Here is a 57,671-nt window from a genome sequence, read left to right as displayed (position 1 = left end):
TATCATCTATAATGATGCTTCCAAGTTTTGGATGAAGATCTTTGCGCTCAATTTTGCGATGGGTGTGGTGACCGGGATACCCATGGAGTTTCAGTTCGGGACCAATTGGGCTAAGTTTTCGGAGTTGACCGGCGGGATCATTGGACAGACATTAGCCATGGAAGGGATGTTTTCCTTTTTCTTGGAGTCGTCGTTTTTAGGAATGTTTATTTTTGGGGAGAAGCTCTTGGGGCATAAGCTCCATTTTGTGGCGGGATTGATGGTCTTTATTGGCTCTTGGGCCTCGGGATACTTGATTCTGGCGACCCATTCCTGGATGCAGCATCCAGTAGGCTATGAGATCCTGGAAAACGGAAAATTTGTGCTCAATAATTTTTCTGCTCTATTTACTAATCCTTGGTTACTTCCTTCTTATTTGCATAATCAGGCCGGTTCATTGGTCACTTCAGCATTCTTTGTATCGGCAGTAGGGGCGTTCTATCTGTTGAGCAACCTGCATGCGGAATATGGAAAGATCTTCTTAAAGACGGGCGTTGTTTTTGGTTTGATCGCCTCGATTGCTGTCGCCTTTCCAACTGGGGATATGTTGGCAAAGAACGTGGTGAAGCACCAGCCCGCTACTTTCGCCGCGATGGAAGGGATCTTTGAGACTGAAACCGGTGGTTCAGAGATAATTTTGATTGGACAACCAGATATGGAGAACAAAAAGCTGGACAATAAGATTGCTGTCCCTAAGGTTTTGAGTTTCTTGACCTATCAACGTTGGGATGCCACCATAAAGGGCCTCAATGAATTTGATGGGGATATTCATCCAACAAACGTTCCTGGCTTATACTATAGTTACCATATTATGGCAGGCTTGGGGACCATTTTTATAGGAATCATGATAATTGCCGCATTCCTCTTGTGGCGAAAAAAGCTTTTTCAAACTAAATGGGTCCTATGGGTATTGATGTTCACGATCCCATTTCCTTATATCGCCAATACGGCAGGTTGGTATACCGCAGAACTGGGCAGGCAGCCTTGGTTGGTCTTCAATCTCATGCGAATGGTCGATGGCGTTTCGCCGACGGTATCTTCGGGAAATACCTTGTTTACTTTATTGGGGTTTGTTGGCTTGTATATTTTATTGGGACTGTTGTTCTTGATGCTGGTATTGAAAATCATCAGGAAGGGTCCGGAAACTCATTTAGCATTAAAATCATAGCTTATGGAAATGTTTTGGTATATCATCTTGGTATTTATGTTGGGTATGTACGTGGTTCTTGATGGGTATGATTTTGGAGCCGGTATTGTCCATTTGTTATTTGCGAAATCGGATAAGGAGAGAGCTGCCATCCGAAATGCAATCGGTCCTTTTTGGGATGCCAATGAGGTTTGGTTGATTGCTTCGGGTGGGGTATTGTTTTTTGCTTTTCCAACTTTATATGCTTCGGCATTCAGTGGTTTTTATCTGCCCCTGATGTTGGTGCTTTGGTTTTTGATCTTTAGGGCGATAGGTTTGGAGCTGCGTGGACAGATACACAATAAATTATGGGAAAGGTTTTGGGAGAAAGCTTTTGGTCTAGCGAGCCTGTTTCTGCCCTTGTTCTTTGGGGCAGCATTGGGCAATGTTGTCCGTGGAGTGAATCTAGGAATGGTGGAGAATGGCGTTTCGACACAAGAACCCCACTATTTCTTCCTGCAATTGTGGAACCCTACATTAGATCCAATGTCCGATGTTCATGGAATCATTGACTGGTTTACGATTTTACTGGGGATAGTTTCCATATTTACACTCACCATACATGGTGCCAACTGGATCATCCTGAAGACCTCAACAGGCTTGAATCAACGATTGAAAGGCATCATTTTTAAATTGAATATTGCCCTTACTTTTTTAGTTGTGCTTACAGCTAGCTTATGGCAATACGTGAAGCCATTTCCGCTCAATAACCTGATAGGGCATGCTTGGTTATGGATTTTTCCTGTGATTGCCGGAACAGGGTTGATAGGGCAGTTCTGGATCAAGAAATTCAAGAAAGATGGAATGGGTTTCCTTTTTTCCACCTTATTTATTCTAGGAAGCTTCGCCACTACGGTCGCCTCGCTATTTCCAAATGTATTACCATCCACCAATGCCGTCAATCCATCCTTAACGGTCTACAACGTCGCCGCACATGAATACGGTCTTTCGGTAGGTCTAAACTGGTTTGTAATAGCATTCTTGTTGGTAGTCATCTACTTTATCATTCAATTCCGGGTCTTTAAAGGGAAGTTGGATGATGTGGGGTATCATTAGGAAGCTAGATGTGAGATTGGAGATATGAGATTTGAGAACCTTCAAACGTGTAATTTTTGCAGATTTAAAGGGGTGTAAATATAAATGAGATGTGAAATTGTTGATAGGTTTTTCTATCTCAAATCTCACATCTCATTTCTAATATCTACGGGTTAGTATCCCCTCGCTTGGTCATCGCCTCGGTGGTCGGCTCCGGTTTGGAGTTTTCCGTTTTTGAGGATAACGATGTTTTCTACGCGGCCGATAGCACCTCTTTTATTGATTTTGTAACCGTCTTCTTCTAGGCTTTGACGGGTTTTGTCGTTGATTGCTTTTTCTTCAACGTCGATTACGTCAGGTTGCCATTGGTGGTGGAAACGAGCTGCTGACACGGATTCTTGTGCCGACATGTCGAATTCCAAAACGTTCAGGATGGTTTGGAATACGGAAGTGATGATGGTAGATCCCCCTGGGGTACCAACAACCATTTTCAACTTGCCATCTTCTTCAATGATGGTTGGTGTCATGGCACTGAGCATTCTTTTCCCGGGTTCGATGGAATTAGCTTTTCCCCCTAGAAGGCCATACATATTTGGTGAGCCTGGTTTTACAGAGAAATCATCCATTTCGTTGTTTAAAAGGAATCCTGCTCCATCAACCCATACACAGGATCCGTAAGATCCGTTGATGGTTGTAGTCAATGAAACGGCATTGCCATTCTTGTCAACGATACTGTAATGCGTGGTTTCTTCCGATTCGTAACCTGGGAATTTTGCTGCTTTTACTTGATCGCTTGGCGTAGCTTTGTCCAAGTTTACTTTAGCCATGCGATCTTGGTTGAATTTTGCATCTGTTAGATTTGCGATAGGTACGCGATAAAAGTCAGGGTCTCCTAAGTGTGTTGCTCGGTCGGCATACACGCGGCGTTCTGCTTCTACCATGGCACGTACAGTGCTATCATGTTGGAATCCCCATTTAGCAAGCGGGTATTTCTCTACAGATTGCAATAAAGCCATTAGAGCCACACCACCGCTGGAAGGAGGGGGCATGGAAATCACTTTGTAGTTTTTGTACATACCTACAATTGGGTCTCTCCAGCTGGCTTGATAATTTTCAAGGTCTTTTAAGCTGATGATACCATTGCCTCGTTTCATTTCATCAACAATGTATTCGGCTGTTTTTCCTTTATAGAAGCCATCACGACCTTGCTCTGAAATGCGTTTTAGGGTTTCTGCCAATTCGGATTGTACAAAAAGGTCGCCTTCTTTCCATTCCGCATCGCGGATGATAGCTGCGCCATTAGGGTTGAATTTTTGGAAACGGGCTTTATAGCGGTTGAATTCGCCAGCTTGTTGTTTGGTAATTGGGAAGCCTTTTGTTGCCAGGTCGATTGCTGGCTGTACCAGGTCTTTCCATGCGATGGTGCCATATTTTTTATAGGCAGCATCCATACCAGCAACAGATCCAGGTACCCCTGATGCCAATTGTCCGTAAAGACTTAGGTCAGTGATAGGGTTTCCGTCCTTGTCCAAGTACATGTCTCTGGAAGCTTTTTCGGGTGCTTTTTCGCGGAAGTCAAGCGATGATACTGAACCATCTCTGCCACGAAAGACCATAAATCCACCTCCCCCCAGGTTTCCAGCATTAGGGTAGACTACTGCTAGAGCAAATTTGACAGCTATTGCTGCATCAACTGCATTTCCGCCCTTTTTTAAAATCTCTACTCCCACCTCTGATGCAATCGGGTGAGCCGTCACGACTGCTCCGTTTTCAAATTCGGTTTGGTTGGAGGCAGTCTGTTGATTAACTGAGCAGGAACCCAGAAAAAAGACGATTAAGAATAAATAAATCAAATTAGGTTTTTTCATGTCGCTAAGATAATAAATTGGTATTATTAGTTGAATTATATTAACTTCAATCAAATTATTAATTATGCGTCTACTTAGCCTGATCCTATTGCTTTTTGTGTCGATTCAACTCAAAGCGCAAACCGTAAAAATCCTTACCTATAATATTCACCACGCAAATCCCCCTTCTACTCCTGGGAAAATTGATATTGAAGCCATAGCAAAGGTAATTAATGATTCTAAGGCTGATATTATTGGGATTCAAGAGGTTGATGTCAATGTGTCGCGCTCTGAAATGGTCAATCAAGCTGAGAAGCTTGCGGAACTTACCGGAACTGAATATTTCTTTTCTAAAGGGATTGATCTGGAGAAAGGCTATTATGGGGTATTGATCCTAAGCAAACATAAGATTGTAGGCAAGAGGAGATATGACCTTCCTATGCCCGTGAAAAGTGAAAATCGTTCATTAGCGATCGTGGATGTGGAGTTGCCTGGTGGTAAAACGGTCTCTTTGGCCAATACACATCTTGATCTGAAGGAAGAGAACAGGATTGCTCAATCTGAATTTATTAATGAACTGGGCGAGCTCTATAAGAAGCCTTTGATTTTAGTTGGTGATCTGAATGCAAAACCGGATTCTAAACCGATCAAGATATTGGAAGAATACTTTGTGAGAAATACGACTTCTAATCAGCCGACCTCCCCAAATGTGAATACCAAGAATGAGATCGATTATATCATGGTCCTAAAAAACCGAGAATTCAATTGGAAAAGCTACCATGTGATCAAGGAAGAATATTCTTCAGATCATTTGCCCTTGTTGGCGGAAATTGAGTTTAAGTAAGGGGGAGATATGAGATATGAGAATTGAGATTTAAGATATTCAGCGTCAAGATTCCTGTACAACAATTAAATAACCTCTTGGAGATTATTAATGGGAAGCTTATGTTGTCTCACATCTCATATCTCACATCTCAATACTAATCTTTCAGCTTCTCATTATTCTTATGGCGATCAGCATCGCGCATATTTTTCTTATCGAGGTTCTTTTCTAGGGCTGTCGTTAGATCGATGCCGGTCTGGTTGGCTAGGCAGATCAGGACGAAGAGCACATCGGCCATTTCATCAGCTAAGTTAACTTCCTCATCTGATTTTTTGAAGGATTGTTCGCCGTACTTTCTCGCCATAATTCTGGCAACTTCTCCGACTTCTTCCATCAGCATGGCGGTATTCGTCAGCTCATTGAAGTAACGTACTCCAGTTGTGCTAATCCATTTGTCTACTGTTTCTTGTGCTTCTTTGATTGTCATGTGCTTTGTGTTAGAAGTTGTCCTTGTCTTTGGTATTCATGATAATGGTAACTGGTCCGTCGTTTCGTAGGTCTATTTTCATGTCCGCTCCGAATATGCCCATCTGTACTTCTTTCTCCAAAAGTTCAGAGAGGAACTTTCCCATTTCCTCGTACATAGGTTTTGCTTTGTCGGGTTTTCCGGCACGGATGAAAGAAGGGCGGTTACCTTTTTTGGTCTGTGCAAATAAAGTGAATTGAGAAATCAATAGGATGTTTCCTTGGATGTCCTGTACCGATTTGTTCATCAACCCTTGCTCATCTGAGAATATCCTCAGATTGATCAACTTCTGTCCTAACCATTGAAGATCCTCTTTGGAATCTTCTTCCTCTACACCCAAAAGAACAAGTAAACCATGTTCAATTTGTCCTGTAATATGATCGTCGACTGTGCAGGATGCATGGGTTACTCTTTGAATTACTGCTCGCATGGTTTAAAAGTATTATTTAATTCGGTATTGGCAAAATCAATTGGCCTATAGGTTTTGTTTGCCCTAAAAAGCGAAAATGCCCTTTCGAATGAACGAAAGGACATCTTCTGAGGGGTTTGGTACTATTAAAATCTAATATTTAAACCAAGCATGGCATTGGTTTCTGCCTGAGGATAATAGAAATTGAAATAATCTCTTTTTCCTGCAGATTCCATGATCATGCTGTATGTGTATCCCGATGTAGCATATTTCTCGTTGAAAATATTATTGATCATTAGGTTTAAGTCTACGTTTTTAAGACCAAATACTGAAAATGAATAGATCGCCTGGAAATTATTTACGAAAGAAGGAGCGATACTTCTGTTCACTTCGGATGTGTTATCTAGGTAAATCCTAGAGATATACTTGCTCAAAAAGCTGAAGCTTAAAGATTCAATCGGTTTATAAGTGAAGTTATTAGATAATACCACGGCAGGTGATTTTGCAATATCACTTGTTTTATGTGTGATTAGATCATACTTCACAAAATCGAAATCGTCATTATAAACTGGAATGTTTTCTACAAAGTTTTTGATCTTGTTTTGCGACAAGGCTGCTGTTGCAGACCAAATGAATTTCGGATGGATTCTCCAGCTTCCATCAAGCTCAAATCCGATTCTATAGCTTTTGTCTACATTAATCCTTACTGCAGAACCTACATCGTTCAATGCGCCAGTTGGAATCAATTGATCTCTATAAAGCATTGCGTATAGGTTTGCTCCAACATTGATGTTATCTGTTCTATAACGATAACCGGCTTCTATGTCCTGCATCTTTTCTGTTTTGGGGAAGGCTCCGATAGGATTTTCTACATAATCATTTCGAGTAGGTTCCTTACTTGCAAAGGCATAAGAAGCATATAGATTAGAATTACCACTCAAGAAATAGGTAATCCCCGCTTTTGGATTGATGAAGTTATGATTGTCATCAAAGGTGAAGTCCTTTATTTTGTCGTCGTCTCCTTTTCCATTATAAACGATGTTTCTGTACTGCACATCTAGATTGAAAAGGAAGTTTTCAAGTCTATAATCAGCCTTTGCATAAAAGTTGAAGTCATTTTTATTGGCATGACTAAAATAGTACTTGTCGTTCAGCTTATCTTGAGGAACCTGATCTGCCCAGATTACTTCGCCATAATGGTCGCCCTTGTATTGGTTATAGGCTCCGCCAAATGTGAAGTTTAAGTTGTTGGATGGCTTATAAAGTAAAGAGTAAGTCAAACCATAGAAGTGGTTGTCCAACCATCTTCTTCTAATTAAATCGGTGTCTTCAAGGTCTTTACCATTGACTATTATTGGGTCAATTCCATAATGATCTAATCCGTCCAACGGCCTGAATTCTTCATAATAACCAGCACCGCGGGTATAGTGAAGGGCAGTATTAAAGGTCATTTTTTCTGAAGGACGGTAGGAATAGTTCAAGTGAGCATGTGTTTGCGTATAGTTGTCCGTCTGGTTATCGTAAGTGTAGTAATTGTATTTACGGTCACCGTTTAAGAACCTTTCTCGCTCTGCATCGAACAACCAAAGGTTATCGGCGTATTCTTCGATTCTTTCTTTGTTTCCTGTGAACAATGGTTCTGTAAGGCCATACCAGGCTTGGTAAGTTTTTTCCTTACCTGAGAACACAGTCGCTTTGAGGGTATGCTTATCGGTATACATGCCTGCATCTACATAAAAAGACTTTAAATTCGATGAAGCTCTATCAACATAGCCATCAGAAGAAATCCTGGATAACCTGGCGTTGAAAGCGAATTTATTGTTGATCAATCCAGACCCTGCTTTCAAGGTATTTTTCCAAGAGTTATAAGAGCCGAACGAGTTATTGAACTCTAGGTAAGGCTTAGTCTCTAGGGCATCCGTCTGGAAGTTTAATGAAGCACCAAAAGCAGCTGGTCCATTGGTAGAAGTACCGATACCCCGTTGGATCTGTATACTTTCTGTGCTAGAAGCAAAGTCAGGAAGGTTTACAAAGAAAGAACCCATGCTTTCTGGGTTATTCAGGGGGATGCCATTCAAGGTGACATTGATACGTTCGTTATCGGATCCTCGGATGGTCATGTTCGTATAACCAATTCCTGCTCCTGCATCGGATCCAATCACCACTCCGGGCGTCTGGTCAAGGAGGTAAGGAATGTCCTGGCCAAGGTTGTTTTTCTTGATTTCTTCCTTGCTGATGGTTTTGAAAGTGGTCGCAGAGTTTTCTTTTGCACGAGTTGCAGTTACATAAACTTCTTCGAATTCATAGACCCTGTCTTTTAATTGAATGGAAAAATTAGCTTGATTTTCTGGATTTATTCTTAAAATTTCGGATTTATAACCAATAAAAGAAATTTTTAAGTCATGGAGACCTTTGCTTAGATTGCCAAAAACGACAATTCCGTCTTTATTGGTTGATTTAGATTGTCCGTCGATGGACACGGTTGCGGCGTCTGCAGGTGCTCCAGATTTGTCTAAAACCCTAACAGTTAAGTTTTGCTGCGCATAGCTCGCAAGTACTAGCAAACATAAGGCTAAAGTTGCCCAAAGCTTGTTAAACATAATAAAAAAATGTTTTAAAGAGTTAAACTTTCTTGCTGTAAGGGGTCACAACAAGTTCTATTTAACCGCCCTTTCCCTACGCTGGCATTATCCAGATCAGGTATGTATTTCTTGTAAACACTTGAAATACAGGGTATAATCTCAGCCTTTATTTGTGTTTTACAACAAGGCACCCCTATTCGATGCGGCAAATCTAATCTTTTGGATAAATAAAACAAAATTTAAATATTATTGTAACAAGTTCGTAATTATTATTTTATTAGTTAAACTCATTATATTTTTTTGTAAATTGCCAACATTGCCATCAATGGGCAAATTACGCTAACTTTAAAAAAACGGAACTATTAATTTCTTATGAAGTATTACGCTGCTGATGTTGTGTTTCCTGTTGCCGGTCCTGCTATTAAAAGGGGGGTTGTCGCGATGGATGATCAAGGGATTGTGAAAGGTGTTTTCAATCCAGGTGAAATAGATGAAAATTTAGTGGAACAATTCAAAGGAGCTTTAATTCCTGGATTTGTAAATGCTCATTGCCATTTGGAACTTTCCCATTTATTAGGTGTTGTGCCGAGGAGTACAGGATTACCTTCATTTCTTTCTGCTGTAATCAATGAACGCGGTAACCATGAGAGTAAATTAGAAGCTGCAATGGAAGAAGCTGACAAGATGATGTATGATAACGGCATCCAAGCTGTTGGTGACCACGTCAACTCCGCAGTGACCGCTAAGATCAAGGAGAACAGTCCTATCAAATACCATACATTCGTAGAAGTAATGGCAACCAATAAAGAGGAGGTCGTTACTAGAATCGATAATGCTAAGGAAATTGAATTCCATTTTGATTATAAACATTCCTCAATTACCCCTCACGCCCCTTATTCCGGATCCAAGTTCTTGTTTAAGACCTTGAAGAAGGCTATCAGCGAAGATAATATCATCAGTATCCATAATCAGGAAAGTGATGAAGAGAACAAGCTTTTCCGCTATAAAAAAGGTGAATTCTTGGAGTTTTTCAAAAAGATGGACATGGTTTTGGAAGATTTTAGAGCTCAAGCTAGAAACTCCCTGCAATCATTTCTTCCTTATATTCCGAGTAAGAACAAATTGATTTTGGTACACAATACCTATACCTCCATTAAGGATTTGGACTTTGTGGATAGAATGGGGAGATCTGTTTATTTCTGTTTCTGTCCAAAAGCCAACCTATATATCGAGGATAGAATTCCAAAAATCGACAATTTCTTATTGGGTGGCCATGACATCGTTATTGGTACCGACAGTTTGGCATCGAATGATACCTTGGATATTCTGGAGGAATTAAAGGTAATCCACAAAGAGTTCCCAGATTTGGATTTCAATGAGACCATCAAATGGGCTACTTTGAACGGTGCAAAAGCATTGAACTTAGAAAGCGAATTAGGGTCTTTGGAAGTTGGGAAGAAGCCAGGTTTGGTACTATTGGAAGGGATGGATACCTTCAAACTTAATCCAAAAGTTAAGGTAAGAAGAATTAGATAGTTTCTAATTCTATTTCTTCTTATACCTTTGTATTCATGAAACATTGGAATATTAAGGTTCAAGGTAAAGTTCAAGGAGTCTTTTTCAGGGCTTCTACAAAAGCTGTTGCTGATCAATTGAAGGTAAAGGGTTTTGTGAAGAACGAACCGGATGGATCTGTATATATAGAAGCTGAGGGCGATAGATTCGCCCTAGAGTCTTTATTGGACTTTTGCCAAGAGGGTCCTGAACATGCCGAAGTATCCCAAGTGGATTATCAAGAATCTGATGTGATCAAAGGGTTCCGCAATTTTGAAGTCCTTAAGAAAACCATATAAGCGTGTCGGTAGTTAAGAAATTTGTCAGCGATACGATGATTTATGGTCTCTCGACCATCTTATCACGAATGCTTGGGTTCTTGATGACCCCATTCTTTACCAGTAAGTTTCCGACCTCCATTTACGGGATATTCACCAATCTTTTCTCTTATGCATCCATGCTGAATGCTGTCATAGCCTTTGGAATGGAGACGACATTTTTCCGTTATCTGCAAAAGGAGGATGTGGAAAAAGATCGTGTATTCGACAATAGTTTCTTGATTACCCTATTTACAACAGCCATATTCCTGTTGTCTGTATTTACCTTTAAAGAGCCGATTGCGCACTTTTTGAGTGAGGGCAAAAATGTGCCTGACTACATCATGTACGTCAAGTTCTTTGCACTCATTATTGCTGCAGATGCGATCGCAGTGGTGCCTTTTGCCAAATTGAGGGCAGGAGGGCGCCCGATCCGTTATGGCTTGGTGAAATTGATCAATATCCTGGTTTTTATTGTTGTCAATTTTATTTTATTGGCTTGGTTACCAGAATGGAACAAAAACTCCGAATTCTTTAGGGATATAAGTGCTAGTTGGTTTCGTGAAGGCTGGTTAGGCAATGTATTTATTGCCAATCTAGTGGCCAGTGTAGTTACCCTTTTGCTTCTGATCCCCCAGATTATGGGCTTTAGGTTCCGATTGGACAATAAGTTGATCAAAAGTATGTTGAGTTATTCTTTTCCGATTTTGATTGCCAATATTTCCTTTATTATCAATGAGAACCTAGACAAAATCATGTTCCCACGGTTAATTCCTGGAGAGCAGGGAGATTCAGATCTGGGGATATATGGTGCTGTCGCTAAAATCGCGATATTCCTGAACCTCTTCGTTACGGCATTTAGGTTAGGCGCAGAGCCCTTTTTCTTCTCTTATTCCAAGAATGAGAATGCCAGGAAAACCTATGCCACCATCATGGATTATTTTGTCATCGCGATGATAGTCGTGATGATCGGTATTTCGGCAAATTTAGACTGGCTAAAGTATTTTATTCCGGGATCAAAGGACAATCTTGGTGCCTATTGGTCAGGATTGTTCATCGTGCCTATTCTGCTTTTCAATTACGTTTTGCTGGGTATTTATATGAATTTATCCATTTGGTATAAGCTCTCCGACCAAACTCGTTATGGATTGTATATATCGGGGATTGGAGCAGCCATAACCATTGTTTTGAACCTCATATTGATTCCTAGGTATTCTTATTTGGGAGCGGCCCTATCCACTACCTTCACCTATCTGGTCATGGTCAGCCTGTCCTATATATGGGGACAGCAAAATTATTCCATACCCTATAATACGAAGAAAATCATTGGCTATTTAGGAATGGGGTTAGTCGTTTCATGGTCAGCCTATTTTGGACATTTTTGGATAGGAAACCTGTTGTTTATTGCCTTTTTAGGGGCGGTAATCTATTTAGAGAAAAATACCCTGTTAAAGATCCTGAAAAGGGGATAGTCAATATTTGGAATAAAAAAAGTCGCTTTCCTAAGCGACTTCTTCTGCAAAATTAAATCTTATTTCTTCCAGTACTTCCAGGATTTCATTAACATCCTGTAGGCTTACCAGTTTCATTCTATAGTCCTTGAAATTTGGAATCCCTTTAAAATAATTGGCATAATGTCGTCTCATTTCGAAGATTCCCGTTTTCGCACCTTTCCATTCGATGGATTTGGTCAAGTGGGTATGGCATACATCCACGCGTTCAGAAACGGTTGGCCCTTCTAGACGTTCTCCAGTATTGAAAAAGTGCTTGACTTCCCTGAAGATCCAAGGGTAACCGATAGATGCCCTTCCGATCATGATGCCATCCACCTCGTATTCTTGTCTCCAAGCAGCCGCTTTCTCTACAGAGTCAACATCACCATTTCCAAAAATGGGGATCTTTATCCTTGGGTTCCTTTTCACGTCCTTGATCATCGACCAGTCTGCCTGCCCTTTGTACATCTGTGCCCTGGTCCGACCATGAATAGCCAATGCCTTGATACCGATGTCTTGCAAGCGTTCAGCGACTTCATACACGTTTTTGCTGTTGTCGTCCCAGCCCAATCTGGTTTTCACCGTCACAGGTAGGTGGGTGGCATCTACAACGGCCTTGGTCATCGCGACCATTTTGTCGATGTCTTGCAAGAGACTCGCTCCAGCACCACGGCAAGCTACATTCTTTACCGGACAGCCATAATTGATGTCGATTAGGTTTGGATTCGCTGCGGTACAGATTTCAGCCGATTGACGCATGTGCTCAATATCAGATCCAAAGATCTGGATTCCGATAGGTCTTTCATATTCAAATATGTCAAGTTTCTGGCGAGACTTAGCTGCATCACGGATCAAGCCCTCAGAGGAGATAAATTCAGTGTACATCATGTCCACGCCGTTCTGTTTGCACACGTAACGGAATGGAGGATCACTGACATCTTCCATAGGAGCCAACAACAATGGAAACTCACCTAAATCAATATGTTCGCCTATCTTTACCGACATTATTTGTTGAAATTTTTACAAAGGTAAACAAAAATAGACAATAGATAAGAGGCACAAGATTTTAGACATTTTGATGACGCCCCGTTCTATTGATTCCATTGCAGGTTTTTAGCTTAGATTTGTTTTACAAACTCCTGTATGGCCGCCATCGGATCCTTCGTTTTCATAAAGTTTTCTCCGATCAAGAAAGCGTTGAATCCTGCCTTTTTTAATGCTTTGATGGTCTCAGGATCTGTGATCCCACTTTCGGAGACCTTGATAAATTGGTTTGGGATCTTATTGACTAAATCATAGGAATGCTCCAAGGAAACACTGAAATCCTTCAGGTTTCTGTTGTTCACCCCAATGGCATCAATGCTCTCGAAAATACTCTTTTGAAGCTCTTCTTCATTATGGACTTCCAATAACACATTTAAGCCAAGTGATTTCGCATATTCCGAAAGCGTTTTGATCTCCTGCTGTTCCAAGCATGCCGCAATCAACAGGATTATGTCTGCTCCGTAGGCCTTAGCTTCAGCGATTTGGTATTCATCTACGATAAATTCCTTGCGTAATAGCGGTATTTGCAGAACCTCACGCGCTGCAGTCAGATCCTCCAATGAGCCTTGAAAGAAATCCTTGTCCGTCAGTACCGAGATGGCGGAGGCTCCAGCAGCTTGATATCCCGAAACCACCTCTTGTACCGAAGAAGTGCCGTTGATCAATCCTTTAGAAGGAGATGCTCTTTTGTATTCCGCTATGATCCCTGTTCTGTTGGGGTCCAAGATGCTTTCTTTCAGGTTATAGCAGCTGCGTGAAAACAAAGGGATGGCCTGTAAATTCGAAAGGCTTACTTTTTCCTTGGCATCTTCCACTTCCTCTTTTTTTCTAGCTACGATTTTATCTAATATGGTCATGTTTATTCTTCAAATTAAGAGGGAATTAATTCTTGCCTTTGATCCAGTTGGCAATCAAGGTCTTTCCATTGTCTGTCAATATGGATTCCGGGTGAAATTGCATGCCTTTCACATCATACTTACTATGGCTCAAAGCCATGATCACGCCGTTAGGGTCTACTGCAGTGACTTTTAAATCTTCATTTAAACTGTCTGGATCTACCGCCCAAGAATGGTATCGGCCGATTTTAGAATTCTCGGGGAAATTCTTGAAGATAGGTTCTGTAGGATCGGTCACCTGGATGCTGGTTGCCACACCATGCAATGGTTTAGGCATATTGTACAGCTTAGCTCCAAAAACCTCAGCGATAGCTTGTTGTCCTAAGCAAATGCCTAAAATGCTTTTGCTGGGTGCATATTTGCGGATGACATCCAATAACAGGCCGGCTTCCTCAGGAATACCCGGTCCCGGCGATAACAAGATCTTGTCGTATTTCTCGACATCCTCGAGTTCAAACTTGTCATTCCTAACGACTTCATAACGCTCGTTCAATTCTTGAAGGAGGTGCACCAGATTATAGGTGAAGGAGTCGTAATTGTCGATTACTAATATTGGCTTGCTCATTATAATGTTTCCGCTAATTCTAAAGCCCTGCGAAGAGCTGATATTTTATTGTTTACTTCTTGTAATTCTTTTTCCGGATCCGAATCCAGTACAATGCCGGCTCCAGCTTGGTAATGCAATACATTCTGTTTGCTCAGGAAGGAACGGATCATGATGGCATGGTTAAAATCCCCATTAAAACCCATAAATCCTATAGCGCCTGAATAAAATGACCTTTGCAGACCTTCGTATCGGTCGATCAAGGTGATTGCCATGTGCTTTGGAGCACCAGATAGGGTGCCTGCCGGGAAAGTATCTCCAACCACATCAAAAGGATTGGTATTTGGGTTCAGGGTTCCACTAACCTTGGACACTAAATGGATAACATGCGAATAATATTGCGCCTCTTTGTAGGATTTCACCTGGACGTGGCGGCAATGCCTGCTCAGGTCATTTCTGGCTAAGTCAACCAGCATTACGTGCTCTGCACTTTCCTTCGGGTCATTCTTCAATTCTTCCGCAATCTTTTCATCGAGGTCCATATTCCCCGTCCGCTTGAAAGTCCCGGCAATAGGGTAGATTGTTGCCTGATCATTCTTGATCGTTAGCTGGGCCTCTGGGGATGAACCGAAGAGCTTAAAATCTCCATAATCAAAATAGAATAGATAAGGAGAAGGGTTGATCGAACGCAGTGCTCTATAGACATTGAATTCATCTCCCGAAAAAGGAGTTTCAAATGCTCTTGAAGGAACGATCTGAAAAACATCACCTCTCTGTATATGTTCCTTCATTTTATTGACTAAGGCCTTGAAGTCTTCGTCCTTCATGTTTGAAGATTCCTCACCTTTTACTTGGAAGGTATATTCAGGGAAGTTCTTGTTCTGGATCAGGAATTGAAGCCTGTCTAAATCAGAAGGTTCGTTTTCCAATAGGTTTTCAAACACATGCAACTGGTTCCTGAAATGGTCAATTGCGATGACGTATTTGTAGATATGGTATTGCAGCGTCGGAATTTTCCGTCTGTTGTTTTCTTTGGCCGTCAATTCAATGTCCTCATAGAATTCCACGGCCTCAAAGCTGAAATATCCGAAAAGGCCATTGGAAATCACATTTACATCAGGAACTGCATCTGCTTCAAAAGATTTCCTGAAATTTGAAACCTCTTCTCTCAAATTAAGGTCTTTTGCGTTCTTTAAGGTTTTCTTCTGGTTCGGTAGGCCGATGCTGAGTTCCTCGTTTTCCAAGATGATGCTGGCGATCGGTTGGCAACAGATATAGCTGATGTTGTTGTCCCGGCTATGGTACTCCGAACTTTCCAAGAGCAGGCTGTTGGGGAAAGTGTCGCGCAGTCTAAGGTAGATGCTTACCGGTGTAGTCGTGTCCGCTAAGATCTTCTTATGGTTAGTTTTGAATTTAAAGTTCATATAAGTGTTTAATAGTTTCCAAAAATAAAAAAAGCCCGACGAAATACGTCGGGCTACCATTCAGTGGTTTTGGTTGATTATGAAAATTTTTATCTAAAATATACCACCTTCCCGACTTATATAGTCAGAAGCCACCAACGGTTAGTATATTGAATTACAGTCATCATTGCATCACAAAATTAATAGAAAAATTGAATATTCAAACTTTATTTGTGAAAAAAGCAAAGATTAGGCAGGATTTTTAGTCATTTAGCAAATCGGGCCTTCTTTGTTTTGTTCTGATAAGTTGTTGCTCATGACGCCATTCTGTGATTTTGGCTTCATGTCCACTCAAAAGGATGTCAGGCACCTTATGGCCATTCCAGTCTACCGGTCGGGTATAGATTGGCGCATCCAACAGCCCATCCTGGAAGGAGTCGGAGAGGGCAGAGGTCTCATCAGAGAGCACCCCCGGGATGATCCTGACGATAGAGTCGACCAATATGGCCGCCGGTAATTCACCTCCTGAAAGCACATAGTCACCAACTGAAATCTCACGGGTGGTATATATGTCCCTGATCCTTTGGTCAATCCCTTTATAGTGCCCACATAATATCATGATATTCTTGGCCGAGCTTAGTCCATTGGCTATCCCTTGGTTTAAGGTCTCCCCATCTGGAGTCATATAGATGATCTCGTCATATTCGCGCTCAGATTTTAGTTTCTCTATACACGCTGCAAAGGGCGCAATTTGCATGACCATTCCGGATCCACCACCATAAGGATAATCGTCCACTGATTTCTGTTTGTTCACGGAATAATCCCTCAAGTTGTGAACATGGATGGAACACAACTCTTTTTTTTGCGCACGCTGAAGAATAGAGTGGGCAAAAGGGCTGTCCAATAATTGTGGTAATACGGTGATGATGTCAAAACGCATACGCAAATGTACATGATTATTGGGTAAAATGGGTTTAAAAATACATTTAGAAAAAAAGAATAAGTTTTGGTTAACAATTTCTTATTGTAAAATTAATTTAATTTAATATTTTATATGAAATTAATTTTTATTACACAAGTGTATTTTATTTAATGATTAATAGTGAAATATTTTTCAATAATCATAAAAAATGATTAAAATCACTCCTTTTCAATTAACCAAGAATGGCATAAAATATAATTTTAATAGTGTTTTAAGTTTAATTTCGAAAATTTCAAAAAATAAATGCCCTTTTTTTGCATCCCCAACAGCATATAAATAGATTTGGCGCTAGTTTAACAATACTAACTTTTTGCCAAGAAAAATTAGAACCCAATTTTTATTAACTAAAAACAAGAAACATGAAACAAAGATTACTCAGTGTTCTGTTGCTGTGTACTATGCTAATTGGCGTCGTGCATGCACAAGATCGGCAAGTGAGTGGTAAAGTGACAGCGGCATCTGACGGCAGCCCTATTGCAGGCGCTTCAGTTAAAGTTGTAGATCTTAATTCCGCTACACAAACTGATGAATTTGGAAATTATTCAATTTCCGTACCAGCGAATGGCAAACTAACCTTTACCTACATTGGTTATGAATCCCAAACCATTACCGTTGGTTCTCAGACAACTATTAATGTGCGTTTAGTTGGCGGAGAAAATGACCTAGAAGAAGTCGTGGTAACAGCTCTAGGTATTGAAAGAACTAGAAAATCAATTGGTTATTCGGTTCAACAAGTAAAAGGCGAAGACCTTACCCAAGCTAGACAAGCAGATTTAAACACTGCTCTAGCGGGTAAAGTTTCTGGTATCCAAATCAGAACCGGTTCTGGTGCTAAATTCGGTACTGCAGCTATCCGTATCCGTGGTATTAATAACTTGACAGGAGGTAACCCTATCTACGTAGTGGATGGTGTGATCACGGGACCTGAATATGTTAACAACGACGATATCGAAAGCCTATCCGTTTTGAAAGGTCCTGCAGCAACTGCTTTATACGGGCAACGTGGTGCAGAAGGTGCGGTCGTGATCAAAACCAAATCCGGTAAAGCAACTCCTGGAATCGGTATTGAAGTAAACCAAGCCACTTCATTTGAAAATGTTTATGGCTTACCAGCATATCAAAACGAATATGGTGGTGGTTACAACCAAGAGTTTTCTACCTTTAAATACGATCCTTCAATTCATGCTGATTATTTAAAAGCCTTAGATGGTGCTAAATATTACAACTTCTCAGCAGATGAAAGCTGGGGTCATAAGTTGGACGGTAGCATGATCGCGCCTTGGTACGCTTGGGATCCAACCCATCCTAAATTCGGCCAATTAGCTGCTTTCTCTCCTCAACCAGACAACGTAAAAAGCTTCTTCGAAACAGGTATTACCGCAAGTACTAACGTAGCGGTTTCAAAAAGAACGGACGATCTAAATTCAAGACTTTCCTATACCAATTTGAGCAGAACTGGGGTTATGCCTAATTCTAAACAAGGCAAACATTGGTTAGGTGCTAATGCAGCTTTGAATTTAAGTGATAAATTAACAGTTAGCACAAACCTTAACTTTATTTTTGAAGATCGTTTCAATACACCTATCGACGGTTATAGTTCAGGTCCTCAAAGTTCTTTCAACCAATGGTTTGCAAGAAACTTGAACATGGATGATCTTAAAGATTACCAAAGACCTGATGGTACGTACAGAAGCTGGAACATGATCTCTCCAACCAATACAGCCCCTAAGTACTGGGACAACCCGTATACACATGTGTACAAAAACACAGCGAAAGATATCAGAAAAAGATTGTACGGAAACGTAAGTGCAGTGTATAAATTCAATGAACACTGGAAAGCTTCTGCAATCGCTCGTGGTAACTTCTTTAACGGTGAGCAAAACTCTAGGATTGCTTCCAACACACTTAGCCAAGACGAGTACTACCAATACTTGAACAACCAACAAGAATTGAACTTTGTAGGAAGTCTTGATTATACAACCAAGATTCAGGATTTTGATATTGCTGCTTCTGTTTTCATTGAAAACAGAAGAAACAAACGTACATATACAGATGCACGTACCGCTGGTGGTCTTGCTGTTCCTGATTTGTATACCCTATCTGCTTCAAAAAACAGACCTACTCTTAACTCTTTCTTAAGCGATTATAAAGTAAACTCCTTATACGGATACATTACTTTAGGTTTCAGAGATTTCTTGTTCTTAGAAGCTAATGCAAGAAATGACTGGTCTTCAAGTTTACCAAAGAAAAATAACTCGTACTTATACGGAGGTTTGTCTGGATCATTCTTGTTCTCTGAATTTATTGAGTCAGATTGGTTCAGCTATGGTAAATTAAGAGCTTCCATCGCTCGCGTTGGTACGGATACTGATCCATTCAGGGTTGCACAGACTTATTCCATCGGAAATCCTTATGGCTCTAGTCCTTTATTGACAGTTCCTAACCAATTGGTGAATACAGAACTTAAACCTACGCTATCTTCATCTATTGAAGTAGGTACGGAATTAAGATTCTTCCATGACCGTTTGACTTTTGATTACAACTACTACACACGTTCATCAAAAGACCAAATTATTCCTTTGACGGTAACTTCAGCATCTGGATATGCGACTACAGCGATCAACGCTGGTCAAATTGACAACTGGGGTCATGAGTTCTCATTAGGTGGTACACCAATCAAAAATGATAATTTCTCCTGGAACTTGAATGCAAACCTTGGTATCAACAAAAACAAAGTTGTTGAATTATACGAAGATCCAGTAAATAATATCGTTGTAAACAACTTAAGAGTTACAGTAGATGGAACTAGAAACTCATTTGGTTTCGTAGGAGCACCGCTTATCGCTGTTAATGCTCGTAAAGGTGAAGCATTCGGTATGTTGACGGGTTCAGGTTTCAAAAGAAATGACAAAGGCGAAAAAATCGTTGGAGCTGACGGATTCTATGTACCTACTTCTGGTGACATCGATCTAGGTTCTATCCTTCCTGATTTCACAGGTGGTTTAACTTCACAGTTCAACTACAAAGGAATTACTGCTGGTTTCTCGCTAGACTTTCAAAAAGGTGGTAAATACATGTCTATTTCTTCCATGTTCGGTAATGGTTCTGGATTGTACGAAGAAACAGCAGGTGTGAACGATAAAGGAAACCCTAAACGTGATCCAGTTGATCAAGGTGGTGGTGTTCTCCTTGATGGTGTGAAAGAAGATGGTTCTCAAAATGATGTGTATGTAGATGTTCAGCAACTATACCAAGACAAATTGAACTCAGGTAACATTTGGGAAAACTGGGTATATGATGCATCATATGTCAAAATGCGTGAAATCAACGTAGGTTATACTTTCCCTGACAGAATGTTTGGTAAAACTCCATTCAAGAAAGTTTCCTTAACCCTGATTGCACAAAATCCATTCTTGATTTATGCTAAAAACAGAAACTTTGACCCTTCCATCTTAGAAGGTTCATGGTTCGAAGGTGGTCAGTTGCCTAACACAAGGACATTTGGTTTTAATCTAAGGTTTAGCCTGTAAATCTATTAAGTTTATGAAAAAGAAATTTTTAAATACAATACTTGGATTTGTTTTGATTGGTCTTTCAGTTTCTTGTACCAAAGATTTTGAAGAGATTAATAAAGATCCAAATAATCCAGCCGATCCGAATACCGAGCTGTTGATAAGTAATGTGATCCGTCAAATTGGTAACCAAGGAAACGGTATCGCTGGTTGGGCAAAGGATATTTATCCTCAATATATGGCCGAGATTCAATATACCAATGAGTCTAGGTTCCAAAATAAGTTCTATGATTTTTCAGCTTATTACAATGGGCCATTATTGGATGCACAGACCATCCTGAATTTAAACTCTGATCCAGCAACTGCAAATTTGCCTTATGTTCAAAAAGGTGGAAGCACAGATAACCAAATTGGGGTGTCCAGAATTTTGAAAGCCTTCTTTTATCTGCACATGACAGACAGATGGGGAATGTTGCCTTACTCAGAAGCCTTAAAAGGAAAAGAAGTATTGACGCCAAAATTTGATACGCAAAAGGATATTTATGCTTCTTTATTGAAAGAATTGAAGGAAGCTGCTGCTCAGTTAAAACCTGGTGAAGCCTTGAACGGTGATATCCTTTTTCAAGGAAATGTTTCTAAATGGATAAAATGGGCCAACTCTTTACGTATGGTTGCTGCTATTCACCTAGCGGATGTTGATCCTAATTTAGCTAAAGCGGAATTTGCTAGTGCTTATGCTGCAGGTGCAATCGCTAGTAATGCTGACAATGCAGTTTTTGCCTATTTGAACGATGCCAATAACCAAAACCCACTTTACAACAACTATTTCGTTGGTAAGAGAACGGATTATGCGGTGAGTGAGAAAATGATCGGAACTTTAGAAGACCTAGAAGATCCTCGTCTTCCAGTTTACGCAGAAAAAGTGGTTCAAGGTGGTGGTTATAAAGGTATGCCGTATGGTTTGGCTAATGCGGATGATGATTTGAACCAAGAAACAGTTTCGTTGATCGGTAAAAAATTCACTGCTCAAAACTATGGTTTGCCAATCACAACCTATGCGCAAATTCAGTTTATGTTAGCTGAGGCTGCTTTCCGCGGTTGGGGAACTGGAGACGCTGCTACTTTTTACAAAAAAGGTATCGAAGCATCCATGCAGCAACAAGGGGTAACTGCTCCGGCATCATATTATACACAAAGTGGTGTAGCTTATAGTGCAGCAAATGGTTTGAAGTTGATCATTACCCAAAAATGGTTGGCTAACTACCAGGCGAATGGTTATGAAAGTTGGGTTGACTGGAGAAGAACTGGATTCCCAGAATTACATCCTGGTCCAGCTCCTTTGTCCATCGACAAAAAGATCCCGGTTCGTCAGGCATACCCGAATACGGAAGCTGGTCTGAATGGTAAAAACTATGAAGCAGCAGTAGCCGCACAAGGACCAGATGAATTGAACACCAGACTTTGGTGGGATACTAAATAATATTAATACCTATGAAGGGGCCGTCCACAAATTTGGCGGTTCCTTTTTTAAATGGTTCTTAAGATATATCGAGTAGAAGCTAATGATCTTCCATCCGAAATTGAATAAGTAACTAAATAATATTGTGTTTGTAATAGGCGGTTAATGCTTAGCCCTAAGATAAACTGCCTTTATATTAATCGGGGTTGAGCAGTGTTCAATCCCTTTTTTTTTCTCAGCCATACTCCCTAAAAGCTGTTTTTCAAGGTTTTGTGAAATGAATTATACTTTTGTTCTTTAATCGTGTGTAATATTTCTCCTAAAGAAATATTGTGGATTTAAAGGTTTTAAACCCGTTTTTGTGTTCAAACACCCATTTTAACCGCGAAATTCAAGAGATAATCTTAAAGTAACATGCATTTTACATATTATATGTAATAAATTTTTTTTGGCGAATTATTGAGTTTCAATAAAGACCGTGTTGTGAGAAGTGTTTGATGGATAAATCGAAATTATATTCTGATTAACGAACATGATTATGACTGTTGTTTTGAAATTATGTCCATGCCGTGATGAATGTTTCGTTTTTGATCTCTAGGTATTTCGATGTCGTAACGTGTATATAATTTTACTTCCCCTAAAAGCTTGTTTAAACATCTAAATGTGTCAATATTTTACCAAAATTTCAATCTTGATTTCTAAATAACAGTAATTCAGTGGGATAAGGGAATAATAATCTCGTTAATATTAAAAAAGTTTTATTCATTTCAGTCAAATAACTATTAAATGGATGCTAATTATTATAAAATTTAACGTAGAAACTTATAATAGTTAACAATTCAACTTTTCTGTTACCTATTTGATAAAAATAATAGGTTACAGGAATTTATTTGTGAAATATTTAAGGTAAGTCTATATTTGTCGACTGTTTAACAAATTTTAACAGACTCTGTTTTAAAACTTTTAATTAATAGCAAAATTTATGAAACACAAATTACTCAGCTTAATTTTTGTGTTAACCTGCATGATTAGTGTAGCGTTCGCACAAGATCGTCAAGTGAGTGGTAAGGTAACTTCGGTTACTGACGGAGCACCCTTAAGTGGTGTATCAGTAGCGCTAGTGGGAACTAGTATTGCTACTCAGACAGACGCAGATGGAGGTTACACGATTACTGTAGCGGACGGTAAGACGGTATTGAACTTCTCATTTGTAGGATATACTTCCAAAAGAGTTGATGTTGCTAACCAAACAACTGCCAATGTACAATTAGTAGAAGATGAAATGTCTTTGGATGAAGTTGTCGTTGTGGGTTACGGTAGCACAACCAAAGAAGCTTTTACAGGTTCTGCAAAAAAGGTTGATGGTACGAAATTGCAACAAAAAAACACTTCAAATGTATCGCAGGCAATCGCTGGTGAGGTCGCTGGTCTTCAAGTAACCAATACTACAGGTCAGCCAGGTACTGCTTCAACAGTACGTATCCGTGGTTTTGGTTCGGTTAACGGTAACCGTGACCCATTGTACGTGGTTGACGGTGTGCCTTTCTCAGGTAACATTACTTCCATCAATAATGCAGATATCGATAATGTAACAGTATTGAAAGATGCTGCTGCAACTGCTATCTATGGTTCTAGAGGTGCTAACGGGGTAATCGTAATCACTACTAAAACTGGTAGAGGACAGAGCTCATTTATTGAAGCTGATGTTAACTTCGGTACAAACATGTCTTTATTGCCTCGTTATGATGTGATCAAATCCCCTGAAGAATATATTGGCTTAAGCTGGGAAGCTATGTACAACGAAGGTGTATTAGCTGGAGAAGATGGTGCTGCATATGCTAACGAATATTTGTTCTCTGATAGAGGTATCAATCCATTGAACAACCTTTGGAACGTAAGTTCAGTGTCTGATCTAATCGATCCGGTAACTAGAAAGGTTAAAAACAATGTAACTAGAAAGTTTGATCCTGAAAACTGGGAAGATCATGCTTTCCAAAACGCAGCAAGAACTGACCTTAACGTTAGATTCGGTGGTGCTACAGATAAAACAAACTACTTTACCTCTTTCGGTTACTTAGGCGATAAAGGGTACTCAATCAACTCTGATTTCGAGAGATTTACAGGTCGTGTGAGCTTAGACCATAAAGTGACCAACTGGTTGACAGTGGGTATGAACACCAACTACTCGAAAGTGGAAAGAAATACAGGTGGTCAATCGGAAGACTCAGGAAGCATTTTCTGGTTCGTTGACAACATCCCTTCTATCTATCCTTTGTTTGAGCGTGATGAAAACGGAAACAAAATCGATGATAACATCTTCGGTGGTTATGTATACGATTATGGAACGAACTCAGGCCGTAAATTCGGTTCATTAACCAACGCGATCGCTGATGCAACTTATGACATCAAACGTCATAAACGTAATGAATTGAACGGTAGAGCTTATGTTAACTTCAATATCATTGATGGTTTGACATTCGAAAACTCTTTAGGTATCCAGTACTATAACAATATCTACAATGACCGTGCAAACAAATTCTACGGAAGTTCTGCATCTCAAAACGGTTCATTGTACCAAAGTCGTACAGAGCTGAACTACTTCAACTTATTGAACTTATTGCGCTATAGAAAAGATTTCGGTGATCACTCATTGGAAGCATTGGTTGCACATGAGGCTGTTAAGTGGGAAAGCAATATCTTGAATGCTTCTGGTTACAACTTAGTGGACAACAACATCCTTGATTTCAATAACGTAATCGTTTCTAACCCAGTTAAATCGTACACGGAAGCTTATGCTTTGGAAAGTTACTTCGGACAGGTTAACTACGATTACAAAAATAAATACTACTTATCCGGAACAGTAAGAAGAGATGGTTCTTCTAGGTTCAAGAAAGATAAATGGGGAACTTTTGGTTCATTAGGTGCTGGTTGGATTGTATCTAATGAAAACTTCATGCAAGACCAAGATATTTTCAATTTCTTGAAATATAAAGTTTCTTACGGTGTTCTTGGTGAGCAAGCTGGTGTTGGTTACTACCCAGGTTACGACTTGTACAGTGTAGATAACTTGAACAACAACCCTGCATTCTCATTCGTAACTAAGGGTAATGAGGACTTGACTTGGGAAACTTCCAAAATGTTCCAAACAGGTATCGAGTTCGAATTAGGTAACTATATCTCTGGTACAGTTGAGTACTATGTGAAAAATACCGACAACTTAATCTTCGATAGAGGTGTTGGTCCATCAATCGGTTACCCTACAATCAAAGTAAACGACGGTCAATTAAGAAACCAAGGTATCGAATTTGATTTGGTAGGTCACATCCTTAAAGGTCAAGATTACTATTTAGATCTAGGTATCAACGGTGAGAGTTTCAAAAACAAAATCACTAAAATGCCTATCGAACCTTCCACAAACTTACCTAAGGAAATTGATATCCAAGGTGTTTATGGATGGTCTAAAGATCACTCTCTATACGATTTCTACATGAGAGATTTCGTAGGTGTGGATGCTGAAACTGGTGAGAGCCAATTCAAAGTATTCTATACAGACAACAATGCAAACGGTCAATTTGACACTGGTGAGCAGATCACTTCAATGGCTTTGTTCGACAATCCTGAAAACAAAGAGATCAAAGAAGGAACTACAACCGTTTACTCAGAAGCAACTCAACACTATGTTGGTAAATCTGCTATCCCTAAATTAAGAGGTGCAGTGAACTTGAGAGCGGGTTACAAAGGTTTCGATTTAAGCGTACAGATGTTGTATAGCTTAGGTGGATATGCTTATGACGGTGCTTACGCAATCTTAATGAACAATGATGTGATCGGTGGTAACAACTGGCACACAGATATGTTCAACAGATGGCAACAGCCTGGTGATATCACCAATGTTCCAAGATTGAATAATGACAATGATGTTGGTGTAAACTCTTCATCAACTAGATTCTTGACATCTGCAAATTACTTGATGTTGAACAACGTAAGATTAGGTTACAACTTCAAAACTAATGTGTTAGATGCTATCGGTGCAAAAGCATTAGGAATCTGGGTTTCTGCAGATAACTTGGCCATCGCTTCAGCGAGAAAAGGATTCAATCCTTCAACTCACCAAGCTGGTTCATCAAGTATGTACAGATACTCTCCTTTATCAACTGTAAGTGCAGGTTTAAGAGTTAAATTTTAATAGTTAGATAAACAATGAAAAAGTCATTAAATATAGTGTTGATTTCATCCCTGTTGTTTACTGCTTCTTGTAGTAAAGACTTCTTGGATGAAAAACCAACAGAAGAACTTTCAACCGAACAGTTGGAAGAAGCTGCAAAACAAGACCCTGCTTTGTTAAAAGGTAATATTGCAGGTCTTTATTCAACCATGTACAATACATTCTCTGCGCAAGGTGCTGATGAAGAGAGTCATGACGACTTTGGTCAAAAAGGTTATGACATCTATACAGACATGTTGTGTTCTGATATGGTATTGGCGGGAAGAAACTATGGTTGGTATGATCAAATCGCTCGTTACATCACGACAACTGATTATACTAAATTAGAAGCTAGCCATGCTTGGAAATATTACTACAAGATCATTTTCGCTGCTAATACGGTAATTGATGCTTTGGGTGGTACAGATGTAGAAATTCCTGCTGAAGATATCGAACAAAGACATATTATGGGTCAGGCTAAGGCGATGAGAGCTTATTCATATTTCTACCTAGCAAACTTATACGCTAAAGAGTATGGTACTGGTTCTGAAATGATCTTACCGATCTATACATCTACTGATCAGCCTAACCAACCTTTGTCAAGCACCAAGGATGTGTATGACCTGATAGTTTCTGACTTGAATACGTCTATTGCTTACTTAGATAATTTCAACAGAACAAGTAAAGATCAAATCAATAAATATGTAGCAAAAGGTTTGTTAGCTTATGCATTAGGTGCTAGAGGTACACAAGCTGATTGGCAACAAGTAGTTACGTTGACCAATGATATCTTGGCCAATGGAGGATTCCCTTTAACTACAAAACGTGAATCTGCTGCTATTCTAAATGAAAATGGTATTGTAACAAACCCTGAGTCTGGTTTCAACAACGTAAATACACCAAGTTGGATGTGGGGTGTTGACTTGACCTTAGCGAGTAACCTTGACTTGGTTTCTTGGTGGGGACAGGTAGATTACTTTACCTATAGCTATGCAGCTGCGGGTGACCCTAAAACTATCGACAAAGGTCTTTACGACAAAATTCCTGCTGATGACGTGAGAAAATCTCAATTCAACGCTAAAAACTTAATGCCACTCAATAAATTCTTTGCACCAGAGCGTAAAGCAATGGGTCAAAGAAATGTGGTTACGGATTATATCTATATGCGTGTGGATGAGATGCAGATCTTGAACGCTGAAGCTTATGCGAACTTGAACAATGCCACTTCTGCTGCAGAGTCTTTGAAAAAAGTAGTGAGCCTAAGAAAAGCAGATGTAAACTATATTTCTAACCTTTCTGGCCAAGCTTTGAAGGATGAAATCTATTTACAGACCCGTATCGAGTTCTGGGGTGAAGGAAAAAGTTACCTAGCGATGAAACGTAATAAAGCGACCATCACTAGAGGTTCAAACCACCTTTCTTTCCCTGGTCAATCTTATAGATACAATGATGAGAAGTTGACTTTCCCAATCCCTCAAGTGGAAATTCAAAACAACCCTCAAATTTAATAGACTAATTTTTAAATGCTATATAGAAGGTGTCTAAAAAGGCACCTTCTTCTGTTTTATAGCTTTCTGGAGCTCAATTATAATTTCATGAGCAATATTAAGCTGCATGTCGATGTTTTGTACTTTTCAGCATGTTGATGGCTTGATTTATCGCAAATAGGAAGTTTTTGCCACCTGGTTTACCAATAAAAGCTTTGTTTTTCCACTTTTTTGCCCATTTTCTTAGGCTATGGGCAATAGCCATCAAGCCGAACTCCACGGTAACTTTCTCCAGTCCCTTCATACTAAATCGGGTAAACCTGTTGTTGCTTTTCATCTCTCCAAATACCGCTTCGACTTCCACGGGTCTTTTGCTTCGATGGTATAGCCCCTGTGCCGACAGTAACCTTTCTCTAGCTCTGGCCTTAAGCCAAGCAAGGCGGTGATTGACTTCCATCAGACGATTGCCCTGGGCTTTATGACATCCACCACGCATCGGACAGCCCTCACATCGCTGAGCTTGATAGCAGCTCACCTGGGCGGTATATCCGTTGGTACTGACCTTGGTTGTTTGTCCGACAAAGCTCAGTTTCTGTCCTGCCGGACACACATAAAAGTCCTCCTGATCATTGTAATATAGGTTCTGTACCGAAAAAGGATCCTGCTTATGCTTACGCTTCTGCTCCATATGGAAGTAGTTGTACTTGATAAAAGCGGTTATATCCTGTCCTTCCAACAACTCATAGTTCTGCTCACTGCCATATCCGGCATCTGCCACGATTGATTCACTCTGCTTTCCGTAACGGGACTCTAAGCCTTCCAAATGTTCCGGTAGGGTTGTCGTGTCTGCGGTAGTCTGATGGATACTATAATGGGTGATGAACTGTTCCTCGGTACTGATCTGTGTATTGTAGGCGGGTTTGAGTTGGCCGTTCTTCATGTGGTCCTCTTTCATGCGCATAAACACAGCATCGGTATCGGTCTTGCTATAACTATTGCGGTCCCCTAGTATTTCCAGCTGTTCTTCATATTTCTCCAATCGGGGCAAGTAGTCCTCTTCAAGCTTCTTGAGCTGCTTATCGGTAGATTTATTCGCTCCTTTGAGCGTAGCATTGATCGCTTTGATCTTTTCCTTCAGCTGAGTGCTGTCGATAGCCTTGCTAACTTCTTGATTACCTAATGAAGATTGGTCTTGGGTTATCTGCGCATCAATATCGGCAAGGACCGAAGCGATGTTCGCTTCTAACTTTACCTTGTTTTTCTCAACCGATTTCTTCCAGACAAACGTATAGCGACCAGCTGCAGATTCGATCTTGGTACCATCAACATACTGGACTTTCAGGCTGACGTACTCCAGTTCATGTAACATCCGGACGATACCTGCAAACAGCTCCTGTATTTGCCCTTTGAGACGCTTCCCCCTGAAATAGTTGATCGTGCGATAATCAGGTGTGCTGTTGCCCGAAAGCCACATGAAATAGATGTTCTCTTGTAAGGCCCGTTCAATCTTGCGGCAAGAATAGATATTGCTTAAATAGGCGTGGAACAACACTTTGATGAGCATCCGGGGATGGAAACTCGTGGTGCCTCCGCCTTTATAAAGTCGGATGATATGATCCAGGTCCAGCTGGTCAACAACCTGGTCCACCAAGCGGACCGGATGGTCCAATGGAATGCGCTCAAAAATATTTTCAGGAAATAGACTCGGACTATTGGATGGAAGAGCTTTGAATTGTATGTTTGCCATATTGTTTTTTGGGTGCACCTTAAGATACTAAATCTTAAGGACAAAAAACAGAAAACCCCGCCATTTTTTAATGACGGGGTTATTTTTTTAAGAGACCTTTTTAGACAGCCCCTTTCAAATTTCTATGGTTGATCCTTATGCTTTGGCAGCTAGGATACTTAGTTCCTGTGCAACACGTCCTGCAATGTCAGCAAAAGCCTTTGCTACAGGTTCATCCTGATCTAAGGCAATTGGGAAGCCATTATCGCCAGCATCGGCCACAGATTTAACCAATGGAATCTCGCCTAAAAACGGGACTTGGTTGTCTGCTGCAAGTCTCTTGCCGCCATCTTTTCCAAAAATATAGTATTTGTTGTCCGGTAGTTCCGCAGGTGTAAAGTAGGACATGTTTTCAATAACACCAATGATAGGCACTTTTACGCCTTCCATCTGGTACATGGCCATCCCTTTGATCGCATCAGCCAAGGCTACTTGTTGTGGTGTTGTTACAATCACCGCTCCTGCTATAGGATAACTCTGTGCCGTAGTGATATGGATGTCTCCGGTACCTGGAGGCATATCCACGATCAGGTAATCCAATTCTCCCCAATCCGTATCGCCAAACAATTGCTTGATTGCCGATGTTGCCATCGGACCTCTCCATGGAATAGGTTGGTTCGGGTCGGTAAAGAATCCAATAGACAGAAGCTTTAATCCGTACCTTTCGACAGGCACGATCCTGTTTTTACCATCTGGACCTTGAGAGGACTGTGGTTTTGCACCTTCCACACCAAACATCAATGGAACCGAAGGACCATAGATATCGGCATCCAATAATCCGGTTTTTGCACCGGTATTTGCTAGGGCCAATGCCAAGTTTGCTGCGACGGTGGATTTTCCTACGCCACCTTTTCCAGAGGAAACCAAGATAATGTTCTTGATGTTTTTCAATTGGGCGGTATCAACAGCGCGAACTCTTGCCGTCATGTTGATTTCAACTTCTACTTCCTTGGAAACAAATAAGGCAATGGCGTTTCGGCAGGCATGTTCAATATGTCCCTTTAGTGGACAGGCAGGTGTGGTGAGTACCACATCAAATTTTATTTTATTCGGTAATATTTCAATGTTTTCGATCATGTTGAGAGTTACCAAGTCCTTTTTTAGATCTGGTTCTTCCACATGACCTAAAGCATGTAAAATCTGTTCTTTAGTAATCATGGATTTAAATTAATTTACCAAAGCTAAAGAAAGAAGCTCAATATCTTGTCATAATGATGTTTTTAATGATTTTTGCATATTTTTACCTTAATCTTCGGTTTTCACATTAATATATGTTAGACGCAAAAAATATCAAGATTCCCGATTTCAGTTTCGTTAAGAAGAGATGGTGCATTATAACTGCAGCGAGCATCCTAGCGGTGTTGTCAATAGGTTTTATATGGGCGATGTCTGTGCGTGGGGATATGCTGAACAAGGCTGTAGCTAAGGTGCAGAAGAAATTGAAGGATGATTATGCTTTGAATTTTGAAGTCCAAAAGTATGAATTTGCAGGTTTGACTACCGTAGATTTTCAGCGGGTAAAGCTGGTTCCCGACAGTTCAGAACAATTGGCTGCCATCGATGAGTTCAAGGTGTCTGTCAAATTATTCCCCCTACTTTCAGGAACGGTACAGCTGGATGAATTAGACCTTAAAAACGCGGATATTACCTTGGTCAAGCATGATAGTACTGCCAATTATGATTTCCTATTCCGCAAGAAGTCTGAAGTAGACAGTACCAAAGAAGTGACCGAAACCAAGACCTTGGCCGAAACCATTGATAACCTTTTGAAGAGAGCTTTTCAGGCAGTTCCGGATAATTTGAATTTAGAAAATGTAAGCCTGTCCTTTCAAGATTCTTCTTCTACCCAAGTGGTGAAGATCCCAGAAGGGAAGGTCGATTACGGCGATTATGATATTGATGTATTCCTGAATGAGCAAGAAGCGAAATGGAATTTTAAAGGGAACATCAATTCCAGCCGCCAAACTGTGAATGTAACCATATCCTCGGACAATAAAGAGGCGCAAATTCCCTTTATCGGGAGGAGATTTGGCTTGAATGTAAGCTTTGATGAACTGAGCTTCCATTTGGATAATGTGTCGCGTAAAGGCAAGGAGAGTTTGGAAATGTTGGGGGGCGTAAGTGCCAAGAATTTGAGGGTCAACCATCATCGACTTTCGGAAGAAACCATTGTTTTGCCGGGTGGGTCCGCAGATGGTGGATTCTTGGTCTCTGAAAATACGATAGAATTAGTGCAGGGCACCAAGGTAGAGGTAAAGGATTTCTCCTTTCAACCGAAATTGAAATTTACCCGTAAACCGAAGAAGATATTGGAAATGGCGGTACATACCGGCATGTTCAAGGCGCAGAATTTCTTTGATGCGCTTCCTGTAGGCTTGTTTGAAAACCTGGACGGAATTCAAGTGGAAGGTGAAATACAATATGATATGGATTTCAACGTGGATCTGGATAATCCAGATGAATTGAAATTTGCTTCGAAGATCAACGATCAGAACCTGAAGGTGAAGAAATGGGGCAAGGCTGATATTGCTGCGCTGAATGGTCCATTTGTCTATGAGGCCTATGAGGATACGCTGAAGATGAGAGATATTAAATTGGATGCATCCAATCCTAATTTCATGCCATTGGCACAGATTGCTCCGATTTTGAAGAAAACGGTGTTGAATACGGAAGATCCGTTTTTCTATAAACATAATGGTTTTGAGTTGGAGGCTTTCCAACTCTCGATCGTGACGAATATCAAGGAAAAGAAATTTAAGCGTGGAGCCAGTACGATCTCCATGCAGCTGATCAAGAACCTGTACCTGAACAGGAACAAGACGATGATGCGGAAGTTTGAAGAGATTCTGTTGGTATGGCTGATGGAACAATCCAAGCAGGTGAGGAAGGATCGCTTATTGGAAATCTACCTAAATATCATCGAATGGGGTAAAAATGTATATGGAATCTCAGAGGCTTCTAAATATTATTTTGGTAAGACTGCTTCAGAGTTGACCATTGGAGAGAGTCTGTACCTTTCTAGCATTATTCCTAGGCCGAAAACTGGCTTATCATCCTTTGATTATACCGGACATCTGAAACCGTGGGTCATGAAGCATTTCAATACTTACGGCTACATCATGAATAAAATGAACCAGTTGGAAGGTGAAAATGTTCCCGGAAATTATGGATTCTATCAAGTTGAATTGCAGCCTAATCTGCGTCCGCCAAGACCGAAAGGAGTGCCTGATTCGATGATGAACCATGATGACATCAAAGATATGGTGGATGAAATCGATAGGGAGGAAAGGATCCGCAAAGCATTATTGGAAAAACTATTTGGCAAGGGTAGTTCAGAACAAAACGATTAATCATGAAGAATATATTTATCGACGATTTGGAATTTGAGCTCATGATTGATTATGAGCAGATCCAAAAAAGGATTCGCCTGATTGGGATTGATATCAATCTCAGGTATGAAGACCAGCATCCGGTATTTGTCGGGGTTTTGAACGGTTGCTTTATGTTTATGGCCGATTTGATGAAGCAGGTCCATATTCCATGTGAAATGTCTTTTGTGAAGTTGGCTTCCTATGCGGGTACTGATCAAGGTGATATACACGAGTTGATAGGGGTGGGGATGTCATTGGAAGATAGGCATATCGTGATCGTGGAGGATGTGGTGGATTCGGGGAGATCCTTGGTCCATACCATCGAGGCCTTGGAACGATTGGGCGTAGCTAGTATTTCCGTTGCAACGCTGTTGCTGAAACCGGAATGCCTTCTTTATTCCTTTGACAATATCATGTATGTGGGATTTGAAATCGAGAAGGAATTTGTAGTAGGCTACGGATTGGACTATAATGGCCAATGCCGTAACCTTCAAAATATCTATAAGAATATCCCGCGTACAGGGGCTATCTAAAGCTGCAGGTGGCCAAATGGTCATTCACCATACCAACGGCCTGCATATAGGCGTAACAGGTGGTTGAGCCAAAGAATTTAATGCCTCTCTTCTTCAGGTCCTTTGCGATGCGGTCCGAAAGATCCGTGGTAGCAACAGCATGCTCTAAACTTTCCAGATTGTTGATGATAGGTTGCTGATCCGGAAGAAAGCCGTATAGGTAGTTGTAAAAGCTGCCAAATTCCTTCTGAATCTCCATAAAGGATTTTGCATTATGGATCGTGGCGTTGATCTTCAATCGGTTCCTGATAATTCCTGGGTCTTGCAGCAGTCTTTCTACATCTTCCTCAGTGTATTTTGCTATTTTCTTGTAGTCAAAATTGGAGAAAGCTTTTTTATAACCCTCCCTTTTCCTGAGGATAGTGATCCAGCTAAGGCCCGCCTGAGCGGATTCAAGGATTAAAAACTCAAACAGTATTTTATCGTCTTTTACCGGTTTGCCCCATTCTTTGTCATGGTACTCTTTGTATAATTCATCAGTGCCGCACCAACCGCATCTTACAATTTCTTTTTTACTCATATTTTCAATTTCTAAAGCAATTATTTTGTCCTAACTTTACGCCTTTCATGAAGGACATTAACGGATTCTGTATAATATGGATTTTGATCATTAGCAGCATTTTCTATGCTCCTAAAGGCTATGCCCAAGAATTACCTGTTGATTCCGTAGAATTAGTGGATTCTCTCGCTATCAAAGACTCTTTAGCTCGCTTGGCTATCTTTGAATCTTTGGACAACAATCTTAAAAATAGTCAAATTATTCTTTTTCCTGATAAAGGAATCAATTATTTGAAATTGGCGTATGATGCTACCCTGAAAAAGGGGAATCAGGGGCTGTATTTTGGGATGGATCAAGTTGGAGCCCAGCATGGGCAATCTGTTTTGCAGGATGGGATTGAGAAAAGCAATCGACCCGCTTGGGTTTTGTTGATCGTATTTCTGCTGTTCTTGATGTTAGGGGTGCTTCGGATTGTCTTTCCGGTAGAACTCAAGATAATTGTCGATGCCTATTACAAAGAACGATTATTGCTGCAAGTCAGTAAGGAAGATAACCTAGCGACCTCATGGCCATATATCTTTTTGTACGCAGTTTTCAGTTTGTCCTTGGGATTGTTTGTCGTTGTGATCATGTCAAGTTTTGACGACAAAAATTATCTTACTTTTGAAAACTTCCTGAAGAACTCCGGATTTATCGCTTTGCTGTTTATTGCAAAGATCTTAATCATCCGCTTTGTATCATTTGTATTTCAATTGGAAAAAATTGTAAGGGAATATATTGCTATTCTGTACTTAGTTTATTTTAATAGCATGTTTTTCTTAATGCCGTTTTTACTGGCTGTTGTGTTTATTCCTGCCTATTATTTCCAAACTATCTCAATAATTTACATTTGTATTGTAATTATTTTATTCTCGTATAGGTTTATTAGGACTGCTTTTCACCTGTTCGGTCATTTCAAATTTTCTATTTTTTATTTAATTCTTTATCTTTGCAGTCTCGAATTAGCACCAATTTTGATATTAGTGAGATCACTAAGTAATTAAGAAAGAGTATATGCAGATTGATGTAGAAAGATCCAAAAAAGTAAAGAGCATTTTAGTTACTTTACCAAAGCCTGAAAACGATAAATCTCCCTACTTCACACTAGCCGAGAAGTATAATTTAAAATTAGACTTCAGAGGGTTCATCCATGTTGAAGGCGTCTCTGCAAAAGATGTCAGAAAAGAGAAGGTTAATTTTGCAGATTTTTCTGCAGTCATTTTCACCAGTAAAAATGCAGTAGATCATTTCTTTAGGGTATGTGAGGAAATGCGATTTGAAGTTTCTGCGGAACTGAAATATTTCTGTATTTCTGAAACCATTGCCTTGTACCTTCAGAAATACATTCAATATCGTAAGCGCAAGATTTTCTTCGGAAAGCAAACCGCACAGGATCTTGAGGATGTCCTGAAAAAGCATAACAAAGAGAAATTCCTATTCCCATGTTCTGATGTAGCCAATGAGGAAACTCAACGCTGGTTGCAAGAAAATGGATATGATTTCACCCCGGCTGTGCTATTCAGAACGGTGATTTCGGATATCAAGGATTTGAAAGATGTATTTTACGATATCATCGTTTTCTTCAGTCCTTCGAGTGTTCAGTCCTTGTACGAGAACTTCCCTGATTTCATACAGAACAATACCCGTATCGCTGCATTCGGTGCTACAACTCAACAAGCCTTATTGGAACATGGTTTGATCCTGGATATTCCAGCACCAACCCCTAATGCTCCAAGTATGACTATGGCTATTGAGCAGTATATCAAACAAGTTAATAAATAGGCAATCGCCCAATACAATATTTAGGCTATCCTGATCGGGATAGCCTTTTTTTATGGTTTCCCGTAAAACGAGGCCATAAACTCTTTTTGTTCTTCTCCAAAAGACCCTAACCCGATTATCAAGAAACACTTACAAATTTGATATTTATCATTTTTTGATAAATATATTCTGCATACATTACCAAAAAATAGTCATAAATATTCCTTTCATCTGGGTTGGGTATATTTATTGTAGAAATATTTTTTTTATGTTTGCATTAACTCAAAAATGGGAATATTGTGAAATTAAAACCTGTTAATAGTATATCTGGAATAGCTCCTAAAGACTTTGTTAGGGACTATCTGAATAAGAGTCAGCCTGTTATCATCAAGGACTTTATCAGTAAAGATAGCCCTTGCTGGAATAAGTGGAGCTACGACTATTTCAAGGAAATAGCGGGTAACGAAAAAATCGACGTATATGGTCGGGAAGAGGAGTCACAAAACCATGCAGCAAGTCCTCCAGTGGGTAAGATGACCTTTGGAGAATACTTGGATATGATCCGTAAAGAACCTACTGAACTACGCCTTTTCTTGTTTAACCTTATGAAAATAAGACCGGAATTGAAAAAAGATGTCATCTTTAATGATGTTACTGGTGGCAAGGTTATTCAGTGGTTACCTTATATGTTCTTCGGTGGTGAGGGTTCAGCAACTAGGAATCACTTTGATATCGATATGTCTCATGTATTCATCTCGCAATTCCAAGGGGCTAAGCGTATCTGGTTATTCCCGAACAACCAGTCTGATCTAATGTACAAACTGCCATATAACTTCCATAGCATTGCAAACCTTAAGAAAAGCGATGTAAAGGATTATCCAGGCTTGGAATTTTTAGATGGTTATGAGGCGGTAATCAATCCAGGAGAGACCTTATACATGCCTGCTGGTTGGTGGCATTATATACAATACGAAACAGAAGGGTATTCTATTTCTGTACGTGCTTTGGCAAATTCATTGAGCGAAAAACTTAAAGGTGCTAGAAACCTCTTCGTAACCCGCCACTTCGATGACACCATGCGTAAGATTTTTAAAGATAAATGGCTAGATTATAAAATCGACACTGCTACTAAAAGAGCAAACAAAGCGATTCGAAAATATAAGAAATAAGCTGAGAAGCTAAAAAGAGAAGGGTCCCAATCATGATTGGGACCCTTCTCTTTTTAATTAAACAAACTATGGTGTTTCAAATCCATATTTCTTATAGATCGCTTTTGCTTCATCCGATTTCATAAAGTCTACGAAATCTTTTGCCGCTTGGGCCCTTGGAGCATTCTTCATCTCCGCGATCATGTATGTCGCTTTAATATTTTGCTCATTTGGGATTTCTACCATCTCTACAGGATGATTTAATAGCTTTTGGTATACAACCTCCGAATACCATACTGGTGCTGCATCAACCTCTTTGTACAAGATTTTCATAGGACTTTCTCTATGGTGTATCTTGGTTTTGTAGGTCGAGCCATCACTCACCTTGTCCTTCATGATTGTTTTTTCCAATTGCTCTCCACCTAACTTCTTATATACCGAAACGATCTGCCTTCCAATGCCTTCCCAAGCTGGGTTCGGCATGGCGATCTTCACATCTTTCTTGGCTAGGTCCTGAACAGTTTTAACAGCTTTTGGATTTCCTTGGGGAACCATAATCGCCAGTTTGTTGTAGGCGTAGACCTCAGTTCTTGAGAAGTGATTCTGCATACTGTCGATTCTGTTCTTGCCAGCGGCATACACATCAGGTTTATGGGTTATCCGCATGTTCCCAATAGTAATTGAGCCGCCTTCAATCTGTTTTGCCAGAATCCCTGGAGGCAAAGTCTCCACAAAGATTCTTTCATACTTCGGATGTTTCTGCTTGAAGGCTGCCAATAGGTCATCCATGACCATAAATTGATTCCCTGCAAAAAACACGACTAGCTGCGGATCTACGATGTCACCAAATAAATCGGGAACATTATCTATACCTGGAACAGTGAAATTAACTGCTGATTTTGGTGCTGTGTTCCATGGTGGATCATATTGAAATGGGTCTTGGGCAAATGCTTTGTTCATCAATAAAATAACAGCAAGTAATAAAATTCGTTTTAAATTCTTCATATTCAATATTTCTACAATGGATTAAGGATATTATGGTTTTACGATTACCCAGCCTTCTGAAGCGCGGATAACCAATTCACCATTACCACTCGGTACATATCCGATGAAATCATATAATTGTTCTTTTTTCAGTTTTCTCTCTTTTAAGGAATTGGTGCATTGGGCGACAGTAACACCTTTATTGATCAGATCTTTCAATGCTTCTTCATAACCAGAGTCTTTTAGCATCACTTCGGTTCCGCCAGAGAAGGTTATCAGTTCGACTTCGATCTTGCCCTTTAGGCGAGGGTCGTTCAATACGTTCTTGATGTTCCTAAAAGCTTTCTTTACAACATCAGGATTGTTGCTGTCCAATTGATAGATGGCTTTATAGTGTTTATGGTGAGTCTCGGCACCACTGAACTTGGCGTTTTCAATCAATTTATTGTCAATTGATTTGCTTTGTGCCTTTACTAGGCTGCTAGTCATTAAAAATAGACTGCAAATAATAATTATATTTCTCATGCTTTTTAAAAATTAAAAGGTCCGTATTTATGTTGTTCTTCAGGTATTTTATCGGCGAAAGGTGGATATGGACTATCCTTTGGTTTCTTGCTTAGATCGGGATAATCATGCTCTTTATCCGCTTTAGATGGTCTTTCAAAGGAATTGATAAAGGCTGCAACATCATAAGCTTCCTCATCAGATAGGATAGGGGCATCCGCACTTGCACCTAAAGGCATATTGCCCTTGATAAATTTAGCTGCGGTAAGCATCCTTCCCATCCCGGCGCCATCATTGAACGAATCATCGCCCCACAGTGGCGGGTACATATAACCTTCATCCAGTTCGCCTGCCTTTTTAGGAAGGCCTAAGCCATTCGCTTGGTGACAGCTTACACATTGGGTCTTGAATACCGACTCCCCATGTTGTAGGTCAGCTTTACGGTCTGGAGTCTCCAACTTCACAAATCCCTGACCTTCTATTCTTCCTCCAACTTTAACATCTTTACTCAAGTGCTTGATATAGCTCACGATGGCAATCATTTCATTGCTTTCTATAGGCAGTTTCTTGCCATTCATGCTTCTTTCAAAGCAGCCGTTGATCCTTTCTTCCAAAGTCGCAACTTTGCCCTCACGGCCACTGTAGATAGGGAATAAAGCACTTAGGCCGATATAAGGAGCGGCATATTCCTTGGTTCCTCCATTGAGGTGGCAACTTCCGCAAGCGAGGTTGTTTCCAGAGAACACTTCACCATGCTTATTATTTGGTCCTAGATATTTCGGGGTTTCTTTGATCAGCTTTTCTCCATAGGCTGCCATCTTTCCTTCTTCATTGTCAGGATATGGAGCCATTTTGAAGTCCTTGATCAAGTTCACTGAATTGTTCTCAACGCTATCCTGCTTGTTGTCGGCAGCTAGCTTGGTTTTTAATATATTGGTATTGAACCCCAATGCTTGCATCAGGACAATGAATACAATGAAAATAAATAGTCCGGCCACGATCTTAGTCTGCCTGGCTATCTTATTTACTTCCTTTAGGAGGTTTTTCGGTTGGTTTAAATCGTTTTCCATATGAACAAACTTAAGCTTGTTAATGGAGTTGCTAAAACGATAAAATGTTATGGGCTATAACCTCAGGTTATCCTACTCTGTAAGTGCTTGATTGATAAAGCGAATGAACTGCTTTGGAAGCCCCGAGAGCTCCCCGTGAAGATGAACTAAATATAACTCTCTGTTGATTTCGAAGCCCTCAACTTCTATTTGTTTTAGAATTCCATTCTCCAAATCATTCTGAACGGCGTATTTGGATAGAATCCCAATGGCATTACTATAGCGTATATATTGCTTGATAGATTCTGAACTCGACATCTGTACCCGATTTACCAAATCCCTGGCATTGATGTCGTTCTCACTGAACTTTTGAAAGACGATGTCATTCGTCCCTGATCCTGGTTCCCTAAAGATAAACTCCTGTTTTTTGAGTTCATCCAAACAGATCGGCAACTGTTTGAATAGGGGATGGTTGGTCCTTGCGACCCAGATCAATTGGTCGTCTAGGATCTTGTTGTATTTCAATGATTGGTCCTCAGCAATACCTTCCACAAAGCCTAAACCGATCTTACGTTCATAAAGCCAGCGATCCACTTGAGCAGTATTTCCGGTGAACAACTTTATGTTGATCAAGGGATTCTTTTCAGAAAACTTGGCAATAAGCTTCGGCAGGATATACTGGGCTAGGGTAGTACTGGCGCCAATGACTAAATTTCCTCTTATTTGATTGTTAAGAAGCCCCAGTTTATAATCAGCCAATTCATATTCATGGATGATGACCTTCACGGATTCCATTAAGGTAGCTCCTGCTTCAGTCAAGAGTATCCGGCTTCCATTTCTCAAGAACAGCGCTTGGCCTATGGTATTCTCCAGTTCTTGGATATGTTTGGATACAGCAGGTTGACTGATGTTTAGTTCGCGGGATGCTTTGGTAAAGCTCAAATCCCTAGCGGCATGATAAAAAACTTTGATTCTAAAATTGACTTCTAACATGGATATTGTTGCAATAAAACAGTTTTACCGACCTTAGGCTTCCTCTTCAGCCTTTTCCGCAATGCTGTACTTATAAAACAGGGTATACGGGTCAGACGGATAGACAACAGCATCTGGATTGTGTTTGAATGGTATTTCGGGATTGAATAACTCTTCTAGTTTCTCTCTCAAAAAGTCAATGAATACCTTCTTTTGGTCTTCCAAAATCAGGTCTTCAAAAACCATACTTCCACTTCTATTCCTAAATAATGTACCATCCTCACGCATACGCCTTGCAACGTATAGATGCGGTTCCAATCCTTTCAGTCCTGAAACCTGTTCATATACATAAGCGTAAAATAAGGTCTGCAATAAGGCTTTGTTTTCGGTGTTATCGGCAAATACTTTATCCAAATTACCAAAAATAACTTGATCCGCCCCAGTTTTATAGTCCACAATCCGAAGTTTATGCTGGCCATTTTTTGTAATCACCTCATCCACACGGTCAATGATCCCATATAGATTGATCATTTCAGGCTTGCCATCTATGCTGATTTCAAAGTCTAAATGATAGTCTTCATCATTTTCCAACTCCACGATCTTGATGGATTCATACTGTTCCATATCGTACTGCAGATACATCTTGATGTATTCAGAGGATATTTTATGCATGATCCGCTGTAAACTGTTCAGGTCCTCCAAAGAATGCGGTTCCGATTCATATTGCCTGCCGATTTCCTGGATCACCACCCCATCCACCTTCTCTAGTGCTTTCTCCAGTTCAGAAGTAGGAACAAAATCTTTCTCATCCAATACGGCTTTAAGTAAATGTTCCATGCAATTATGGATAACTGTACCGAGCTTGTTCATTTCAAATTCCTGTGAAATGCTAGGCGGTTCCTTGATCTCAGCGACATACTTCAAGAAGAATTGCAATGGCGACATCAGGTATGTAGTAAATGCAGATGCAGAAAGAGCTTTCTTGTTTACGATATAGCTATCATAAAGCTTGTTCCAGATTGCACCCTTTTTCTCAATGATCAGTTCCTGAGGTTGATTCGGGAACAATAAAGGTTGTTGTTGGATATGATTAATGAAATTAAACTGGGTTTCAAACATCAGCTGTTTTATGAACCTACTTTCCTCCCCTGTACTGCTTTCATCCACGATGCCATTGTAGAACAAGTGGATGTCATCGCTGTATTGGAAGTGCCTATAAAATAAATATGCCGAAAGGGCATCTTGATTTTCTAATACCGGAAGTCCATAGGCCTTTCTCAAATTATTAGGCAGAAAGGTCGGTGAACTGGATGTTTTCGGTAGGATACCCTCATTCACACCAAGAACATACACATGGTCAAAATTCAAACATCTACTTTCCAGCAGACCCATAATCTGCAAACCATAAAGTTGATCTCCTTCAATGGCTGAATTGATAGGGCCTAATGCTTTCTTGATCAAGCCAACTTGGAATAGCACACTCAGGTTGCCCAGCTTCTCAAAACCCAAATGCATTTGATTCAAAACCTTTTTTGTTTCAATCAATAGGTGTGATTCAATCAATTTCGTTCTTCCTTCCAAAGCTAGACTGCTCAAAAGATCATCGGTGATCTTGATCATCTGAGGGATGAGATCTTCCGGACTGTTCAGTTTCCGAAAGAATTGAGGAATCGCTGAACTACTTACATCTATCTCCGCAATGGCGATTTCAAAGAGCTGTCTTTTAGCAGAATCCCTCTGTATCTCTTGCTTCTGTTTCCGGCTCACCTTAGTCATCGGATGACTTAGGTAAGTCTCCAATAACTGATAGGGAATCTTTTCCTTTTTCTGTTGGGTAATCAACAGTTGCACCTCTGTCCACAGATCCAATAAGCCATAAATAGCCGATTGTATCAATGGATAACCAGTGGTAATATTAATATCTATTTGGGGAAGACTTTGCAGCAAGGGCACCAAAAGACTCTCATCGGCCAATAGAATGGCGGCGGTCTCTTTTTTGAAATCTATGTTTTTTAATGCCAGGACATCATGCAGCAATTTGGCTTCGCTGTTATTACCGAGGCTTTTGTACAGATTGACATCCGTATCCCGATTCGCGATAAGATTTGGCGATTCACCCAAGGCATTGACCAAGCCTGTATTATATAGGTTTCTTCGAAGGAATAAGCCAGCTTCTTGGATTTTATCATCCAAGTAATGCGCGTCAGCATCAAAATAGAACAGGGCTAAATCTTCCTCTTGCCATTTTTTGAATAATTGAGCTTCTGCTCTGTTCAAAGCATTGAATCCCACAAAAAGAACCTTTTTATGCTCCTTGATAAAGTCTTGGTTCTCTGCTCGCCCTTCGGCCAATTCCCGATATAAGATAGGATAGTTGGTCTGCTTTTCACTCTTTAATTTCTCTTGAAAGGCTTTATATAATTTTGGTAATCGCTTCCATAATGCCAAAAAGCGTTGCTGAACGGCTGTATGGCCTTTCATGCTAAAGGATTTCCAAAACTGCTTGATAAAGGACTGCTGCTCTTCCGTAAAGTGTTGGAAATGGATATCTATCTCTGTCGTATCAAACAGTTCCATATAGATCTGGTCCACGGGTACCAGATCATAATCGATCTGGCCAAAATCACTTAGGATAATCTCCGCAATAGGGTAGAACTCTTCCAAAGTTTCCGGATCGCGACCTTCATTGGTCAACAATTCATTGTGCAGTTCAAAAAGATAGAAGAACTGACTCAATGCCGTCGCCTGCAGGTTACTGCTGGATTGGGCAAAGAACTCTTGAATGGTATAAAATTGTGGCGACCAGATGGCCTTTCCATATACGTCCACCAAATGCTTTTTCAGATAGGTAATCGGCCTCTTGTTGTTGAATACAATGGCAATATCTGATATATCTTGGCCAAATCTAGCCTGTATGTCTTCTGCAACGAGTCTTAAAAATGCTTTTTCCATGTTCTTTCCTTATTTCACCTCCACTAATTCTTTGGACTTCGCATAGTATAAATACCCCTTGATATTGCTATAGCCCACATTGCTCAATGCATTCATATATCTTCCTACCTGTGTTTTATGATTGATATAATCTCCTTGTGTAAATTTAAAGTCCAGCACGATGGTTTCATTCTCATTGGTGAACACCTTATCGGGCCTCTGTGTACTGCCATCTTCCAAGATGATGCTCGATTCATTCCATACTTTATAATCACCCGTCAGCCATTGGTTGATGGTCGGGTGGTTCCAGATCTGTTGGATTTCATCTAGCAGAAGGTCCTTTTCATCCCTCGCCAAAATACCCTCCTCAATATATTGGTTTACCAATTTATCTATTTCCGATTCATCTTTTACCAAGGAAACGATCTCATGCGCCAATACACCGTATTGAGCAGCCTTTTCCATCATCAGAATGGTATTGATATTCCTAGAGGTGGATTTTTCCAAAGCCGTCTCTAAAGCCAGAGATTGTGGATAATCTTTTAATTCAACTTTGAGGTCTGCATCGCTCTCCTTATCCTTTTTTACTTGCTCGTCAGCGATAGGCTGATCCAACAAGATAAATTCATTGTTCTCCAACCGGAATGGAGAATTATTGGCAGAAAGCACCTGGATCAAAAGATCTGAAATAAAATCATTCTTGACCTCAGAACCTAATATCTCGCCCGTTTTCTTGTCCACTTCATCCTTAAATTGTGGGGCGCTGATATAGAGATGGCTTTTGGCCCTCGTGGTTGCCACATAGAAAGTGTTCAGTGCGTCCATGTAGTTGAAGAGCATCTCTTCGAAATATTGCTTATAGAAGATCGACTTTCCTAGGGTTTGGGTATATTTTACCGGTATCTTTCCGAGTTCTGAGAAAGGAGAATCCAGCACATCAATCCAGAAATCGCCATTGGTTAACCCATCCAGTTTCCAAGAAGAAAATGGGATCATCACCACTTCATAAGCCAATCCCTTGGATTTATGGATGGTGCTTACCTCAATGGCATCCACCTTTCCACTGGATGGTAGGACAGCCCTTTCGCCATCCTCATCCCAATATTCCAGGAATTGTATGATTCCGCGTTCCCCTTGAGTAGAAAATGCGGTCGCAATATCCTTGAATGCCAAAAGGTAAGGTAAATGGATACTTCCTTCTTCACCAAGATGATATACTTCAATCAGCTTTTCTACCAAATGGACCAAAGGCATTTTATGTAGTTGATTCCATGAGTCTATCAATGAAAGAGGAAGTAAATCGGATAATTCCTTGATATTATTGTCCTTGAACTTCAGCCATATCGCTTCTTCAAAATTGGACTTGCCATGCGCCAATTGGAATAGGTAGGCCATATTGGCAAGGTGTAAAACGTGTTTCTCCGATTGGAAAACCAAGGATCTGAGGGTTTCAATGATCAGGTTGACCGCATGGTTGGTTATTAAACTCAGCGCATCCCCAGAAATAACCTCAAAGTTGAGGTTTTCTGTGTTCTTGAAACGCATCAACTCTTGAATGACCAACTTGGCTTGGGCATTGCTCCGAACCAAAATCCCTATATCCGCCGGTTTATATTTTCCCGACTTGATCCATTCTGCAATCTTGCTACATAGAGCCTCTACGGAAGCCTCCATAACCTGATTGTTCCTTGCTCGCCCATCACTGACAGGGAAAAAATTGATTTCAATATTTCCCAAAGGTTTGCCCGCTTGAAGCTTATTTTCAGGGATCAATTGCCTGCTGTTTTCATAGGCTTTTTCTAGGAGCCTGTTATTGCCAGTGGCATTCCACCAAGCCATTCCCTCTTCACCCAAGCTCTCGCCGACCTTATCATTCAAGACCTCCTGCAAAAGGCTAGGGATCTTTTCATAGAGATAATTATTGAAATTAATGATATTTGGAAGACTGCGGAAATTGGTCTCCAAGGTTCCGTTATCAATAAATTCCTTGATTTGATCCTCATTTAAGTGGAAGTTCTGCGACACCTGCTGGTCGATTTGTTGCAATAGGATCCGCCAGTCACCATTTCTCCAGCGATATATGCTCTGTTTGACATCGCCCACCACTAAATGTTCAGCAACCTTACCTGTCGCATCTGCCAGGGCATTCAGGAGCAATGGACTATAGTTTTTCCATTGAATCCGTGAGGTATCCTGAAATTCATCAAAAAGAAAATAATTGTATCGGTTGCCTATTTTTTCCCAAATAAAGGTAGGGTCACTGTGTTCGTCCAAGCCCAGCTTGTTCAGTAATATCTGCGCATCCGAAATCAACTGGGCAGAGTTTTCCTTCCTCCATTGACTCAGTAGATCACTCATTTCTTTGAGTAACCTTAAGAAATACAGATTGGTCTGCACCGCTTGATAGGCAATATAATTTGCAAAATGCTGCTGTAAGGATAAGATAGCATCCAATGCAGGACGAATGCCTTGCATATATTCATACCTGACAGCTTTTTTATCGTCTAAATAATGCTCTTCATTATCCAACAAGACCAAGAATTTGTCAAATATCTTATCTTGGATATCAGAGGTAGAAACCTTTTTAGGGTCTATGTTGATCTTGCTTGCAGCGACCAGTTTGTTCCTGGATTTGCCTTTCATCTCTGCATCATCCACCCCCAAGCGGCGGTATTCAGATTTGAAGGTTTCTATTCCCTGGACCAAAGCATCCAAAAAAGCATTGGTCTTTTCGTCAATTTCTTTGTTGAGTAAGTTGAATATTCGGTCGGTATCAGCCGAAATCATAAAACTATCAAACTCCTGGAAGTTTTCTGAGAAGATCAATCCAGCCAAGCTCATCAATTGCTGTCTATAATTCCAATTCTCATTCTTGCCGATCTTTTGCTCTGCATAATTGATGATCCATTCCAATAGGTCCGGTCTTTCATCCAGCAGTTGGTTCAACATGACTGTCAGGTCACGCTTCACTTTATTGGTGTTCATCTCGATGGCATAACCTGAATCGAGGTTAAGTTCATAGGTGAAACTTCGGATGACTTTTTGCGAAAAGCCATCAATGGTGCTTACCGAAAAATGGCTGTAATCATGGAGTATCCTTCTATAGATCCGATTAGCTTTTTCCTGGATGCTTTGCGGATCCCATTGTGGATTTTGCTGTAATAGTTGCTGTCTGTACTGCTCAATGTCACTTGCTGTGCTACCGATCGCCAAGCCATGCAGGACCGACATGATCCGACCTTTCATTTCGGCGGTAGCTTTGTTGGTAAAGGTAACGGCAAGGATTTCCCGATAGCTGCTTTCTTTGGATAGCAGTAGTGTCAGGTAATGCACAGTGAGACTAAATGTTTTTCCAGATCCAGCGGAAGCCTTTACAATCCTTAATGGAGCAATTCTTTGCATAAGATGACTATGGTTTGAAGTATCTGAATATCGGTATTATTAGCAGATTACTCAAATCTTTTTCAAGAATATCGGTCGGGAGTAGCCCTTATTTTGAGGATAAAACAGCTTTAAATTCTCTGTTGTATTAATTGATAATACTTTGTATCTTTGCGTCCCCTCCTGCATGTAGCAACGGGGGATATGTTGAATACATAAATAAAGAAAAAACATGGCAACTAAAATCAGATTGCAGAGACACGGTAAAAAAGGAAAACCTTTTTACCACGTAGTAGTAGCAGACGGCCGTTCACCACGTGATGGTAAGTTCATCGAGCGTTTAGGTTCTTACAACCCAAACACTAACCCAGCAACAATCGTTTTGGATTTCGAAAAAGCGTTAGACTGGATGAACAAAGGTGCTCAACCTACTGACACAGTTCGTGCTATCCTTTCTTACAAAGGTGTTTTATACAAAAAACACTTGCAAGGTGGTGTGAAAAAAGGTGCTTTTGATGAAGCAAAAGCTGAAGAACTTTTCACTAAATGGGCTGAAGGTAAAGATGCTCAAATCGAAGGAAAGAAATCAGGCTTAGCGAAATCTAAAGACGAAACTAAGAAAGCTGCTTTAGCTGCTGAAGCTAAGAAAAAAGAAGACAGAGCTGCTGCTATCGCTGCTAAAAACGCTCCTGTTGCTGAAGAAACAGCTGCAGAAGAGGCAGAAGAAGCTGCAGAAGCTACTGAAAACACAGAAGAAACTGAAGGATAATCTCTTCATAAAGTATTCAAAATGGCCGGATCATTCTATGAACCGGCTTTTTTGTTCCCTTTTTACCTTGATTAGCTATCCCTAATCCCTGAACAGAAAAAGAATTCCGTATTTTTGGAAATTAATTTGTGAATATGACGAAAGATCAATGTTTTTATATCGGTTATGTCAGTAAATCCCGCGGATTGAAGGGTGAACTGCAGCTGTTTTTTGAATTTGATAACTATATGGACCTTGATCTGGATGTAGTTTTCTTGGAGATGGACAAGAAATTGGTGCCATTCTTTGTCGAAAAGATCAAATTTCAGAATAATAGCACGGCTTATGTCAATTTCGAAGATGTGGACCATATCGACAAGGCCCAACCGCTCCTTAGAAAGCAAATCTATCTGCCAAATGATAAAATGCCGGTACGTGATCCTGATGATTTTACCTATCATGATCTTGTAGGTTATACCGCCATTGAAGAAACTGAAGGCGAATTGGGCGAGATCACACAGGTCCAAGAAATGCCGCAACAATTTATCGCAACCGTAGATATCGATGGCCGAGATGCCATGTTCCCCCTAAACGAGGATTTTATCGTCGGCATTGACCCCGAAGAAAAGATTGTCGTATTGAACCTTCCCGAAGGTTTGATCGATATGTACCTAGAAGATTAATAAGATATTTTAGATATAGAATGGGCGTTTTTAAGACGCCCTTTTTTTATGATCATACCTAACCCCATCCATTTCCAGATTCCATTTTCCAATTCCCGAAGGCCTCGCTTTCATAGTCATCCGAAAAGTTTTTTCTTTAAACATTTTGAGATTACCTTGCTATTGACGATATTAGCCCTCGCTTATAGAGAAAGGCAGAGGGACTAGACCCGCTGAAGCCTTAGCAACCTGACACCAGTCAAGGTGCTACATTCTACCCCCAAAATGGGAAAGATAAGCCAAAGAATCAGTGTTCACTGTGTTCTCTCTAAGCCTTAATATATTTTTATGAAAATCGTAGATCACATCAAGAACGCTAAAGGCAAGACCTTATATTCTTTTGAGCTGTTACCTCCTGCTAAAGGTCAAGGTATCCAAAGTATCTTCCAAACCATGGATGAACTGATGGAATTCAAACCTCCTTTTATTGATGTGACGTACCATCGTGAGGATTACCTGTACAAACAACATGCAAATGGCTTGTTGGAAAGGGTATCCTATAGAAAAAGACCGGGAACCGTAGCCATCTGTGCTGCCATAATGAGTAAATATAAAGTCGATGCCGTTCCGCACTTGATCTGTGGTGGTTTCACCAAAGAGGAAACGGAAAACGCACTTATCGACCTGAACTTCTTAGGTATCGATAATGTGTTGGTCCTAAGAGGTGATGCTAGAAAAGGCGATGCCGACTTTATCCCGACTGCTGGAGGTCATGCCTATGCTACTGACCTGTTGAGGCAAGTCGTGGACATGAACGAAGGATCTTATCTACATGAAGATATCGGCTCCTCCGAAAAGACCAACTTTTGTATAGGTGTTGCCGGTTACCCAGAGAAACATTTTGAATCGCCAAACTTCAATACCGATTTTAAATGGTTGAAGAAAAAGGTAGAAATGGGGGCTGAATTTATCGTTACCCAGATGTTTTTCAACGTAGAAAAATATAAAGAGTTCGTGACGAAATGTAGGGAAAATGATATCCATGTTCCTATTATTCCAGGATTGAAACCATTGACCACCAAAAAGCAATTGATCACGCTACCAAGGATCTTCCACTTGGATATACCTGAGGACCTAAGTGATGCGGTCGAGGCTTGTAAAACCAATGCCGATGTTAGGCAGGTAGGTGAGGAATGGTTGGTGCATCAATGTAAGGAACTGATCGATTTTGGCGTTCCGGTATTGCACTTCTATACCATGAGTAATCCAGGACCAACTAAAAAGATCGTTGAAAAATTAGTATAATAAAAGAACTGATGCAAAAATAACAGACAAAGGCGAATGATTTCATTCGCTTTTGTCCGTTTATACCGAGGTGATATTTTTATCCCATATTCGGGTCTCATTCGAGGCTTGTTCGAGACATGTTCGAAGATTGCTTGGATAAAATTTTAGTCATATTGCAAGAAATCCGAATGTGGGTAAAACAAAAGCTATTAGTTCTCCCGAAATTCCAGCGATAAATTCGCTGTTTTCGAAAAAGGAGAGCAGCCTGATTCCATGTTAAATTATGTTAATCACGGAAGTGGGAGATAATTCTTTTTTAAATTTAAACAACATTTATCACCTACAATTATGAGCTATAATAAAATCAACAATTTTCTCGGCTGGCTTTGCGGTATCATCGCGTTTGTACTGTATGCATTCACTGTGGATCAATCCATCAGTTGGTGGGATACGGGCGAGTTTATTGCCGCTTCGGACAAGTTGGAAATTGTGCATCAGCCAGGGGCGCCTTTGTTTCTTCTGATCCAGAATCTGTTTTCAAACTTGGCTTTCGGCAATAAGGAGCAAGTTGCCCTTTGGATGAATCTAGGTTCAGCATTTTGTTCCGCCTTGACCATTGTGTTTTTATTCTGGACCATAACGGCTTTGGCTAGAAAGCTTCTTTTGGGAAGGACAGAAGGGAATAGGCTTCAAAACCTGCAGGTTTTTGCTGCTGGGGCTGTAGGTGCATTGGCCTATGCATTTACCGATTCATTTTGGTATTCGGCTGTTGAGTCCGAGGTGTATGCCATGTCTTCATTGTGTACGGCTATCGTGTTTTGGCTTGCCCTGAAATGGGAGAGGAGAGCGGATGAGCCAGATTCCAATAAATGGCTGTTGCTGATTGCCTATGTGATGGGTTTGTCGATTGGGGTGCACCTTTTGAATCTGTTGACTATTCCAGCCTTGGCACTCTTGATTTACTTTAGGAAATCTATTCATGTAACCTGGAAAGGAGCCGCAAAAGCCCTTGCTTGGGGAGTTCTCGCCTTAGCCTTTATCCTTTGGGGAGTCATTCAATATTCCGTTAAAATAGCCGCAGGATTTGATTTGTTCTTTGTCAATTCCTTGGGCATGCCTTTTGGGTCGGGTATTATCTTGTTTGTCTTGCTCTTAGTTTCGGCAGCAGTATTCGGGATTGTATATTCCATCAAGAGGAATAAGCCTATCTTAAATCTCCTGATATTGGGGACTTGTTTAGTGTTCTTCGGCTTCACTTCTTTTAGTATGCTGTTGATTCGTGCACAAACCAATATTTCCCTCAATAACAATGATCCTGATAATGCTTTTTCCTTCTTGGGATATCTGAGTCGGGAACAATACCAATCTGAGCCCTTGTTCAAAGGACCTACTTTCAATTCAAAGGTATTGGATGTCAATGAATCCACTGGTTACAGAAAAGATGCTGAACGATATGAGAAATTTGATAATGTCAAAGGCTATAAATATGATAAGGAAGTTTTGTTCCCGAGGTTGTACAGCCAAAAACATGCTGATTTCTATAAGCAATACCTGAACCTTGCAGATGGTGAAAATCCGACCTTTTTGGATAATATGAAGTTCTTTTTCAATTATCAGGTTGGCCACATGTATTCACGTTATTTCATGTGGAATTTTGTAGGTCGACAAAATGATACCCCTAGCCAAGGGGAATTGACCGCTGGCAATTGGATCTCGGGGATCAATATATTGGATGAATTGCGACTTCCGGGATTGGACGCCATTTCCGAAAGCATGAAAAAAGACCCCAGTAGGAATACCTATTTCTTCCTTCCTTTATTGCTGGGGATTGCAGGTCTGATCTGGCAGGCCAAGCGGAGCAAAAGAGACACAACCATCGTTGGTTTGTTGTTCTTCTTTACCGGATTGGCAATCGTACTGTATTTAAATCAAACCCCATTGCAACCACGTGAGCGTGATTATTCCTATGCGGGATCATTTTATGTGTTTGCCATCTGGATAGGCTTGGGAGTTCTCGGTTTGATTGATTTTATACAAAAGAGGAGCAAACTTTCCATTAAGGCAATAACCTATACCTCTGTGACCTTTGCCATGTTGGCCGGACCGATTTTGTTGGTCAAGGAAAATTGGGATGACCATGACCGTTCTGGTCGCAATATGACCCGAGAAGTAGCAATGAATACCTTGAATTCCTGTGAGCCCAATGCCATCCTGCTTACCTATGCTGATAATGATACATTTCCACTTTGGTATCTGCAGGAAGTGGAGGGAATAAGGACCGATGTGAGGGTCTTGAATTATGGTTATTTGGGTTCAGATTGGTATGTGAAGCAGGCGATGGAGGATGTCAATCAATCCAAAGCCTTGCCTATTGCTTTCGATTTTAACAAGGTGAAAAAGGGCGTCCGGGATGTGATTCAAGTGGTTGATCTGGGGGTTGAGGGCTATACGGATGTAGATCAATTGTTGGATGTGATGCTTTCAGATGATAATAGGAATAAGTTGGAAACCAGTGATGGCAGTTTTGTGAATGTGATGCCTACGAAAAAGCTTCAACTCAAGATCGATAAGGAAAAAGCATTGAAAAACGCCAATATTCCTGCTGAATGGCAACAATTTATTCCGGAATACATGCAATGGGAACTCAAGGAAAATTTAGTAACGCGAGCCGATCTTAGTTTGATGTCCATTTTGGTCAACAACAATTGGGAAAGACCGATTTACTTTGTTTCATTAAGTGCACCGGCAATCTCCATGGGCTTGGATAAATACCTTGCTTCTGAGGGCTTGGTCAGCAAACTGATGCCTGTAGATATGGGGCAGTCTTCAAAAGGGTCCGGCTTGATCAATGCAAATAAGATTTACGACAATGCCATCAATAAATTTGAATGGTCCAATATTAATACCTTGGAGCATTTCGATGTGGATTCCAATCAATACTATGAAGGTTGGATTTATCCTAATGTCTATACGGATGGAATGCAAGCCTTGGTTAATCAAGGAAAGATGAAGGAGGCAAGGCAATTGGCGTTGCAAGCCTATGATTTTCAACCTAAGGAAACCAAAAGTATGCGGCAGACTTACTACAATACTGTTCTAGTGGATACCCTGCTGAAAGTGAAGGAAGTTGACAAAGCCAAGGTGTTGGCGGCTAAGCAGTTGAGGGCTATTAGGGAAAATCTGGATTATCAATTGGCCATATTTCAAAAAGCAAATAGGGGATATGATGCCATTTCCATTCAGTTAGGCTTAGCGGCATTAGACCAGTATGTGCCTATCATGAAAGAATTGGGTGATGAACAACTCTTTGCTGAGGCCTCCCGTTTGGACAAGAAATATAAGGCAGTTTGGCTGTAAGATAATTAGCATAAAAAAATGGTCAAGTATATTACTTGACCATTTTTTTATTGGTATAACCAGATTATTTTTTAGACTCTTTTGCCCAAGAGTCTTTCAAAGTTACGGTTCTGTTGAAGACTAGTTTATCTTCAGTTGTGTTCTTGCTATCTAGGTTAAAATATCCTAAACGGATAAATTGATATCCTTTACCAAGTTCAGCGTTTGCCAAATCAGGTTCAGCATAAGCTTTTTCAATAATTTGCAAACTGTTTGGATTGATAGAAGCCTTAAAGTCTTCAGCTGCTGCTGGATTCTCATCTTGGAATAGGCGGTCGTAAAGACGAACTTCCACTTCCTTAGCATGTGGCACAGAAACCCAGTGGATTGTTCCTTTTACTTTCATGCCTGAAGTATCTTCACCAGATTTTGAATTAGGAACATATTCACAGTATACTTCTGTAATATTGCCATTCTCATCTTTTTTGAAGTCAGTACAGGTTACGATGTAACCATGTTTCAGACGCACGGAAAGTCCAGGACCTAACCTGAAGAATTTCTTAGGCGCATCTTCCATAAAGTCATCGCGCTCGATCCATAGTTCTTTTGAGAAAGGAATCACCCTGCTGCCTTCGCCACCTTCAACCTCTGGGTTGTTTTCGCCATGTAGTTCCTCAACCTTGCCATCAGGATAATTCGTGATGATTAATTTAATCGGATCCAATACCGCCATCCTACGCCAAGCTGTTTTGTTCAGATCCTCACGGATACAGAACTCCAATAAGCTTACATCGATCATGTTCTCACGTTTTTGGATACCGATGCGTTCGCAGAAATTACGAATACTTTCAGGCGTATAGCCTCTTCTACGTAGGCCTGAAATAGTAGGCATCCTAGGGTCATCCCAACCTTCAACGAATTTTTCGTTTACCAATTGCAATAATTTACGCTTGCTCATTACTGTATAATTCAGGTTTAAGCGAGCGAACTCATATTGTTTAGATGGGAAAATCTCCAAGCTATTGATCAACCAATCGTAAAGCGGACGGTGTGGAATAAACTCTAAGGTACAGACAGAGTGTGTGATCTTTTCGATGGAATCGGATTGACCATGTGCAAAGTCGTACATTGGATAGATACACCATTTGTCACCAGTACGGTGGTGGTGCGCATGTTTGATACGGTAAATGATAGGATCACGCATGTGCATATTTGGGCTAGCCAAGTCTACCTTAGCACGCAATACCTTCTCGCCATCTTTATATTTACCATCGCGCATCTCTTGGAAAAGTTTTAGGTTTTCTTCGATGGAGCGGCTGCGGTATACAGTCGGAGTTCCCGGTACGGTAGGGGTTCCTTTAGAGGCAGCAATTTCTTCCGAAGTGCTATCATCTACATAGGCCAATTCTTTTTTGATCAATTCTACGGCAAAGTCGTACAGTGTATCAAAATAATCGGAGGTGTATAATTCCTCTTCCCACTGGAATCCCAACCATTGAATATCTTTTTTGATGCTATCTACGTATTCCACATCCTCTGTTACAGGGTTGGTGTCATCAAAACGTAGGTTTGTTTTGCCGTTGTACTTCTGCGCTAAAGAAAAATTTAGACAGATTGATTTAGCATGCCCAATATGAAGATAGCCATTTGGCTCAGGTGGGAAACGGGTCAATACGCGCCCATCATTTTTCCCATTACGAAGATCCTCTTCGATAATCTCTTCAATAAAATTCAATGATTTTTCTTCTTCTACCATGTAGCAAAGTTAGCTATTTCAACGATATAATGGATAATAGCATAACGAATACTTGTTTGATTTTGCTTATTTTCGATTTAAAATTATGGAACTATGAATTTGAGAGTCTTAACCTTTCTTTGTTTGCTATTTCCTTGTTTGGTCTTTGCACAGAAAAAGGTAAAACCTAAGATGTTCGTTTATGGATCGGACATTACTGCATTATCTGCGGCGATACAGGCGGCCAGATCGAATGTTCCGACAGTGATGTTGATGGACAAGCCTATCCTAGCGGAGGAAATCACTTCGGAAGTCCTGCAGATTGAAGGCAACAAAAACCTCGATGGAGGGATCTGGATGGGGATATTGATGGAGATGGCCATCAGCAAAACTCGAGATGATTCATTGGCCCAGGTTGTCAAAAAGGATTTCAATCCGCAATTAGCGAGAAATGCCATTGATAAGTATATGCGAGAATTGCCGAATCTGACCGTCATCAAGGAGCAGCAAATTTCTAAAGTGAGCAGAAATAAAAGAAATTGGGAAATTGTCCTTTCCAATAGGCAAAAATATGAGGTACTGTCGGTGGTCGATGCCAGTGAGGATGCGGGACTGCTGAAGGCTTCTGGCCTTAAGCTGGATTCTGCAGTCCAAGGTGGATATACCAAGGCGAAAGACATGGGCTTGGCAATCAGTAGGACTACTTTGGCCGTAGGTGAGTTGGATAAGGCGTCTTCGGTGGTATTCCTGAAAGATTTATTGGATTTTGAAAAGGGAAATCTCTTTGATATCGGGAGATTGAGGTCTCTAGCTAAATCCGCGGACAATATTGGGTTTAGATCCTCATTTGGGCAGGCCATTGGTGCTACGGCAGGTTATACCGCTTTCTTCAAGACAGATAGCAAGAAAATCGATATTCGGAAGCTGCAAGCAGAGCTTTTGGCGTTCAAGGCCAGATTGATCCCGTATCAAGATGTAGAAGTTAAGGATCCTCATTTTGGAGCCATTCAGAAATGTTATTTGACCGGAGTCTTTTTAGGAAAAGAAGTCGATGGGAAATATAATTTTGATGGAAACCAGATTGTTCGATTCAGTGATGTTAAAAATGTCCTGAATGATATCTACACCCGAAGCCAATTGTGGTTCTTGGATAATTACCGCGAAGATGAGCTGTCTTGGAAAGATCTATTGGGTATGATCAAGTTCATTTCCTTTAAAGGCGATGAGGTTGATAGACAGATAGCCAAGGAATGGAAGACCAAATTAAAGTTTGAAGGTGAATTTTCACCGGAGAATAAGGTGACGAGGGATCAGTTTGCCGTAGTGGCCGATCTGTTTTCGAGTTCCTTTGCCAAAGCCATCAATTTGGATGGAACCTTTGTCAAATAAGAAAGATATTGATTTATAAAAAGGCCCTTTAACAATTCTGTTAAAGGGCTTTTTCTAATCTATGGTAATAGTCCTAGGGGCATATTATACATACGCGAAAACAGTACCCATACCTTCGTTGTTGGTAAATGTCGTATTCAGGTCGATCAATTGACCGGTTCCGATATTGATCACCATGCCATGGATTGCTAAGTCAGCACCATTTTTCCATGCATTTTGGACGATCGACGTAGAAGTCAAGTTGAACACTTGCTCTTTTACGTTCAATTCTACCAATTTGTTTGCCTTTTCTTCAGGGTCTTGAATAGAATCAATCTCTGAAGCATGCAGGCGGTATACATCCTTGATATGGCACAACCAGTTGTCGATAATACCGTATTGTTGAGAACTCAATGATGCGGCAACACCACCACAGCCATAGTGGCCAGCAACGATGATGTGTTTTACTTTCAATACATTGACCGCATAGTCTAATACAGCTAACATGCTCATGTCTGAATGGACACACATGTTTGCAATATTACGGTGTACAAATACTTCACCGGGTTTCTTTCCCGTCAATTCATTCGCAGGAACACGGCTATCAGCGCATCCAATCCATAAGATTTCTGGACTTTGGCCTTTAGAAAGTTGTTGAAACCTACCTGATGAGTCCTTCGCTACGAAGTCCATCCAGTCTTTGTTTCCTTCTAAAATCTGAGTAAATCCTGTTTCTAATTCTTTTTGTCCCATTATTATGTGATTTTATTTATTTGTAAGGTCTAATGAAAGACCTTACAAGTTTCTGCAATTATTTTAAATTAATTAAACTACTTTTTTAAGTTTTTGTTTTTTCGCGATGCCATTCCTTTTATAGGTAACATCGTTCAGCTCGATTTCCAAGCCTTTGCTGATGGCATTTTGCTCGAAATCTTTGATGACATCAATGACATCCTTGTCAATAAACTTACTTTTTTGACCATCAATGATGATAGATTTTACGCTCTTTGGAAGATTGTAAAGTTTTTGTTGAATAGGTGCTTTATTCAAGAAGGTTACCTCTTCTGCCAAAGTGATGACAGCAGTTTCATTGTCAGAATGATCTGTTGATTTAATGTTCAGGTGGTATGCATTGTGCATGTTTGCACGTAGGATATAGAAAGTAGCCACTAGGATACCAATACCTACCCCTGTCAATAGATCGGTGAATACAACGGCAACGACCGTAACAACAAATGGAATAAATTGATCCAAGCCTTTTACCAACATCTGCTTGAACAAGGCTGGTTTTGCTAATTTATAACCTGTGTGCAATAGAATAGCTGCCAAACCTGCCAAAGGGATCAAGTTGATGATGCTAGGGATAGCCAACAAAGCTACCAATAACCATAGACCATGCAAGATTGCTGATTGTCTGGTCTTAGCACCTGCGTTTGCATTTGCTGATGAACGCACGATAACCGAAGTCATAGGTAGACCACCCAAGAAACCACTTGTTATATTACCAATACCTTGAGCGATCAGCTCGCGGTTAGTTGGGGAATTACGTTTCAATGGATCCAGTTTATCGATAGCCTCAATGCTCAGCAATGTTTCCAAACTGGCGATGATCGCAATGGTAAAGGCTACAATCCAAACCTCTTTATTGAAGATCTGGGTGAAATCCGGGAAAATGAAAAGTCCTTGGAATTCAGCGAAGGAAGATACCACCGGGATATTCACGAAATGTCCTTGAGTCAAGGCAAATGAAGTTCCTTGGAAAGCAAAACCTAATCCAACACCTAGTAATACTACGATAAGTGGTGCAGGGATCTTGTTTAACTTCTTGATGCTTGGCCAGAAAATCAATACGGCCAAGGAAAGGAAACAAATAATGGTGGCACCCCAATTGACATTTGAGATCACTGTGTTTGTAAAGGCAGTAATTCCGCCACCATTTTCAAAATCGAATGCATTTGTTTCCGAAAGTCCGAATGCTAAAGGTATTTGTTTCAATATAATGGTGATACCGATTGCGGCCAACATACCTAGGATAACAGAGGACGGGAAGTAGTTTCCGATCATACCTGCCTTGATGATTCCCAGGACCAATTGGATGGCACCTGCAATAAGTACGGCCAAAATAAAGGTTTCATAAGCGCCTAATTGTTCAATGGCACCTAAAACAATAACTGTTAATCCTGCTGCTGGACCACT

General features: G+C 40.4%; 41 protein-coding genes, 2 pseudogenes and 2 riboswitches (2 of these 45 cut by a window edge). Of the genes and pseudogenes, 20 read left to right on the top strand and 23 right to left on the bottom strand.

Annotated elements, in window-relative coordinates; translation table 11 throughout:
• Together ACK2WI_RS16645 and cydB are read left to right on the top strand one after the other, a co-directional pair.
• Nucleotides 1-1,207, top strand: partial view of a cytochrome ubiquinol oxidase subunit I gene (locus ACK2WI_RS16645; RefSeq protein ID WP_409151637.1) — the 3' portion only. 134 nt of this gene lie to the left of the window's left edge; 1,207 of the gene's 1,341 nt are visible here — the last part of the coding sequence; the start codon falls outside the window, past its left edge; its stop codon occupies nt 1,205-1,207.
• 3 nt (nt 1,208-1,210) lie between these two features.
• Complete coding sequence (gene cydB / locus ACK2WI_RS16640) at nt 1,211-2,281, top strand: cytochrome d ubiquinol oxidase subunit II (protein WP_409151636.1); 1,071 nt, start codon at nt 1,211-1,213, stop codon at nt 2,279-2,281.
• A 152-nt stretch (nt 2,282-2,433) separates the two neighbouring features.
• Here cydB and ggt read toward each other — a convergent pair whose 3' ends face one another.
• Entirely contained in the window at nt 2,434-4,128 is a 1,695-nt protein-coding gene (ggt, locus tag ACK2WI_RS16635) for a gamma-glutamyltransferase (protein WP_409151635.1), read from the bottom strand.
• A gap of 64 nt (nt 4,129-4,192) precedes the next feature.
• Between ggt and ACK2WI_RS16630 the strand changes: the two genes are divergently transcribed.
• Complete coding sequence (locus tag ACK2WI_RS16630) at nt 4,193-4,951, top strand: endonuclease/exonuclease/phosphatase family protein (protein WP_409151634.1); 759 nt, start codon at nt 4,193-4,195, stop codon at nt 4,949-4,951.
• A 136-nt stretch (nt 4,952-5,087) separates the two neighbouring features.
• On the opposite strand, the gene ACK2WI_RS16625 is transcribed toward ACK2WI_RS16630, so the two are convergent.
• From ACK2WI_RS16625 to ACK2WI_RS16605, 5 genes and pseudogenes are all read right to left on the bottom strand, one after another.
• Nucleotides 5,088-5,417 (bottom strand): nucleotide pyrophosphohydrolase, encoded by a 330-nt coding sequence (locus tag ACK2WI_RS16625; RefSeq protein ID WP_313367493.1) that lies wholly within the window; start codon nt 5,415-5,417, stop codon nt 5,088-5,090.
• Nucleotides 5,418-5,427: 10 nt separating this feature from the next.
• Nucleotides 5,428-5,886: a D-aminoacyl-tRNA deacylase gene (gene dtd, locus ACK2WI_RS16620; protein WP_313367492.1), complete on the bottom strand. Its 459-nt coding sequence runs from the start codon at nt 5,884-5,886 to the stop codon at nt 5,428-5,430.
• Between the two features lie 125 nt (nt 5,887-6,011).
• Nucleotides 6,012-7,694 carry a TonB-dependent receptor gene (locus ACK2WI_RS16615; protein ID WP_409151918.1) on the bottom strand — a complete coding sequence of 561 codons (1,683 nt, stop codon included), beginning with the start codon at nt 7,692-7,694 and terminating at the stop codon, nt 6,012-6,014.
• A gap of 73 nt (nt 7,695-7,767) precedes the next feature.
• A pseudogene (locus ACK2WI_RS16610) lies at nt 7,768-7,839 on the bottom strand (hypothetical protein); the annotation flags it as partial.
• A pseudogene (locus ACK2WI_RS16605) lies at nt 7,815-8,465 on the bottom strand (TonB-dependent receptor plug domain-containing protein); the annotation flags it as partial. The pseudogenes ACK2WI_RS16610 and ACK2WI_RS16605, both read right to left, overlap by 25 nt.
• Before the next feature lie 56 nt (nt 8,466-8,521).
• Nucleotides 8,522-8,652: riboswitch (TPP riboswitch) on the bottom strand.
• A 167-nt stretch (nt 8,653-8,819) separates the two neighbouring features.
• On the opposite strand from ACK2WI_RS16605, the gene ACK2WI_RS16600 reads away from it, so the two are divergent.
• Genes ACK2WI_RS16600 through ACK2WI_RS16590 form a run of 3 tightly spaced genes read left to right on the top strand, consistent with a single transcriptional unit; the run spans nt 8,820 to nt 11,790 of the window.
• Nucleotides 8,820-9,983, top strand: coding sequence for an amidohydrolase family protein (locus tag ACK2WI_RS16600; protein ID WP_409151633.1), 1,164 nt, complete (start codon nt 8,820-8,822; stop codon nt 9,981-9,983).
• A 35-nt stretch (nt 9,984-10,018) separates the two neighbouring features.
• A complete protein-coding gene (locus ACK2WI_RS16595) occupies nt 10,019-10,300 on the top strand; it encodes an acylphosphatase (RefSeq protein ID WP_409151632.1) in 282 nt (93 codons plus the stop codon).
• A 2-nt stretch (nt 10,301-10,302) separates the two neighbouring features.
• Entirely contained in the window at nt 10,303-11,790 is a 1,488-nt protein-coding gene (locus ACK2WI_RS16590) for a polysaccharide biosynthesis C-terminal domain-containing protein (RefSeq protein ID WP_409151631.1), read from the top strand.
• Nucleotides 11,791-11,820: 30 nt separating this feature from the next.
• On the opposite strand, the gene dusB is transcribed toward ACK2WI_RS16590, so the two are convergent.
• The 5 genes from dusB to trmD form a co-directional block, all read right to left on the bottom strand.
• Entirely contained in the window at nt 11,821-12,816 is a 996-nt protein-coding gene (dusB, locus tag ACK2WI_RS16585; RefSeq protein WP_093101063.1) for a tRNA dihydrouridine synthase DusB, read from the bottom strand.
• A gap of 113 nt (nt 12,817-12,929) precedes the next feature.
• Entirely contained in the window at nt 12,930-13,712 is a 783-nt protein-coding gene (trpC, locus tag ACK2WI_RS16580) for an indole-3-glycerol phosphate synthase TrpC (protein ID WP_409151630.1), read from the bottom strand.
• Nucleotides 13,713-13,737: 25 nt separating this feature from the next.
• Nucleotides 13,738-14,316 carry an anthranilate synthase component II gene (locus ACK2WI_RS16575; RefSeq protein WP_409151629.1) on the bottom strand — a complete coding sequence of 193 codons (579 nt, stop codon included), beginning with the start codon at nt 14,314-14,316 and terminating at the stop codon, nt 13,738-13,740.
• Entirely contained in the window at nt 14,316-15,719 is a 1,404-nt protein-coding gene (locus ACK2WI_RS16570) for an anthranilate synthase component I family protein (protein ID WP_409151628.1), read from the bottom strand. The genes ACK2WI_RS16575 and ACK2WI_RS16570 overlap by 1 nt, the downstream gene beginning before the upstream one ends.
• A gap of 241 nt (nt 15,720-15,960) precedes the next feature.
• A complete protein-coding gene (trmD, locus tag ACK2WI_RS16565; protein ID WP_409151627.1) occupies nt 15,961-16,638 on the bottom strand; it encodes a tRNA (guanosine(37)-N1)-methyltransferase TrmD in 678 nt (225 codons plus the stop codon).
• A gap of 401 nt (nt 16,639-17,039) precedes the next feature.
• Between trmD and ACK2WI_RS16560 the strand changes: the two genes are divergently transcribed.
• The 4 genes from ACK2WI_RS16560 to ACK2WI_RS16545 all read left to right on the top strand — a co-directional run bounded on the left by ACK2WI_RS16560 (nt 17,040) and on the right by ACK2WI_RS16545 (nt 27,363).
• Nucleotides 17,040-20,210: a SusC/RagA family TonB-linked outer membrane protein gene (locus ACK2WI_RS16560; protein WP_409151626.1), complete on the top strand. Its 3,171-nt coding sequence runs from the start codon at nt 17,040-17,042 to the stop codon at nt 20,208-20,210.
• Between the two features lie 13 nt (nt 20,211-20,223).
• Nucleotides 20,224-21,672, top strand: a complete 1,449-nt coding sequence (locus ACK2WI_RS16555; RefSeq protein WP_409151625.1) for a SusD/RagB family nutrient-binding outer membrane lipoprotein — start codon at nt 20,224-20,226, stop codon at nt 21,670-21,672.
• A 1,003-nt stretch (nt 21,673-22,675) separates the two neighbouring features.
• A complete protein-coding gene (locus tag ACK2WI_RS16550; protein WP_197700947.1) occupies nt 22,676-25,837 on the top strand; it encodes a SusC/RagA family TonB-linked outer membrane protein in 3,162 nt (1,053 codons plus the stop codon).
• Nucleotides 25,838-25,851: 14 nt separating this feature from the next.
• Nucleotides 25,852-27,363, top strand: a complete 1,512-nt coding sequence (locus ACK2WI_RS16545) for a RagB/SusD family nutrient uptake outer membrane protein (RefSeq protein ID WP_409151624.1) — start codon at nt 25,852-25,854, stop codon at nt 27,361-27,363.
• Between the two features lie 97 nt (nt 27,364-27,460).
• Here ACK2WI_RS16545 and ACK2WI_RS16540 read toward each other — a convergent pair whose 3' ends face one another.
• The gene (locus ACK2WI_RS16540) at nt 27,461-29,089 is read right to left on the bottom strand and encodes an IS1182 family transposase (RefSeq protein WP_409151623.1); all 1,629 of its coding nucleotides are present in this window, start codon (nt 29,087-29,089) and stop codon (nt 27,461-27,463) included.
• A 135-nt stretch (nt 29,090-29,224) separates the two neighbouring features.
• Entirely contained in the window at nt 29,225-30,286 is a 1,062-nt protein-coding gene (locus ACK2WI_RS16535; protein WP_313189484.1) for an Mrp/NBP35 family ATP-binding protein, read from the bottom strand.
• A gap of 113 nt (nt 30,287-30,399) precedes the next feature.
• Between ACK2WI_RS16535 and ACK2WI_RS16530 the strand changes: the two genes are divergently transcribed.
• Both ACK2WI_RS16530 and ACK2WI_RS16525 read left to right on the top strand, forming a co-directional pair.
• Nucleotides 30,400-32,478: a transglycosylase domain-containing protein gene (locus ACK2WI_RS16530; RefSeq protein ID WP_409151622.1), complete on the top strand. Its 2,079-nt coding sequence runs from the start codon at nt 30,400-30,402 to the stop codon at nt 32,476-32,478.
• A gap of 2 nt (nt 32,479-32,480) precedes the next feature.
• Nucleotides 32,481-33,032: a phosphoribosyltransferase gene (locus ACK2WI_RS16525; protein ID WP_093101046.1), complete on the top strand. Its 552-nt coding sequence runs from the start codon at nt 32,481-32,483 to the stop codon at nt 33,030-33,032.
• Here the strand turns inward: ACK2WI_RS16525 and ACK2WI_RS16520 are convergent.
• Nucleotides 33,025-33,591 (bottom strand): DNA-3-methyladenine glycosylase I, encoded by a 567-nt coding sequence (locus ACK2WI_RS16520; RefSeq protein WP_409151621.1) that lies wholly within the window; start codon nt 33,589-33,591, stop codon nt 33,025-33,027. The genes ACK2WI_RS16525 and ACK2WI_RS16520 overlap by 8 nt on opposite strands.
• Nucleotides 33,592-33,638: 47 nt before the next feature.
• Here ACK2WI_RS16520 and ACK2WI_RS16515 point away from each other — a divergent pair, with 47 nt between their 5' ends.
• The 3 genes from ACK2WI_RS16515 to ACK2WI_RS16505 all read left to right on the top strand — a co-directional run bounded on the left by ACK2WI_RS16515 (nt 33,639) and on the right by ACK2WI_RS16505 (nt 36,539).
• Nucleotides 33,639-34,613, top strand: a complete 975-nt coding sequence (locus tag ACK2WI_RS16515; RefSeq protein ID WP_093101043.1) for a DUF4271 domain-containing protein — start codon at nt 33,639-33,641, stop codon at nt 34,611-34,613.
• A gap of 10 nt (nt 34,614-34,623) precedes the next feature.
• The gene (locus ACK2WI_RS16510; RefSeq protein ID WP_093101042.1) at nt 34,624-35,391 is read left to right on the top strand and encodes a uroporphyrinogen-III synthase; all 768 of its coding nucleotides are present in this window, start codon (nt 34,624-34,626) and stop codon (nt 35,389-35,391) included.
• 278 nt (nt 35,392-35,669) lie between these two features.
• Nucleotides 35,670-36,539 (top strand): cupin-like domain-containing protein, encoded by an 870-nt coding sequence (locus ACK2WI_RS16505; RefSeq protein ID WP_093101040.1) that lies wholly within the window; start codon nt 35,670-35,672, stop codon nt 36,537-36,539.
• A 66-nt stretch (nt 36,540-36,605) separates the two neighbouring features.
• On the opposite strand, the gene ACK2WI_RS16500 is transcribed toward ACK2WI_RS16505, so the two are convergent.
• From ACK2WI_RS16500 to ACK2WI_RS16475, 6 genes are all read right to left on the bottom strand, one after another.
• Nucleotides 36,606-37,523, bottom strand: coding sequence for a substrate-binding domain-containing protein (locus ACK2WI_RS16500; protein WP_093101039.1), 918 nt, complete (start codon nt 37,521-37,523; stop codon nt 36,606-36,608).
• A 30-nt stretch (nt 37,524-37,553) separates the two neighbouring features.
• Nucleotides 37,554-38,027 carry a DsrE family protein gene (locus tag ACK2WI_RS16495; protein WP_409151620.1) on the bottom strand — a complete coding sequence of 158 codons (474 nt, stop codon included), beginning with the start codon at nt 38,025-38,027 and terminating at the stop codon, nt 37,554-37,556.
• Between the two features lie 5 nt (nt 38,028-38,032).
• Entirely contained in the window at nt 38,033-39,076 is a 1,044-nt protein-coding gene (locus tag ACK2WI_RS16490) for a c-type cytochrome (RefSeq protein ID WP_093101036.1), read from the bottom strand.
• Nucleotides 39,077-39,148: 72 nt separating this feature from the next.
• Entirely contained in the window at nt 39,149-40,048 is a 900-nt protein-coding gene (locus ACK2WI_RS16485; RefSeq protein WP_093101034.1) for a LysR substrate-binding domain-containing protein, read from the bottom strand.
• A gap of 33 nt (nt 40,049-40,081) precedes the next feature.
• Nucleotides 40,082-42,979: a PD-(D/E)XK nuclease family protein gene (locus ACK2WI_RS16480; protein WP_409151619.1), complete on the bottom strand. Its 2,898-nt coding sequence runs from the start codon at nt 42,977-42,979 to the stop codon at nt 40,082-40,084.
• 9 nt (nt 42,980-42,988) lie between these two features.
• The gene (locus tag ACK2WI_RS16475; protein WP_409151618.1) at nt 42,989-46,360 is read right to left on the bottom strand and encodes a UvrD-helicase domain-containing protein; all 3,372 of its coding nucleotides are present in this window, start codon (nt 46,358-46,360) and stop codon (nt 42,989-42,991) included.
• Nucleotides 46,361-46,571: 211 nt separating this feature from the next.
• Between ACK2WI_RS16475 and ACK2WI_RS16470 the strand changes: the two genes are divergently transcribed.
• From ACK2WI_RS16470 to ACK2WI_RS16455, 4 genes are all read left to right on the top strand, one after another.
• Nucleotides 46,572-47,108 carry a 30S ribosomal protein S16 gene (locus ACK2WI_RS16470; protein ID WP_093101030.1) on the top strand — a complete coding sequence of 179 codons (537 nt, stop codon included), beginning with the start codon at nt 46,572-46,574 and terminating at the stop codon, nt 47,106-47,108.
• 134 nt (nt 47,109-47,242) lie between these two features.
• On the top strand, nt 47,243-47,770 hold the full coding sequence (gene rimM, locus ACK2WI_RS16465) for a ribosome maturation factor RimM (protein WP_409151617.1): 528 nt from the start codon (nt 47,243-47,245) through the stop codon (nt 47,768-47,770).
• 179 nt (nt 47,771-47,949) lie between these two features.
• Nucleotides 47,950-48,050, top strand: a riboswitch (SAM riboswitch).
• Nucleotides 48,051-48,097: 47 nt separating this feature from the next.
• Nucleotides 48,098-49,054: a methylenetetrahydrofolate reductase gene (locus ACK2WI_RS16460; protein ID WP_093101027.1), complete on the top strand. Its 957-nt coding sequence runs from the start codon at nt 48,098-48,100 to the stop codon at nt 49,052-49,054.
• Between the two features lie 330 nt (nt 49,055-49,384).
• The gene (locus tag ACK2WI_RS16455; protein WP_409151616.1) at nt 49,385-52,393 is read left to right on the top strand and encodes a DUF2723 domain-containing protein; all 3,009 of its coding nucleotides are present in this window, start codon (nt 49,385-49,387) and stop codon (nt 52,391-52,393) included.
• 64 nt (nt 52,394-52,457) lie between these two features.
• Here the strand turns inward: ACK2WI_RS16455 and ACK2WI_RS16450 are convergent, their stop codons facing one another.
• Nucleotides 52,458-54,128 carry a glutamine--tRNA ligase/YqeY domain fusion protein gene (locus ACK2WI_RS16450; protein ID WP_409151615.1) on the bottom strand — a complete coding sequence of 557 codons (1,671 nt, stop codon included), beginning with the start codon at nt 54,126-54,128 and terminating at the stop codon, nt 52,458-52,460.
• A gap of 93 nt (nt 54,129-54,221) precedes the next feature.
• Between ACK2WI_RS16450 and ACK2WI_RS16445 the strand changes: the two genes are divergently transcribed.
• Entirely contained in the window at nt 54,222-55,496 is a 1,275-nt protein-coding gene (locus tag ACK2WI_RS16445) for an FAD-dependent oxidoreductase (RefSeq protein ID WP_409151614.1), read from the top strand.
• Nucleotides 55,497-55,580: 84 nt separating this feature from the next.
• Here ACK2WI_RS16445 and ACK2WI_RS16440 read toward each other — a convergent pair whose 3' ends face one another.
• Both ACK2WI_RS16440 and ACK2WI_RS16435 read right to left on the bottom strand, forming a co-directional pair.
• On the bottom strand, nt 55,581-56,228 hold the full coding sequence (locus ACK2WI_RS16440) for a carbonic anhydrase (RefSeq protein ID WP_093101021.1): 648 nt from the start codon (nt 56,226-56,228) through the stop codon (nt 55,581-55,583).
• A 72-nt stretch (nt 56,229-56,300) separates the two neighbouring features.
• On the bottom strand, nt 56,301-57,671 hold the 3' portion of the coding sequence (locus ACK2WI_RS16435) for a SulP family inorganic anion transporter (RefSeq protein ID WP_409151613.1). It continues 210 nt past the right edge of the window; 1,371 of the gene's 1,581 nt are visible here — the last part of the coding sequence; its start codon lies beyond the right edge, outside the window; the stop codon is at nt 56,301-56,303.

The organism is Sphingobacterium sp. BS-2 (genome assembly GCF_046161205.1).
GTDB lineage: Bacteria > Bacteroidota > Bacteroidia > Sphingobacteriales > Sphingobacteriaceae > Sphingobacterium > Sphingobacterium mizutaii.
This window is presented reverse-complemented; position numbering and strand designations above follow the sequence as displayed.

What these genes read in the sequence shown, in the direction of transcription:
- cydB (WP_409151636.1), top strand. Translation starts at nt 1,211, where the DNA reads ATGGAAATGTTTTGGTATATCATCTTGGTATTTATGTTGGGTATGTAC.
- ggt (WP_409151635.1), bottom strand. Translation starts at nt 4,128, where the DNA reads ATGAAAAAACCTAATTTGATTTATTTATTCTTAATCGTCTTTTTTCTG.
- ACK2WI_RS16630 (WP_409151634.1), top strand. Translation starts at nt 4,193, where the DNA reads ATGCGTCTACTTAGCCTGATCCTATTGCTTTTTGTGTCGATTCAACTC.
- ACK2WI_RS16625 (WP_313367493.1), bottom strand. Translation starts at nt 5,417, where the DNA reads ATGACAATCAAAGAAGCACAAGAAACAGTAGACAAATGGATTAGCACA.
- dtd (WP_313367492.1), bottom strand. Translation starts at nt 5,886, where the DNA reads ATGCGAGCAGTAATTCAAAGAGTAACCCATGCATCCTGCACAGTCGAC.
- ACK2WI_RS16600 (WP_409151633.1), top strand. Translation starts at nt 8,820, where the DNA reads ATGAAGTATTACGCTGCTGATGTTGTGTTTCCTGTTGCCGGTCCTGCT.
- ACK2WI_RS16595 (WP_409151632.1), top strand. Translation starts at nt 10,019, where the DNA reads ATGAAACATTGGAATATTAAGGTTCAAGGTAAAGTTCAAGGAGTCTTT.
- dusB (WP_093101063.1), bottom strand. Translation starts at nt 12,816, where the DNA reads ATGTCGGTAAAGATAGGCGAACATATTGATTTAGGTGAGTTTCCATTG.
- trpC (WP_409151630.1), bottom strand. Translation starts at nt 13,712, where the DNA reads ATGACCATATTAGATAAAATCGTAGCTAGAAAAAAAGAGGAAGTGGAA.
- ACK2WI_RS16575 (WP_409151629.1), bottom strand. Translation starts at nt 14,316, where the DNA reads ATGAGCAAGCCAATATTAGTAATCGACAATTACGACTCCTTCACCTAT.
- ACK2WI_RS16570 (WP_409151628.1), bottom strand. Translation starts at nt 15,719, where the DNA reads ATGAACTTTAAATTCAAAACTAACCATAAGAAGATCTTAGCGGACACG.
- trmD (WP_409151627.1), bottom strand. Translation starts at nt 16,638, where the DNA reads ATGCGTTTTGACATCATCACCGTATTACCACAATTATTGGACAGCCCT.
- ACK2WI_RS16560 (WP_409151626.1), top strand. Translation starts at nt 17,040, where the DNA reads ATGAAACAAAGATTACTCAGTGTTCTGTTGCTGTGTACTATGCTAATT.
- ACK2WI_RS16555 (WP_409151625.1), top strand. Translation starts at nt 20,224, where the DNA reads ATGAAAAAGAAATTTTTAAATACAATACTTGGATTTGTTTTGATTGGT.
- ACK2WI_RS16550 (WP_197700947.1), top strand. Translation starts at nt 22,676, where the DNA reads ATGATTAGTGTAGCGTTCGCACAAGATCGTCAAGTGAGTGGTAAGGTA.
- ACK2WI_RS16545 (WP_409151624.1), top strand. Translation starts at nt 25,852, where the DNA reads ATGAAAAAGTCATTAAATATAGTGTTGATTTCATCCCTGTTGTTTACT.
- ACK2WI_RS16540 (WP_409151623.1), bottom strand. Translation starts at nt 29,089, where the DNA reads ATGGCAAACATACAATTCAAAGCTCTTCCATCCAATAGTCCGAGTCTA.
- ACK2WI_RS16535 (WP_313189484.1), bottom strand. Translation starts at nt 30,286, where the DNA reads ATGATTACTAAAGAACAGATTTTACATGCTTTAGGTCATGTGGAAGAA.
- ACK2WI_RS16530 (WP_409151622.1), top strand. Translation starts at nt 30,400, where the DNA reads ATGTTAGACGCAAAAAATATCAAGATTCCCGATTTCAGTTTCGTTAAG.
- ACK2WI_RS16525 (WP_093101046.1), top strand. Translation starts at nt 32,481, where the DNA reads ATGAAGAATATATTTATCGACGATTTGGAATTTGAGCTCATGATTGAT.
- ACK2WI_RS16520 (WP_409151621.1), bottom strand. Translation starts at nt 33,591, where the DNA reads ATGAGTAAAAAAGAAATTGTAAGATGCGGTTGGTGCGGCACTGATGAA.
- ACK2WI_RS16515 (WP_093101043.1), top strand. Translation starts at nt 33,639, where the DNA reads ATGAAGGACATTAACGGATTCTGTATAATATGGATTTTGATCATTAGC.
- ACK2WI_RS16510 (WP_093101042.1), top strand. Translation starts at nt 34,624, where the DNA reads ATGCAGATTGATGTAGAAAGATCCAAAAAAGTAAAGAGCATTTTAGTT.
- ACK2WI_RS16500 (WP_093101039.1), bottom strand. Translation starts at nt 37,523, where the DNA reads ATGAAGAATTTAAAACGAATTTTATTACTTGCTGTTATTTTATTGATG.
- ACK2WI_RS16495 (WP_409151620.1), bottom strand. Translation starts at nt 38,027, where the DNA reads ATGAGAAATATAATTATTATTTGCAGTCTATTTTTAATGACTAGCAGC.
- ACK2WI_RS16490 (WP_093101036.1), bottom strand. Translation starts at nt 39,076, where the DNA reads ATGGAAAACGATTTAAACCAACCGAAAAACCTCCTAAAGGAAGTAAAT.
- ACK2WI_RS16485 (WP_093101034.1), bottom strand. Translation starts at nt 40,048, where the DNA reads ATGTTAGAAGTCAATTTTAGAATCAAAGTTTTTTATCATGCCGCTAGG.
- ACK2WI_RS16480 (WP_409151619.1), bottom strand. Translation starts at nt 42,979, where the DNA reads ATGGAAAAAGCATTTTTAAGACTCGTTGCAGAAGACATACAGGCTAGA.
- ACK2WI_RS16475 (WP_409151618.1), bottom strand. Translation starts at nt 46,360, where the DNA reads ATGCAAAGAATTGCTCCATTAAGGATTGTAAAGGCTTCCGCTGGATCT.
- ACK2WI_RS16470 (WP_093101030.1), top strand. Translation starts at nt 46,572, where the DNA reads ATGGCAACTAAAATCAGATTGCAGAGACACGGTAAAAAAGGAAAACCT.
- rimM (WP_409151617.1), top strand. Translation starts at nt 47,243, where the DNA reads ATGACGAAAGATCAATGTTTTTATATCGGTTATGTCAGTAAATCCCGC.
- ACK2WI_RS16460 (WP_093101027.1), top strand. Translation starts at nt 48,098, where the DNA reads ATGAAAATCGTAGATCACATCAAGAACGCTAAAGGCAAGACCTTATAT.
- ACK2WI_RS16455 (WP_409151616.1), top strand. Translation starts at nt 49,385, where the DNA reads ATGAGCTATAATAAAATCAACAATTTTCTCGGCTGGCTTTGCGGTATC.
- ACK2WI_RS16450 (WP_409151615.1), bottom strand. Translation starts at nt 54,128, where the DNA reads ATGGTAGAAGAAGAAAAATCATTGAATTTTATTGAAGAGATTATCGAA.
- ACK2WI_RS16445 (WP_409151614.1), top strand. Translation starts at nt 54,222, where the DNA reads ATGAATTTGAGAGTCTTAACCTTTCTTTGTTTGCTATTTCCTTGTTTG.
- ACK2WI_RS16440 (WP_093101021.1), bottom strand. Translation starts at nt 56,228, where the DNA reads ATGGGACAAAAAGAATTAGAAACAGGATTTACTCAGATTTTAGAAGGA.